The organism is Falsiroseomonas sp. HC035 (genome assembly GCF_050563525.1).
In the GTDB taxonomy this organism is placed as follows: domain Bacteria; phylum Pseudomonadota; class Alphaproteobacteria; order Acetobacterales; family Acetobacteraceae; genus Falsiroseomonas.
Window position 1 is genome coordinate 109,884 of record NZ_JBNXUN010000007.1, and the last position, 55,523, is coordinate 165,406.

General features: G+C 69.9%; 56 protein-coding genes (2 of these 56 cut by a window edge). 19 read left to right on the forward strand and 37 right to left on the reverse strand.

Annotation, left to right across the window (positions count from 1 at the left end; all coding sequences use genetic code 11):
• Positions 1–720, forward strand: the 3' end of a protein-coding gene (locus ACLF3G_RS16510; protein WP_430670492.1) for a hypothetical protein. 1,116 nt of this gene lie to the left of the window's left edge; the window shows 720 of its 1,836 coding nt (coding positions 1,117–1,836); the start codon falls outside the window, past its left edge; its stop codon occupies positions 718–720.
• 8 nt (positions 721–728) lie between these two features.
• Here ACLF3G_RS16510 and ACLF3G_RS16515 read toward each other — a convergent pair whose 3' ends face one another.
• A complete protein-coding gene (locus tag ACLF3G_RS16515) occupies positions 729–1,859 on the reverse strand; it encodes an ATP-grasp domain-containing protein (protein ID WP_430670493.1) in 1,131 nt (376 codons plus the stop codon).
• Between the two features lie 196 nt (positions 1,860–2,055).
• Positions 2,056–3,411, reverse strand: coding sequence for a cytochrome P450 (locus ACLF3G_RS16520; protein WP_430670494.1), 1,356 nt, complete (start codon positions 3,409–3,411; stop codon positions 2,056–2,058).
• Between the two features lie 130 nt (positions 3,412–3,541).
• Between ACLF3G_RS16520 and ACLF3G_RS16525 the strand changes: the two genes are divergently transcribed.
• Complete coding sequence (locus ACLF3G_RS16525; RefSeq protein ID WP_430670495.1) at positions 3,542–4,285, forward strand: hypothetical protein; 744 nt, start codon at positions 3,542–3,544, stop codon at positions 4,283–4,285.
• A 17-nt stretch (positions 4,286–4,302) separates the two neighbouring features.
• Positions 4,303–5,775, forward strand: coding sequence for a 1-hydroxycarotenoid 3,4-desaturase CrtD (gene crtD / locus ACLF3G_RS16530; RefSeq protein WP_430670496.1), 1,473 nt, complete (start codon positions 4,303–4,305; stop codon positions 5,773–5,775).
• Between the two features lie 18 nt (positions 5,776–5,793).
• Here the strand turns inward: crtD and ACLF3G_RS16535 are convergent, their stop codons facing one another.
• The 13 genes from ACLF3G_RS16535 to ACLF3G_RS16595 form a co-directional block, all read right to left on the reverse strand.
• Complete coding sequence (locus ACLF3G_RS16535) at positions 5,794–7,320, reverse strand: phytoene desaturase (RefSeq protein ID WP_430670497.1); 1,527 nt, start codon at positions 7,318–7,320, stop codon at positions 5,794–5,796.
• Positions 7,321–7,345: 25 nt separating this feature from the next.
• Positions 7,346–7,783, reverse strand: coding sequence for a YqaA family protein (locus ACLF3G_RS16540; protein WP_430670498.1), 438 nt, complete (start codon positions 7,781–7,783; stop codon positions 7,346–7,348).
• A gap of 90 nt (positions 7,784–7,873) precedes the next feature.
• Complete coding sequence (pufC, locus tag ACLF3G_RS16545; protein ID WP_430670499.1) at positions 7,874–8,947, reverse strand: photosynthetic reaction center cytochrome PufC; 1,074 nt, start codon at positions 8,945–8,947, stop codon at positions 7,874–7,876.
• Positions 8,944–9,972, reverse strand: coding sequence for a photosynthetic reaction center subunit M (gene pufM, locus ACLF3G_RS16550; RefSeq protein ID WP_430670500.1), 1,029 nt, complete (start codon positions 9,970–9,972; stop codon positions 8,944–8,946). Before pufM ends, pufC begins: the two co-directional genes overlap by 4 nt.
• A 21-nt stretch (positions 9,973–9,993) precedes the next feature.
• A complete protein-coding gene (gene pufL, locus ACLF3G_RS16555) occupies positions 9,994–10,818 on the reverse strand; it encodes a photosynthetic reaction center subunit L (RefSeq protein ID WP_430670501.1) in 825 nt (274 codons plus the stop codon).
• Positions 10,819–10,944: 126 nt separating this feature from the next.
• A complete protein-coding gene (gene pufA / locus ACLF3G_RS16560) occupies positions 10,945–11,130 on the reverse strand; it encodes a light-harvesting antenna LH1, alpha subunit (RefSeq protein WP_430670502.1) in 186 nt (61 codons plus the stop codon).
• Positions 11,131–11,212: 82 nt separating this feature from the next.
• The gene (locus ACLF3G_RS16565) at positions 11,213–11,392 is read right to left on the reverse strand and encodes a hypothetical protein (RefSeq protein ID WP_430670503.1); all 180 of its coding nucleotides are present in this window, start codon (positions 11,390–11,392) and stop codon (positions 11,213–11,215) included.
• A 160-nt stretch (positions 11,393–11,552) separates the two neighbouring features.
• Entirely contained in the window at positions 11,553–13,013 is a 1,461-nt protein-coding gene (gene bchZ / locus ACLF3G_RS16570) for a chlorophyllide a reductase subunit Z (protein ID WP_430670504.1), read from the reverse strand.
• A 1-nt stretch (position 13,014) separates the two neighbouring features.
• Entirely contained in the window at positions 13,015–14,505 is a 1,491-nt protein-coding gene (bchY, locus tag ACLF3G_RS16575) for a chlorophyllide a reductase subunit Y (RefSeq protein WP_430670505.1), read from the reverse strand.
• Positions 14,506–14,508: 3 nt separating this feature from the next.
• On the reverse strand, positions 14,509–15,528 hold the full coding sequence (locus tag ACLF3G_RS16580; RefSeq protein ID WP_430670506.1) for a chlorophyllide a reductase iron protein subunit X: 1,020 nt from the start codon (positions 15,526–15,528) through the stop codon (positions 14,509–14,511).
• Positions 15,525–16,481, reverse strand: coding sequence for a chlorophyll synthesis pathway protein BchC (bchC, locus tag ACLF3G_RS16585; RefSeq protein ID WP_430670507.1), 957 nt, complete (start codon positions 16,479–16,481; stop codon positions 15,525–15,527). Before bchC ends, ACLF3G_RS16580 begins: the two co-directional genes overlap by 4 nt.
• Before the next feature lie 60 nt (positions 16,482–16,541).
• Positions 16,542–17,690 carry a methyltransferase gene (locus ACLF3G_RS16590; RefSeq protein WP_430670508.1) on the reverse strand — a complete coding sequence of 383 codons (1,149 nt, stop codon included), beginning with the start codon at positions 17,688–17,690 and terminating at the stop codon, positions 16,542–16,544.
• Positions 17,687–18,559, reverse strand: coding sequence for a polyprenyl synthetase family protein (locus tag ACLF3G_RS16595; protein ID WP_430670509.1), 873 nt, complete (start codon positions 18,557–18,559; stop codon positions 17,687–17,689). The genes ACLF3G_RS16590 and ACLF3G_RS16595 overlap by 4 nt, the downstream gene beginning before the upstream one ends.
• 218 nt (positions 18,560–18,777) lie before the next feature.
• Between ACLF3G_RS16595 and ACLF3G_RS16600 the strand changes: the two genes are divergently transcribed.
• Positions 18,778–19,557: a DUF2189 domain-containing protein gene (locus ACLF3G_RS16600; RefSeq protein ID WP_430670510.1), complete on the forward strand. Its 780-nt coding sequence runs from the start codon at positions 18,778–18,780 to the stop codon at positions 19,555–19,557.
• Positions 19,558–19,560: 3 nt separating this feature from the next.
• On the opposite strand, the gene ACLF3G_RS16605 is transcribed toward ACLF3G_RS16600, so the two are convergent.
• Genes ACLF3G_RS16605 through bchF form a run of 18 tightly spaced genes read right to left on the reverse strand, consistent with a single transcriptional unit; the run spans position 19,561 to position 39,789 of the window.
• Complete coding sequence (locus tag ACLF3G_RS16605; protein ID WP_430670511.1) at positions 19,561–20,583, reverse strand: phytoene/squalene synthase family protein; 1,023 nt, start codon at positions 20,581–20,583, stop codon at positions 19,561–19,563.
• A gap of 16 nt (positions 20,584–20,599) precedes the next feature.
• Positions 20,600–21,481, reverse strand: coding sequence for an alpha/beta fold hydrolase BchO (bchO, locus tag ACLF3G_RS16610; protein WP_430670512.1), 882 nt, complete (start codon positions 21,479–21,481; stop codon positions 20,600–20,602).
• Positions 21,481–23,178: a magnesium chelatase subunit D gene (locus ACLF3G_RS16615; protein ID WP_430670513.1), complete on the reverse strand. Its 1,698-nt coding sequence runs from the start codon at positions 23,176–23,178 to the stop codon at positions 21,481–21,483. Before ACLF3G_RS16615 ends, bchO begins: the two co-directional genes overlap by 1 nt.
• A complete protein-coding gene (gene bchI / locus ACLF3G_RS16620) occupies positions 23,175–24,230 on the reverse strand; it encodes a magnesium chelatase ATPase subunit I (RefSeq protein ID WP_430670514.1) in 1,056 nt (351 codons plus the stop codon). Before bchI ends, ACLF3G_RS16615 begins: the two co-directional genes overlap by 4 nt.
• Positions 24,230–25,441, reverse strand: coding sequence for a 5-aminolevulinate synthase (hemA, locus tag ACLF3G_RS16625; RefSeq protein ID WP_430670515.1), 1,212 nt, complete (start codon positions 25,439–25,441; stop codon positions 24,230–24,232). Before hemA ends, bchI begins: the two co-directional genes overlap by 1 nt.
• A gap of 34 nt (positions 25,442–25,475) precedes the next feature.
• Positions 25,476–26,264 (reverse strand): putative photosynthetic complex assembly protein PuhE, encoded by a 789-nt coding sequence (gene puhE / locus ACLF3G_RS16630; protein WP_430670516.1) that lies wholly within the window; start codon positions 26,262–26,264, stop codon positions 25,476–25,478.
• A 4-nt stretch (positions 26,265–26,268) separates the two neighbouring features.
• Positions 26,269–27,405 carry a magnesium-protoporphyrin IX monomethyl ester (oxidative) cyclase gene (gene acsF / locus ACLF3G_RS16635; RefSeq protein ID WP_430670517.1) on the reverse strand — a complete coding sequence of 379 codons (1,137 nt, stop codon included), beginning with the start codon at positions 27,403–27,405 and terminating at the stop codon, positions 26,269–26,271.
• Positions 27,393–27,725, reverse strand: a complete 333-nt coding sequence (locus ACLF3G_RS16640; RefSeq protein WP_430670518.1) for a hypothetical protein — start codon at positions 27,723–27,725, stop codon at positions 27,393–27,395. Before ACLF3G_RS16640 ends, acsF begins: the two co-directional genes overlap by 13 nt.
• A gap of 5 nt (positions 27,726–27,730) precedes the next feature.
• On the reverse strand, positions 27,731–28,177 hold the full coding sequence (gene puhC / locus ACLF3G_RS16645; protein ID WP_430670519.1) for a photosynthetic complex assembly protein PuhC: 447 nt from the start codon (positions 28,175–28,177) through the stop codon (positions 27,731–27,733).
• A gap of 17 nt (positions 28,178–28,194) precedes the next feature.
• The gene (gene puhB / locus ACLF3G_RS16650; RefSeq protein ID WP_430670520.1) at positions 28,195–28,860 is read right to left on the reverse strand and encodes a photosynthetic complex putative assembly protein PuhB; all 666 of its coding nucleotides are present in this window, start codon (positions 28,858–28,860) and stop codon (positions 28,195–28,197) included.
• The gene (puhA, locus tag ACLF3G_RS16655; protein ID WP_430670521.1) at positions 28,857–29,606 is read right to left on the reverse strand and encodes a photosynthetic reaction center subunit H; all 750 of its coding nucleotides are present in this window, start codon (positions 29,604–29,606) and stop codon (positions 28,857–28,859) included. Before puhA ends, puhB begins: the two co-directional genes overlap by 4 nt.
• Positions 29,607–29,657: 51 nt before the next feature.
• Positions 29,658–31,091, reverse strand: a complete 1,434-nt coding sequence (locus ACLF3G_RS16660) for a PucC family protein (protein ID WP_430670522.1) — start codon at positions 31,089–31,091, stop codon at positions 29,658–29,660.
• Positions 31,088–31,789 carry a magnesium protoporphyrin IX methyltransferase gene (bchM, locus tag ACLF3G_RS16665; protein WP_430670523.1) on the reverse strand — a complete coding sequence of 234 codons (702 nt, stop codon included), beginning with the start codon at positions 31,787–31,789 and terminating at the stop codon, positions 31,088–31,090. Before bchM ends, ACLF3G_RS16660 begins: the two co-directional genes overlap by 4 nt.
• Complete coding sequence (gene bchL / locus ACLF3G_RS16670; RefSeq protein ID WP_430670524.1) at positions 31,789–32,691, reverse strand: ferredoxin:protochlorophyllide reductase (ATP-dependent) iron-sulfur ATP-binding protein; 903 nt, start codon at positions 32,689–32,691, stop codon at positions 31,789–31,791. The genes bchM and bchL overlap by 1 nt, the downstream gene beginning before the upstream one ends.
• Entirely contained in the window at positions 32,688–36,326 is a 3,639-nt protein-coding gene (locus ACLF3G_RS16675; RefSeq protein ID WP_430670525.1) for a magnesium chelatase subunit H, read from the reverse strand. Before ACLF3G_RS16675 ends, bchL begins: the two co-directional genes overlap by 4 nt.
• Positions 36,327–36,359: 33 nt before the next feature.
• Positions 36,360–37,946, reverse strand: a complete 1,587-nt coding sequence (gene bchB, locus ACLF3G_RS16680; RefSeq protein WP_430670526.1) for a ferredoxin:protochlorophyllide reductase (ATP-dependent) subunit B — start codon at positions 37,944–37,946, stop codon at positions 36,360–36,362.
• A 5-nt stretch (positions 37,947–37,951) separates the two neighbouring features.
• Positions 37,952–39,229 carry a ferredoxin:protochlorophyllide reductase (ATP-dependent) subunit N gene (locus ACLF3G_RS16685; RefSeq protein ID WP_430670527.1) on the reverse strand — a complete coding sequence of 426 codons (1,278 nt, stop codon included), beginning with the start codon at positions 39,227–39,229 and terminating at the stop codon, positions 37,952–37,954.
• The gene (bchF, locus tag ACLF3G_RS16690; RefSeq protein WP_430670528.1) at positions 39,226–39,789 is read right to left on the reverse strand and encodes a 2-vinyl bacteriochlorophyllide hydratase; all 564 of its coding nucleotides are present in this window, start codon (positions 39,787–39,789) and stop codon (positions 39,226–39,228) included. The genes ACLF3G_RS16685 and bchF overlap by 4 nt, the downstream gene beginning before the upstream one ends.
• A gap of 276 nt (positions 39,790–40,065) precedes the next feature.
• Here bchF and ACLF3G_RS16695 point away from each other — a divergent pair, with 276 nt between their 5' ends.
• From ACLF3G_RS16695 to ACLF3G_RS16765, 15 genes are all read left to right on the forward strand, one after another.
• Positions 40,066–41,025, forward strand: coding sequence for a cobalamin B12-binding domain-containing protein (locus ACLF3G_RS16695; protein ID WP_430670529.1), 960 nt, complete (start codon positions 40,066–40,068; stop codon positions 41,023–41,025).
• Between the two features lie 80 nt (positions 41,026–41,105).
• A complete protein-coding gene (gene ppsR / locus ACLF3G_RS16700; RefSeq protein ID WP_430670530.1) occupies positions 41,106–42,530 on the forward strand; it encodes a transcriptional regulator PpsR in 1,425 nt (474 codons plus the stop codon).
• Positions 42,530–43,429 (forward strand): chlorophyll synthase ChlG, encoded by a 900-nt coding sequence (gene chlG, locus ACLF3G_RS16705; protein ID WP_430670531.1) that lies wholly within the window; start codon positions 42,530–42,532, stop codon positions 43,427–43,429. The genes ppsR and chlG overlap by 1 nt, the downstream gene beginning before the upstream one ends.
• A complete protein-coding gene (locus ACLF3G_RS16710; RefSeq protein ID WP_430670532.1) occupies positions 43,426–44,757 on the forward strand; it encodes a BCD family MFS transporter in 1,332 nt (443 codons plus the stop codon). The genes chlG and ACLF3G_RS16710 overlap by 4 nt, the downstream gene beginning before the upstream one ends.
• Positions 44,754–45,980: a geranylgeranyl diphosphate reductase gene (locus tag ACLF3G_RS16715; RefSeq protein ID WP_430670533.1), complete on the forward strand. Its 1,227-nt coding sequence runs from the start codon at positions 44,754–44,756 to the stop codon at positions 45,978–45,980. Before ACLF3G_RS16710 ends, ACLF3G_RS16715 begins: the two co-directional genes overlap by 4 nt.
• A gap of 2 nt (positions 45,981–45,982) precedes the next feature.
• Positions 45,983–47,026 (forward strand): hydroxymethylbilane synthase, encoded by a 1,044-nt coding sequence (hemC, locus tag ACLF3G_RS16720; protein ID WP_430670534.1) that lies wholly within the window; start codon positions 45,983–45,985, stop codon positions 47,024–47,026.
• An 81-nt stretch (positions 47,027–47,107) separates the two neighbouring features.
• Positions 47,108–47,704, forward strand: a complete 597-nt coding sequence (locus ACLF3G_RS16725) for a nitroreductase family protein (protein WP_430670535.1) — start codon at positions 47,108–47,110, stop codon at positions 47,702–47,704.
• On the forward strand, positions 47,701–48,036 hold the full coding sequence (locus ACLF3G_RS16730) for a bleomycin resistance protein (RefSeq protein WP_430670536.1): 336 nt from the start codon (positions 47,701–47,703) through the stop codon (positions 48,034–48,036). The genes ACLF3G_RS16725 and ACLF3G_RS16730 overlap by 4 nt, the downstream gene beginning before the upstream one ends.
• 37 nt (positions 48,037–48,073) lie before the next feature.
• Positions 48,074–48,898 (forward strand): HesA/MoeB/ThiF family protein, encoded by an 825-nt coding sequence (locus ACLF3G_RS16735; RefSeq protein ID WP_430670537.1) that lies wholly within the window; start codon positions 48,074–48,076, stop codon positions 48,896–48,898.
• Positions 48,895–49,269 carry a DsrE family protein gene (locus ACLF3G_RS16740; protein ID WP_430670538.1) on the forward strand — a complete coding sequence of 125 codons (375 nt, stop codon included), beginning with the start codon at positions 48,895–48,897 and terminating at the stop codon, positions 49,267–49,269. Before ACLF3G_RS16735 ends, ACLF3G_RS16740 begins: the two co-directional genes overlap by 4 nt.
• A 41-nt stretch (positions 49,270–49,310) precedes the next feature.
• Positions 49,311–50,246, forward strand: coding sequence for an SH3 domain-containing protein (locus tag ACLF3G_RS16745; protein WP_430670539.1), 936 nt, complete (start codon positions 49,311–49,313; stop codon positions 50,244–50,246).
• A 9-nt stretch (positions 50,247–50,255) separates the two neighbouring features.
• Entirely contained in the window at positions 50,256–50,555 is a 300-nt protein-coding gene (locus tag ACLF3G_RS16750; protein WP_430670540.1) for a nitrile hydratase, read from the forward strand.
• The gene (locus ACLF3G_RS16755) at positions 50,552–50,836 is read left to right on the forward strand and encodes an SH3-like domain-containing protein (protein WP_430670541.1); all 285 of its coding nucleotides are present in this window, start codon (positions 50,552–50,554) and stop codon (positions 50,834–50,836) included. Before ACLF3G_RS16750 ends, ACLF3G_RS16755 begins: the two co-directional genes overlap by 4 nt.
• Positions 50,836–51,420, forward strand: coding sequence for a nitrile hydratase subunit alpha (locus ACLF3G_RS16760; protein WP_430670542.1), 585 nt, complete (start codon positions 50,836–50,838; stop codon positions 51,418–51,420). Before ACLF3G_RS16755 ends, ACLF3G_RS16760 begins: the two co-directional genes overlap by 1 nt.
• A 93-nt stretch (positions 51,421–51,513) precedes the next feature.
• Positions 51,514–51,930: a DoxX family protein gene (locus ACLF3G_RS16765; protein WP_430670543.1), complete on the forward strand. Its 417-nt coding sequence runs from the start codon at positions 51,514–51,516 to the stop codon at positions 51,928–51,930.
• Here the strand turns inward: ACLF3G_RS16765 and ACLF3G_RS16770 are convergent.
• The 4 genes in view from ACLF3G_RS16770 to ACLF3G_RS16785 are tightly spaced (at most 5 nt apart) and all read right to left on the reverse strand, a layout consistent with a single transcriptional unit that may run on beyond the window.
• Positions 51,927–53,327 (reverse strand): AMP-binding protein, encoded by a 1,401-nt coding sequence (locus ACLF3G_RS16770; protein WP_430670544.1) that lies wholly within the window; start codon positions 53,325–53,327, stop codon positions 51,927–51,929. The genes ACLF3G_RS16765 and ACLF3G_RS16770 overlap by 4 nt on opposite strands.
• On the reverse strand, positions 53,324–54,598 hold the full coding sequence (locus tag ACLF3G_RS16775) for an acyl-CoA dehydrogenase family protein (RefSeq protein ID WP_430670545.1): 1,275 nt from the start codon (positions 54,596–54,598) through the stop codon (positions 53,324–53,326). The genes ACLF3G_RS16770 and ACLF3G_RS16775 overlap by 4 nt, the downstream gene beginning before the upstream one ends.
• A 5-nt stretch (positions 54,599–54,603) precedes the next feature.
• On the reverse strand, positions 54,604–55,305 hold the full coding sequence (locus ACLF3G_RS16780) for an alpha/beta fold hydrolase (RefSeq protein ID WP_430670546.1): 702 nt from the start codon (positions 55,303–55,305) through the stop codon (positions 54,604–54,606).
• On the reverse strand, positions 55,302–55,523 hold the final stretch of the coding sequence (locus tag ACLF3G_RS16785; RefSeq protein WP_430670547.1) for a 2,5-dihydroxypyridine 5,6-dioxygenase. The gene runs 816 nt beyond the window's last position; 222 of the gene's 1,038 nt are visible here — the last part of the coding sequence; its start codon lies off the right edge, out of view; the stop codon is at positions 55,302–55,304. The genes ACLF3G_RS16780 and ACLF3G_RS16785 overlap by 4 nt, the downstream gene beginning before the upstream one ends.

A 55,523-nucleotide genomic window follows, 5' to 3' on the forward strand; every position in this document is an offset into this window, starting at 1 on the left:
ACGGCCTTCCAGTGGCGCTTCGAATCCAACACGGGCGACCGCTACCTCGGCTGGGTGATCGAAGATTTCGACAGCCTGACCGTAGGATCGATCCAGGCGACCGCGACCGGGCGCTACGTCATCGAGGCCGCCTTCGGATGGACCGGCAGCCTGCGGCACGGCACCGTCTTCACCAGCGCCTACTACGACGCCTCCGCCGAGACCTGGATGCCGACCTACACCTGGAGCGCCGCGGGCGGACAGCCGAGCGGGTCCGGCGGGCTGGGGTCGGAGCTGGATTATGCCTGGGATGGCGACCAGTGGCTGGATTTCGGCCAGGGCGGCGCCAACCTGGCCAGCGTCGACCGCAACAGCGTGTTCGGCTGGCAGTTCACGGCGAACAACGGCGACAGCTACCAGGGCTGGCTGATCGCCGGCGTCGACGGCTATGACGCGGGCGACGTGGTGGCCACCGCGCATGGCCGCTACACCATCTCCGAGGAACAGGCCTGGAGCGGCGCCCAGCCGGCGGGGACGATCTGGACCACCGCCTATTCCGACTCGGCGGCGGGCCGGACCATGCCAACCTATTTCTGGAGCGCGCAGGTGGGCGCGCCGAGCGGCACCAACGGCTTCGGCAGCGAATACGACTATGCCTGGAACGGCACGGCCTGGCTGGATTTCGGGCTCGGCGGGTCGAACCTGGCCCGCGCCGGGGCGGCCGGGGATCTGCTGGGCTGACCCGGGCTTCAGTCGTACCAGCCGACATCGAGCGTCGCGACTTCCCCGAAAGGCACCCGGCGCTGCGCCGCCATGCGGATGATGGGCCAGGTGGTCCAGGGCATCGCCAGCAGCGGCCAGGGGTCGCGCGCCTGCCAGCAGACGTCGCGCGTGGTCAGCAGGGTGCGGGCATTGGTCCGGAAGGCGCTGCGGTCGCGGAACAGCGAAAGCTGCGTTTCGGTCAGGCAGGACCAGAATTGCTGCAGCCTTGTCTCCGGCCGGTGCCGCGGCGGCGGGGCGCCCTCGGGGTCCAGGATGGCGCGGGCGAGGTCGGCGGCTTCGAAGAAATGCAGGCCGCTGGTGGTGCGCGGATTGCACTCCAGCCCCCAGGGGCGGCCCTCGGCATCAACGATGATGTCGAAGGCGAGGAAGCCGGACCAGTTCGCGGCCGCGGCGAAGCGCCGCACCCAATCCTCGATCGCGGCCTGCCCCACGCGTTCGAACGCCACGGCGACCGAGCCCGACATCAGCGTGCCGCGATAGACGGTGGTGGCAAGCACGCGGCCCCGATGCGCCAGGGTGCAGGTGCTGAACTCCCGGCCCTCGATGAAGCGCTGCACCAGCGCCGGCACGGCTGGATCGGCTTCGGGCAGCGGGTTACCGGCTCGAAGGCGCAGCACGCCGCGGCCCGAACAGCCATGCACGGGCTTGACCACGACGCGGCCACTGGCGGCCAGCGCCGCGGCGCGCGGGTCGCCGAGCGGGAAGCTCTCCGGCACGTCCAGGCCATGCGCGGCGGCGAATTCGCAGAAACCGCCCTTGTGGTGCAGCCGCAGCAGGATTCCGGGGGGCATGGTCAGCACGCGTACGCCGGGCGGCAGCAGCGGCGGCAGATGCGCCACATGCATCGTCTCCTCCGACACCGGCAGCACCAGTTCCACCTGTTCGCTGCGCACCACCTCCGCCAGCGCGTGCAGGTAGGCGGCCTTGCCCTCGGCGGGTGGCGGCACACGGATGGATTTCGCGACGCTGCGAGAGGATCCGCAGAGGTGGCGGACGAAGGGTTCCGCCACGACGACGCGCCAGCCGATGGCAGCGAAGCCACGCGCCAGGTCCAGCGCCTTCGGCAACCGCCCCAGCGTGAGCAGCACCGTCCGCATCAGCCGCCCGCCCCGAAAGCCCTCTCCCCCCAAGGGGAGGAGAGGGTTGGGTGAGGGGGGCCGTGCCGTCCTGGAAATTTCGAAGGACGCGCTTCGCGACGTGCCGGCAACACGCGGGTTGCCAGGAAACCCCCCTCACCCAAAGCCCCTCCCCCCGCGGAGGGGAGCGCGCGTCCGGTCAGTCGTCGGAAGATCCTCAGCACGACTGCACCGTGACGAAGACCTGCCGCGCCGGCCGCGTCGTCAGGCGTGCAGCCGGGCGTACCGTGTGCGGATCGCTGACGAAGAAATCGAAGCGGCGGAACAGGCGGGCGATCAGCAGGGTGGCCTCCACCGTGGCGAAGGCGGCGCCGGCGCAGATGCGCGGGCCGACGCCGAAGGGAATGTAGGCGCCTTGCGTCATCTCCGCCTCCCGCTCGAAGCGGTCCGGGTCGAAGCGGTTGGGGTGCTGCCAGTAGCGGCGGTGGCGGTGCAGCAGCCAGGGCGCCACCATCACCAGCGCGCCGCGCCTGATGCGGTAGTCGCCGAGCGCCGTCGCCTCGTTCGCCACCCGCGGCAGGAAGGTGATGGGCGGGTACAGGCGCAGCGTCTCGCGGAAGACGTTGCGGGTGAAGACAAGGCGTTTGGTGTGTTCGAAGGTGATGGGGCCGTCGCCGCAGACCGCCTGCACCTCGGCCCGCAGCCGGCGGACATGCTCGGGGCGGGAGGCGAGCAGGAAGAACACCCAGGTCAGCGCGCTGGCGCTGGTCTCATGCCCCGCGAGGAACAGCACGCCGAGCTGGTCGATCAGCTCCTCCCGCGTGAAGGCCTTTCCGTCCACATCCCGGGCGGCCACCACGGCGCTGGCGATGTCGTCGAAGGAGGCGCCCGCCTCCAGGTGACTGTCGAGCAACTCGCCCATGCTGCGGCGGATCAGCGCGCAACTGTCGAGCACGGCCCGGGTCTGCGGGATGCGGGTCCAGGCGCGGTCCATGATCAGGCGGCGGATCTCCACCTGGGCGACGCTGCGCTCGAAGAAGGTGAAGGCGTCGAACACCTCATGCGCCACGCGCGATTCGAGGCCGGTGGAGAACACGGACCGGCAGATGATGTCGGCCGTCAGATGGCTCATCGCCAAGTCCAGCGAGAAGGGCTGGCCGGTGGCGGCGGCTTCGTCCAGCGTTTCCTCCGCCGTCGCGATGCCGGCTTCCATGCTGGGGAAGGCGCGGTTGACGCGCATCAGGGTCAGCGCCGGGTCCATCATGCGGCGCTGCCGCGCCCAGGTGGCGCCCGAACTCACGAAGATGCTGTCGCCGATCAACGGCTCCAGCGCATTCACCATCAGGTCCGATTTCGGGAAGATGCCGTCGGCATCCACCAGCACCTGGCGGACCAGCCTGGGCTCGTTCACCACCACGATGGAGCGGCGGGAATAGCCCAGCGGGCCGATCGGCATGTGGTAGGCCTCGGCGGGCAGCAGGCCGAGCAGGTCACCCTCGCCCTGCAGGAGCGCGCGCAGCAGGGCCACCACCGGGGACCGGGGGTGCGGGTGCGGCGGCACGAATTCGCTCATCTCACCCAAGCCCGCGCCTTCCCGACCACGTCCATCGCCTTGCTCCACAGCGGCGCTTTACACCCGGAAGTGTCAAGTGCCATTGTCACTTTGCGTCAAGTCGCATGGACAGGAAAGGGAGGGAGGCAGGATGGAGTTGGTGGTGTTCCACGGCCTGATCGTCGCCCATATCCTGACCGGGACGACGGGCGCCATCGCCTTCTGGGTGCCGGTGATCGGCCGCAAGGGCGGCACCAACCACGCCCGCTGGGGCCGGATCTTCGCCTATGCCATGCTGGCGACCGGCAGCTTCGCCGTGGCGATGAGCCTGATGACCCTGGCCGACCCGATCGGCACGCATCCGCATCTGGAAGGGCAGTTCGACGCGGCTTTCCTGCGCGGCATGTTCGGCTGGATGATGCTGCACACCGGCATCCTGACCATCAACCTGGCCTGGTATGGCTGGCTCTGCATCACCAACAAGGGCCGGCACGCGGCGAACCGCACCTGGCTGAACCTCGGGCTGCAATACCTGGTCATGGTGGCGGCGCTGGCCTGCGCGGTGCAGGGCTGGCTGATCGGGCAGCCGCTGATGATCGGCATCGCCGTCGTCGGCATCGCCACCGGGCTGACCAATCTGTGGTTCCTGCACAAGCCACGCGTGGAACGGCAGGACTGGCTGAAGGAGCACATCAAGGCCTTGGTCGGCGCCGGAATTTCCGTCTACACCGCCTTCATGGCCTTCGGCTCCGTCCGCATCTTCCCCGAGATGGCGCTGCATCCGGGCATGTGGTCGATCCCGCTGATCGTCGGCCTTGCCATCATCATCTGGCACCGGCTGGCGGTGGAACGCCAGGCGCGGCACCGGCGGCAGCGGCTGGGGGCGGTCGCCTGAAACCGCTGCATGTCGTCGTGGTCGGCGCCGGGATGGGTGGGCTGGCCGCGGCGACGGACCTCGCCCGGCGCGGCGCCCGCGTCACCGTGCTGGAACGCGCCGCGACGCCGGGCGGCAAGATGCGGCATGTGCAGGCCGGCGGCGCCGCCATCGATGGCGGCCCCACCGTCTTCACCATGCGCTGGATCTTTGCCGGACTGTTCGAGGATGCGGGGCGACGGCTGGAGGATTTTCTCCAACTGCACCAGGCCGACATCCTGGCACGGCATGCCTGGCGTGCCGGCGGGCGGCTGGACCTGTTCGCGGATGTGGAACGCTCGGCGGACGCCATCGGTGATTTTGCGGGCGCCCGCGACGCGCAGGGCTATCGCGACTTCACCGCCCGCAGCGCCGACATCTTCCGCACATTGGAGAAGAACTTCATCGCGGCGCAGCGTCCCTCCCCGCTCGACCTGGTGCGCCGTGTCGGGCGACTGGATGCACTGTGGCGGACCATGCCCTGGGCGACGATGTGGCAGGCTCTCGGCGGGCATTTCACCGACCCCAGGCTGCGCCAGTTGTTCGGGCGCTACGCCACCTATTGCGGCTGTTCGCCGTTCCTGGCGCCGGCCACGCTGATGCTGGTGGCGCATGTCGAACAGGACGGCGTCTGGCTGGTGCAGGGCGGCATGCGCCGGGTGGCGGAGGCGATCCGCAACCTCGCCGAAAGCCAGGGCGCGACCTTCCGCTTCGGCGCCGATGTGCTGGACATCGTGGTGGAGCGCGGCCGCGCCGCCGGCGTGCGGCTGGCGGATGGGGAGGTGATCGCCGCCGATGCGGTGGTGTTCAACGGCGACGTGGCGGCGCTGGGCCAGGGGCTGCTCGGCGGCGCCGCGCGACGTGCGGCGCGGGACACGCCGCGCGCTGTACGGTCGCTGTCCGCCGTCACCTGGTGCGTCAACGCGCCAACGCGCGGCTTTCCGCTGACCCACCACAACGTCTTCTTCGCCGAGGACTACGCCGAGGAATTCGCCGCCATCTTCCGCCGCCGCGGCATCACCGCGGCCCCAACTGTCTACATCTGCGCCCAGGATCGCGGCCATGGGGCGGTGGCGGAGGGGGCGCCGGAACGCCTGCTGCTGCTGGTCAACGCGCCGGCCGATGGCGACCTGGGCGAGATGCCGGAGGCCGCGCTGCACGACCTGCAAACCCGCAGCCTGGCCCTGCTGCGCGCCTGTGGGCTGGAGGTGGCGGCGGATGCGTCCAACACCACCACGACCACGCCCGCCGGCTTCCACGCGCTGTTCCCGGGCAGCGGCGGCGCGCTGTACGGCCGCGCCAGCCACGGCGCCACCGGCACCTTCGCACGGCCCGGCGCCGCGTCCCGCCTGCCCGGCCTTTATTTGGCTGGTGGCTCCGTCCATCCCGGCCCCGGCATCCCGATGGCGGCGATGTCCGGGCGGCTGGCGGCGGCGCGGCTGCTGGAGGATACGGCCTCGCGCCTCGGCTGACGCGCCGGCGCTACCGGTTCAGCGGGAACGCGCCGCGGCCATGGTGCTGCCATGCGGCACCACCTGATCCAGGATCTTGGCCGAGGACACCACGCCCGGCACGCCGGCGCCCGGATGCGTGCCGGCGCCGACCATGAACAGGCCCGGCAGATCCTCACTGACATTGTGCGGGCGGAACCAGGCGGACTGGAACAACTGCGGCTCCAGCGAGAACGCGGCGCCCTGCACCGACAGCAGGCGGTCGCGGAAATCCAGTGGCGTCAGGATGCGGGAGGTGACCAGGCTGGCGCCGAGCCCCGGCAGCACCGTGTCCTCCAACCGTTGTTGAATGGCGGCGCGATAGGGTTCCGCCTGCACCGCCCAATCCGTGCCGCTGCCGAGGTGCGGCACCGGCGACAGCACGTAGAAACTGTCGCAGCCCGGCGGCGCCAGCGACGGATCAGTGGCGGTGGGCCGGTGCAGGTACAGCGAGAAATCCTTGGACAGGATCTTTCGCTTGAAGATGTCGGTCAACAATTCGTTGTAGCGCGGGCCGAGCACCATCGTGTGGTGGTAGACATCCTCGAAGCGCCGGTTCGTGCCGAAATACCAGACGAAGAGGCTCATCGAGTAGTTCGCCCGCGCGACCTTCGCATCGGTCCAGCGGCGGCGCTTGTGCTCCGACAGCAGCTTCGTATAGGTCCATCCAACATCGGCGTTGGAGACCACGATATCGGCCTCCAGCGTCTCGCCGCCGCTGAGGCGGACGCCGGATGCGCGCCCGTCCCGCACCGTTATCTGCTCGACCTCCGTGTCCAGCCGCAGCGTGCCGCCGAACTGCCGGATCAGCCCGACCAGGCCGTCCACCACGGCGCCCATGCCGCCCATCGCATAGTGCACGCCGTGGATGCGTTCCAGATGCGCGATCAGGCAGTAATAGGCCGTGGTGTTCAGCGGATTGCCGCCGATCAGCAGCGGGTGGAAGCTGAAGGCGATGCGCAGCTTCTCGTTGGTGAAATAGTCGCCGACCTTGCCGAACACGGTCCGGTAGCCCTGCAGGCGCAGCATGTCCGGCACGGCGCGCAGCAGGGTCGACAGCTTGTGGAAAGGCTGGTCGGCCAGCTTGGCGAAGGCGACTTCGAAGATCTTCTCGCTGTCACCGATGAAGCGCTCGAAGCCCGCCAGATCCTCCGGCGCGATGCGGGCAATCTCGGCCCGGGTGGCGTCGAGGTCGGCGCTGCAGTTCATCACCGTGCCGTCGTCGAAGCGGATCCGGTAGAACGGGTTCATGCTGCGCAGGTCGATGTCGTCCGCCATGCGGCGCCCGGCGAGCGTCCACAGTTCCTCGAGCAGGTAGGGCGCGGTGATGATGGTGGGGCCGGCATCGAAGGTGAAGCCATCCTGCCGGTAGACGTAGGCGCGGCCGCCCGGCGCATCCAGCTTCTCCACGATCGTCACGCGCCAGCCGCGTGCGCCGAGCCGGATGGCGGCGGCAAGGCCGCCAAAGCCGGCGCCGATCACCACCGCATGCGGGCGCGTGTCCTGGTGCAGGTCGATGCCATCCATCACGGGGCGTCCTTCTTGGCGTTGATCACGTGAGGCCGCGTGTCGCGAGTGCAAGGACGACGTAGCGGCCCGTCTTGGCGATCGCGACCAGCAGCAGGAAGCGGCCGAACGGCTCGCGCATCACGCCCGCCGCCAGGGTCAGCGGGTCGCCGATGACAGGCGCCCAGGACAGCAGCAGCGACCAATGGCCCCAGCGCCGGTACCAGCCCGTGGCACGGTCCAGCGCCGCGGGCTTCACCGGGAACCAGCGCCGGTCGCGCCAGCGCACCACCTGCCGGCCAAGCCACCAGTTGATGACGGAGCCCAGCGTATTGCCGAGGCTGGCCACCGCCACCAGCAGCCAGGCCGGTTGTTCGCCGAGCAGCAGCAGGCCCACCAGCACGGGCTCCGACTGCATGGGCAGCAGGCTGGCCGCGCCGAGCGCCACCAGGAACAGGCCGCCAAGTTCCGCAAGCGCCGACACGCAAACTCCCCATGCAGCCGGACGGCCGGTCCTGCGCGAAGGCAGGGCCGGCCGTCCGGGTCTCGTTGCGCGGGCAGCGGCCCGCGAGGTTCATCGCGGTGCGGCGGAGGCCGCGCGCAGCGCCTCCTGCGATACCGTGTTCAGCTCCGGGTAATCCTGCAGCATCGGCGCACCGTAGAAGGGCCGGTTGGCACCCTGGTGGCAGGTGGCGCAGTTGATCTTCAGCGCATCGCCCGCCGGACCCAGGCGCGGCATGTGCGGACCCTCGGCCGGTCCACGCGGATTGGCGACCCAGAGCGGCGTCAGCGGCACCACGTAGTCGTTGTTCAGCTCCCGCACCATGCGGATGCCGTGCCAGGCGGTGAGGCGCGCCGGTGGGCTCTGCGACCAGTTCGCGAAGGACCGGCTGTTGTGGCAGTAGGTGCAGTTCACGCCGAGTCCCTGGCTCATATGGATCATCAGCGCGTAGGTCCACTCCGTCTGCATCGTGTCCGCGGGATTGGTGCCCGGGCGGGTCGCGGTGCTGATGACGCGGATCTCGTTGTCCTCCAGCAGGTAGGGCGTGAAGGGGTTGCCGGGCAGCGAGCTGAGGTTGGACACCGGGGAGGCGATGTTCTGGCCACGTGGTTCCTGCAGCCCGTTCTGCGGCAGCACCGAGGTCGACCACACCGCCGCCGGGACCGGCCGGCCACGGTGGCAGGTGTAGCAGGTGACGCCGGCGTTGCCGACATGCGGCGTCCAGTCGGCGTTGATGCGCGCCGTCATCTGCAGCATCCGCCGCGTGACGACCTTCGTGTAGACTTCGTCGGAGGCCATGTTCTCGACGTTGTGGCAGTAGGCGCAGCCCTGCTCCGGCGCGATCCATTCGGTCATCGCCTGCATGATGCGGCCGAACTGCGCGATGCTGAGCTCGCCCAGCACCTGCACGTTCTCGTAGATTTCCCGCGCCCGTTCGCCTTCGTTGTCGGCGGCTTCCGGGGCCTCGGGGATCTGGTTGGCGGCCAGCCGCACGCGCTGGGCGCGGGGGTTGACCACCTGTTCCATGGCGGTGCCGCGGAAGCCCACCTGCGTGGTGGCGACCGGTGGGCGTTCGAAGGTCATCAGCACGATCACGACGCAGAGGGCTGCGGCGAAGACCAGGCCAACGCGTGCCGTGAGGCTCATCGCGGTGCTCCCTGCGTGGTGCCGGGCGTCGCGGCCGGCGTGGCGGCAAGGGCGGGGTCGAGGACGACCGGCTCCCACACCTGCGGATAGGGCGGCGCGAAGTGGCGGTCGACGGCCCAGAGGTACCAGTTGTCCACCACCGTGCCGGTCAGCAGGATGCCGATGCCACCGGTGATCGGGGTGAGGACGGCGAACCACCAGGCCCAGCGATGGATGCTCTCGAAGCTGGCGTTGAAGCCCATGCACCAGCGCCAGAACAGCGCACCACGCTCGGCCGCCGTGCCACGGTCCAGCACCAGTTCGATCTCACGCTCACCGCCGTAGCGGCCCAGCGCCAGGATGGTCGCGCCGTGCATGGCGAACAGCAGCGTGGAGCCATAAAGGAACACGATCGAAAGCGCGTGGAACGGGTTGTAGAACAGGTTGCCGTAGCGGATGGAAAACGCCGCGGTCCAGTCCAGGTGCGGGAAGATGCCGAAGGGCACGGCTTCCGCCCAGCTGCCCATCAGTACCGGGCGGAAGAAGCCCAGCACCAGGTACAGCCAGATGGCAGCGGCGAAGGCCCAGGCCACATGTGTGCCCATGCCGAGCGCCCTGGCGCGGCGATAGGTGCGCGCCCACCACAGCAGGATGGAGACCGTGAGGCAGAAGCCGGCGACGATCCACCAGCCACCTTCCCGCAGCGGTGGGATGCGCAGGCCGTATTCCGCGGGCGGCGGCTCCAGCGCCAGCCAGAACAACTGGCGGACGAATTGAACCGGGTCCCAGTTCACCGAGGCCAGCATGTTCAGGCCGATGATCTCGAAGGCGATGAAGCCGAAGACGATCGACAGGATGCCGAGCGAGCCGAGATAGATCGGGCCAACCTGCGCATCACCGATCATCCCGAACAGCGTGACGAAGCGGGACGTGCCTTCGCGCGGCGTATGGCCGCTGAGTTGCCCCCTGCTGCCCATCGGCACGCCCGGGTAGGGCACGGGCCCCCGGACCTGCACGCGGGTGAAGAGGTTCTGGTATTCGGGCATGTGCGTTTTCCCCCTTCGCCTTCAGCGCCAGATCGGCAGGTTGAGCCACCAGCCCCACCAGGCCGGCCAGCCTTGCGTCCAGAACGGCCCGCTGATGACGATGCAGACCGCGCTCCAGAACCCCGCCGACAGGGCCAGGAACAGGCCGAGGCGGTGGATGCCGAGCGTGCCGATCGAGTAGCCGATCAGGTCGCGGAAATAGGTGTTCTCGTGCTCCGCGGTCTTCACCACCTCGCCGGGTGCGGGGTTCAGCGCGGACAGCACGAGGCCGCCATGCATCGACAGCGCGAGTGTGGTGGTGAAGAAGAAGGTCACCGCCAGCATGTGCGCCGGGTTGTAGTGGAAGTGCAGGTGCTGGTAGCCGACGTTCGACACCCAATCGAGGTGGCTGAAGATGCCGTAGGGAAAGCCATGCCCCCAGGCGCCCATCAGCACGGGCCGGATGACGACCAACGTGATGTAGGCGAACACCGCGACGCCGTAGGCAACGGGGATGTGGTATCCCATGCCCAGCTTGCGGGAGATTTCCACCTGTCGCAGCGCCCAGGACACGAAGGCGCCGATGGCGCAGATCGTGATGGCCTGCCACAGGCCGCCCTGTCCCATCGGTGCGAGCCGGAGACCGTAGCTGAGGTCCGGCGGCGCGATGTTGATGAGCCAAGGGTTGAAGGTTCCGCCCATGGCGGCACCCATCAGGATCAGGCCGACACCGATGAAGGTGAAGAAGGCCGTGGTGACCCCGAAGAAGCCGATCCAGAACGGGCCTATCCAGAAGTCGAACAGGTCGCCGCCCACCAGGGTGCCCCCGCGGACGCGATATTTCCGCTCGAAACTTAGTATCGCCATCGCATGACGCTCCCAATTGGGCGGGGCAACCGCCCGCCTGCCCGTGTCGTCGTCCTCGACAGCGGGCGAGGCCCGCTGTGCTTGCCTCGCCCGCTGCCGCGGAGCGACACCGGCGCCTTCGCCCTGCTAGCGCATGGCTCCGACCGGCTGCCCCGGGGTGAAGGTCGCGGGCGTCGCGCACCAGCCCCAATGGTCGCAGTAGCGCGGCGATGCGAGCACGACGACGTGCAGCAGCCCCGACACGGCGATCACGCCGACCATCGCCAGGAACAGCGATCGCCGCGGGTCAACAACCATCCAAATCTTATGCATGATCTTCTTCTCCTAGCTGAACTCGGGCCCGTTTAAACTCAGGCCCGGACCGGCGGCACGATTGCCGCTGGTCCGGCATCACTCAGAAGAAGCGCCAATCCGGCGGGACCACGGAATTCCCGTAGACCAGCGGCCGCCACAGCCACACCAGGATATGTGCGCCCATCGATGCGAAGACGGAGAAGGCCCAACCCTGGATCAGCAGGGAATGAATCTCGCGCGCCTCGCCTTCGGTCAGGCCAGTCTTTGAACCTTCGGCCATGATCATGACCTCCAACTTGCCTTTCGGCCGCCACCGCGCTGATCCCGCGCGGCTGGGATGGAACCGGCGGGAAACCGCCGAGGCCGACCCGTTGCCCGAGACGCTGTGCCGGTGATGGCACCAGAGGCTCGGGCGGCGGGATCGGGGTGATGCAGGCGCGTCATGCGACGCCTTCCGCAACCTGGTGCGCGACGACGTCGCCCAGCGTGTGCCGGACGCGGTCGCGGGTGATGCGCGGCTCGCCGGCCGCGCGCGCAGACCGTTCGACGGCCTCACGCAGGCGCTTGGCGGCGGAGATGCGCAGCAGGAAAGGCTCCGACTCGACATGCGCGTCGAGCAGGGCGACGGCATCGTCGTCCCAAGGCTCCGCGGCGCGTGCCGGGGTGGCCTCGACACGGTCGAGGTCGGTGCCGAGCGGCAGGATGTGGAACAGCGCATCGAACAGCGCGTTGCAGTATTCCTGCACGATGTAGGTGGCACCGGCGTAGCCCATGAAGGGCGTGCCGGTGGCACGGCGGATGATGGCGCCGGGGAAGCTGGCCGGGATGTACATCGCCCGCGACTTCAGCTCCGCCGCGTACATGCGTTCGTTGTAGCTGCCAAACAGCACCAGCGGCGGCGTCTTCTTCATGGCCTCGCGGATCGCCGCGTTGTCGGTCTTCTCGCCGGCCAGGCGGCTGACGGCGAAGGCGCAGGGCACGCCCATCTCCTCGCCGAGGAAGCGTTGCAGGCCACGCGCGTAGGTATCCGTCGCGACCACCGCGAAGCTGGCACTCGCGAAGAAATCCTGCGTGACGCTGCGCCACAGGTCCCAGATCGGCTTGATGGTGGTATGCTTCTCCCGCTCGATGAACGGCTCGGGGTCGAGACCGGTCAACTCGCCGAGCTTGCGAAGGAAGTTGGTGGTGGCGAACAGGCCCATCGGCGCGCGCAGCCAGGGGCGTTCCAGCTCCTCGCACAGCTTGCGGCCGAATTCGCGGTACATGCAGATGTTGACGTCGGCGTCAGGCAGCTTCGCGATGTCTTCCACATGGCTGCCAAGCGGGAAGACCAGGTTGACCTCGCAGCCAATGCCCTCGACCAGCCGGCGGATCTCGGCCAGGTCGGACGGCATGTTGAAGGTGCCGTAGATCGGGCCGACGATGTTGACGCGCGGCTTCTCGCCGAGCTTCGGGTTGCGCGCGCGCACCTTCTTGCCGCGGGCGCCGAATTCGGTCCACAGCCACATGATGGCGCGGTCGGCGGCCTGCCACTGGTCTTCGTCGATGGTGCGGCAGATGAAGCGTTGCAGGTTGCTGCCTTGCGGGGTCACGCCGCCGCCGATCATCTCCGCGATCGATCCCGTGACCACCACCGCGGGTAAGTCCGGGTCCTGCGTCGAGGCGGCACGGCGCATCGAATCCTCGGTGCCGTTCTTCGACAGCGAATCCTCGTCAAGTCCCGTGACGCAGACCGGCAGTTCATGCGGCGGCAGCGCATCGGTGTAGTGCAGCACGGCGGTGACGGGCAGGTTCTCGCAGCCCACCGGGCCGTCAATCACCACGCGCAGCCCGCGGATCGCGGAGAAGGCGTAGATGGCGCCCCAGTAGCCGCCGGCGCGGTCGTGATCGAGGACGAGCATCTCAGCTGCCCACCGCTTCTTCGGATTTAGCCTTGGCCGCGCGCAGCTTGCGCTGGCGGTCGCGGAAGCCGGGCGGGTCGGTGGGCTTCTGGGTAAAGCCGTAGCCGGCGCCGTCCGGCGTGCCGACACCTTCGAAGAAGCTGACCATGCGGGAGAACCGTTCCCGCCCCTTGGTCTGCGCCGCGACGATCCCTGCCATGGACCCGGCGCCGGCCGCGCCGAACAGCGGGCGGGCGGAGACCATGTTGGTGAAGTACAGCGCGGGGATGCCGAGTTCCTTGGCCTTCTGGACCAGCGGCGTGGTGCCCAGCGCCAGGTCCGGCTTCACCTCCCGCATCGCCGCCATGTCCTGTTCCAGGCTGGCGCGGTACTGCACATGCGTGCCACGCGCTTCGAGCCATTCGCGGTCGGCATCCGACCATTCGGTGCGCGGGCAGGCGGTGCCGACATAGGGCACCTCCGCGCCGGCTTCCGACAGCAGTCGCGCGACCAGAAGTTCCGAGCCTTCGTAGCCGGACACCGTGATGCGCGCGTTGATCGGCGCCGCGGCCAGCGCGGCCTTGATGGCCGGCAGGGCACGCGCCTTGGCCGCATCCACCTGGCTGTCGGCGATGCCGGCCGCACGGCCGATAGCCTCAAGCCAGGCCGCCGTGCCGTCATGGCCCACGGGGCCGGAGCCGACCACGGGCCGCCCTGCGGCGCGGAACTCGCGGATGCTGGCGGTGTAGAAGGGATGCACGGCGGCGGCGACTTCGCAGTCCAGCGCCGCATACAGGTCGCGCCATTCGCGCGCCGGCGTCTGCGGTGCGACGGTCAGGCCCATCGGCTGCAACATCGCGCCGACGCCCATCGGGTCGGCGGGGAACAACTCGCCGATCAACGCGACCGTGCGTTCGCCGTCCACCATCTGGCGTGGCCGCGCCACGGGGCCGGCCTCGGCCTCGCCGCGGGCGTAACGCAGCATGGCGCCGGCCAGCACATCCTTGGCCTCGGCATGGGTCGGCACACCGAAGCCCGGCACGTCGATGCCGATGATGCGCACGCCGTCGATCTGCTTCGGCAGCAAATCCAGCGGCACGCCGGACGCGGTGGGGACGCAGAGGTTGATGATGACGACGGCGTCGTAATCCTCCGGCTTCGCGGTGGCGTGCACCGCGTCGCGGATGTCCTCGAACAGCTTGCCGGTGACCAGCGTTTCGGAATTGAACGGCACATAGCCCACGGTGCGCCGGGCGCCGTAGAAATGGCTGGTGAAGGTCAGGCCATAGACGCAGCAGGCGCTGCCCGAGAGGATCGTCGCCGTGCGCCGCATCCGCAGGCCGACGCGCAGCGATCCGAAGGCCGGGCACATGGATTGCGGCTGGTCGTGCGGCCCGCGCGGGTAGTTCTTCGCGAGCTCATCCATCACCAGCGACTTGCCGGCGGCTCGCGCGGCATTCTCGAACGTCTCGCGGCCTCCGTGGCAGGCGCCGGCGGTGGGGAGTTCGGTCATCGCTCAGGCGCCCTCATAAACCACTTCGAGGGTGGGCTTGTTGATCACCTCGGCGCCGCACATGTCCTCCATCGTCGCGGGATCAAGCACCACGCCGCGCCCGACCGCATCGCCCTTGAACAGGTTCAGCAGGTTCTCGTGCGTCAGTGGATAGGGCCGCACCGGCGGCGCTCCCGCGACCTGCAGGGCGAGTTCCTCGAAGACGCTGGCCCACGGGCCACCGGGGATGCCGACGATCTCGTAATTGGCGGATTTGCGGCGGATGTCGTCATCGGCCGGAATCGCCGCGAGCACCGGAATGCCCACTTCCTTGGCGAAGGCCTGCGCCTCCCCGGTCCCGTCATCCTTGTTGATGACCATGCCGGCGACGCCGACATTGCCGCCGAGCTTCTTGAAGTACTCGACCGCGGAGCAGACGTTGTTGGCGACATACAGCGATTGCAGGTCGTTGGAGCCGACCACGATCACCTTCTGGCACATGTCGCGCGCGATCGGCAGCCCGAAGCCGCCGCAGACCACGTCGCCCAGGAAGTCGAGCAGCACGTAGTCGAAATCCCACTGGTGGAAGCCGAGCTTCTCCAGCAGTTCGAAGCCGTGGATGATGCCGCGCCCGCCGCAGCCGCGGCCGACTTCCGGGCCCCCGAGCTCCATGGCGAAGACGCCGTCGCGCTTGAAGCAGACATCACCGATCTTCACCGCCTCGCCGGCCGCCTTCTTCTTCGAAGACGTCTCGATGATCGTCGGCACCGACCGGCCGCCGAACAGCAGCGACGTGGTGTCGGATTTCGGGTCGCAGCCGATCAGCAGCACGCGCTTGCCCTGCTGCGCCATCATGTAGGACAGGTTCGCCAGGGTGAAGGACTTGCCGATACCGCCCTTGCCGTAGATGGCGATGATCTGCGTTTCCTTCTTCACAGGCTCCGTGCTGATCGCATCCGGCTCCTGCGCCGCTTCCGCCCGCAGCGCATCCGCCATGCTCTGCTGTGCAGAAGGAGTAGCCGGGGCGCCGGTCTGTGCGTTCATGAGCATGCTCTCCAATCGAGGATCATCTTGAGGCACGCGGGATCGTTGAAGGCCGTGCGGTAGGCGTCCGGTGCCGCGGCCGCATCGCTGCGGTGCGTGATCAGGCCTTCGAAGGACAGCCGCCCTGCGTCGAGCAGGTCGCGCACGGCCAGCAGATCCGGCTGCCGCCATTCTGCGGCGACGCGGAAGCGCGCCTCCCGCATGAAGGCGGGCGGGAACGCAAAGCTGAGCGGCGCACTGTAGAAGCCGGCCAGCACCACCTCGCCCCCCGGCGCCAGGCGCTGCACCAGGCTGTCGAGCAGCGCGCTGTCGCCGCTGACGTCGCAGATGCAGCGGTAGTCGCGCCGCGCATCATCCTCCGGTGCCATTACCTGGTAGCCGATGGCGCCCTCGGCACGGGCGGGATTGGTCTCCCACACCATCGGTGCGCCACCGCTGGCGACGACGATGCGCGCGACGAGGCGGCCGAGCACGCCGTGGCCAATGACGAGGTCCGGCAGGTCGGCATGTGGTGCTGCGATCGCGTGGCGTGCCGTCGCGGCCAGCGCCATCAGCACGCCTTCCTCGCCGAGCGACTCATCGATCTGCACGGCGCGCGCATCCGGTACGACAAGCCGTGAGGCGGCGCCGCCGAACAGGCCGCGCACCGGGCCGAAGCACTTGGCGCCCGGCACGAAGACACGCTCGCCAACCCGGCGCCGGGCCAATGGACCGGCAGAGACGACGCGGCCGACGGATTCGTAGCCGGGAACCAGCGGATAGCCCATGCCGGGAAAGGGCGGCATGCGGCCGGACCACAGCAGGCGTTCGGTGCCGGTGCTGATACCGCTCCACTCGACATCGACGACCAGATCCCCTTCCCCGGGAGGGGAGAGTTCCAATCGGCTCAGAACGAGACGTTCCGGCGCTTCCAGCAAGACTGCCACGGTGTCCACCTGGACGGCCGCTCCCATCGATTGAGTGTAAGCCTAGACTGACAGTGGACCATGTCAAGCTAAACTGACATTGAAACGTCAGGTCGCGCTGACATCTGCGACTAAGACCCGCGTCAGCAGCGGCGTCGGGGTCGGCAGGGCACGGCTGCTGGCGAAACCGGCCTCGGCCAGCATGGCGCGCAGTTCCTCCGGCCGGCGCGGTCGGCCGCGACCCATGGCGAGAAGGTAGAAGCCGAAGTAGGCCTCCCCCATCGGCTCAGCGCCGCTGGTGCCGGCCATCGGCTCCGCGATCAGCAGGCGGCCTTGTGGCGGCAGGGCGGCGCGGGCGGCGCGCAGCAGCGCCATCACCACCGCATCGTCATGGTCGTGCAGCACGCGGACGAAGCTGATGAGGTCGGCGCCCCTGGGCAGCGGGTCGGTCGAGAAATCGCCACCGAAGACCTGCGCGCGGTCCGCCAGGCCCTGCGCCGCGAAGCGGGCGGTGGCGCGGGCGGCGACCTGGGGCAGGTCGAACAGCATCAGGCGCAGCTTCGGCGCGGCCTGGGCCACGGCGGACAGGAAGGCACCCTCCCCGCCGCCGACATCCATCAGGGTGCCGTGCCGGGTGAAGTCGTAGGTCGCCAGCACCTCCGCCGCCACCATGGGCTGGGAGGCCGCCATAAGCGCGGAGTAATCCGCCACGCGCTCCGCCCCCAGCGCATCGGGGGCCGCGGCGCCGCTGTAGGCCCAGTAGGCGGACAGGGCATTGCCGCCCCGTTCGCGCCGCAGCAGGGCGACGGGGTCGGCCAGGTCGGCGTAGAGCAGTGCGTGGTGTTCCACCATGGCGGCGATGCCGGGATTGCCGATCATCGCCGCGCCGAGCGGGCCGAGCGTCCAGAACCCATCGGCGCGGCGCCGGGTCAGGTCCAGCGCCGCGGCGGCGGCCAGCAGGCGGCCCATCGCCTCCGGCGGCACCGCCAGGCGATGCGCCAGCGCGGCCTCCGTGGCGGGCGCTTCGTGCAGGATGTCGAACAGCTTCAGGCGCACGCAGGCGGCCAGCACCTGGGAGTAGACGAAGCCGGCGCACAGGTCGAACAACTGCCGCGCCCGGCGGCGCGCCATCGGCCGCGTCAGCGGGAAACGCGCCGCCCATTCGCGGAAGGCGGGGCGGGCGGTGACAGCCTCCCGCCACGCCCGCAACCGGTCCAGCAGGCCGGGCGGCATGGCGGCCTGGGAAACCGGGGTCACGCGGCCTGCGCGGCCAGTTTCTGCGGCAGCAGGCGCTTGGCCTCGGCCAGGATCAGGCCGTGCAGCATGGCGCGGCCGGCGCAATCCGGAATGGCGGCGACGGCCTGTTCGGACAGCGCCCGCAACCGCGCCACGGCGCCCAGCAGGCCGAACTCGGCCACCGCGCTTGGCCGGCCCAGCGCCTTGTCCACGCCCACTGGCTTGCCCAGCGTCGCCTCATCCTCCACCGCGTCGCGCAGGTCGTCGGCCACCTGGTAGGCCTCGCCCAGCCGGTCGCCGAGCAGGCGCCAGGCCTCGGGTTCGGCGTGACCGGCGGCGGCGGCGCCGGCCATTGTGGCGGCGGCGAACAGGCTGCCGGTCTTCTGCCGCTGGTATTCGGAAAGGTCCGCCCGCGGCTCGCATTCCCAGGCCTGGCCCGCGACGATGCCGAAAGGCACGCCGACGCCATCGCCCACCAGCAGCAGCAACGGGCCGAGCCGCGCCGGGGCGCAGGGGGCGGCGCGCGCCAGGGTCTGGAAGGCCAGGACGATCAGCGCATCGCCGGCCAGCACCGCCAGCGGTTCGCCATAGGCGCGGTGCACGCTGGGCTTGCCACGGCGGGTGGCGGCATCGTCGAAGCAGGGCAGGTCGTCATGCACCAGGCTGGCGCAATGCAGCAGCTCGATCGCCGCGCCGGCCGCCGAGGACAGCGCCGGGCTGTCATCGCCGCAGGACGCCGCGACCGCCAGGGTCAGCCGCGGCCGGATGCGCCCGCCCTTGGGGAACACCGCATGCCGCATCGCCGCGGCCAGCCGCGGCGGCGCGCCGGCGGCCTCGGCATAGAGCACGGCATCCGCCAGGCTGGATTCGATGCGCGACACGGCATCCATGCGAAACCTCCCACCGGCACGGGACTGTAAGCCCGGCTTGTCAGTCGGAAGTGTCAGTCTTTCTTGACAACCAAGTCAACCGGCTTTTCAGGCTCACGCGGGCTTGAGGCGGTTTTTGCCACGGCTCACCCAAGTGCAAGAGGCGGAGTCCAGCCGGCACCGCCGGTCCCGGCCGTCCGCGAAACCCTATCGGGGGGAGGCGTACAATGGCTGAGGCTATGACGACGACCCGACACCTGGATACCTCGCGCCCGGAGCTGCGCCGGATCGGCACGGCCGAACTCGCCACCGCACTGCGCCGGGGCTGGGCGGACTTCCTGGCGACGCCGACGCAGTTGATGTTCCTCTGCGTGCTGTATCCCGTCATCGGCCTGGTCGCCGCGACGCTGGCGGCGGGCGGCGAGGTGATGCACCTGTTCTACCCGATGGCGGCCGGCTTCGCGCTGGTCGGCCCGATCGCGGCGCTGGGCCTGTACGAGATCAGCCGCCGGCGCGAGGCCGGTTTGCCGGCGAGCTGGATCAATGTCTTCGATGTGCTGAAATCGCCGGCACTACCCGGAATCGTGGCACTCGCCCTGCTGCTCGTCGTGCTGTTCCTCGGCTGGTTGCTGGCCGCGGATGCCATCTACGCCGCGACCCTCGGCACACTGCCGGCGCAGCCGGGTCAGGACATGACCACGCTGCTGTTCAGCACCCCGGAGGGCCGCCGGATGATCCTGCTCGGCAACGGCGTGGGCTTCCTGTTCGCCGTCGTCGTGCTGGTACTGACCGTGGTGTCGTTCCCCATGCTGCTGGACCGCGATGGCGGCGTGGCGCAGGCGGTCGGCACCTCCCTGCGCGCGGTCGCGCTGAACCCGGTGCCGATGGCGCTGTGGGGGTTGATCGTGGCGGTGCTGCTGCTGCTGGGATCGCTGCCGCTGTTCATCGGACTGGCCGTGGTGCTGCCGGTGCTGGGGCACGCGACCTGGCACCTGTATCGGCTGGTGGTGGTGCGCTGAGGCTCAGCGCGCGACGGAGCCGAGATCGGCATCGTCGCGCATGCGGTCGAACAGTTGCACCGCCCAGGCGATGCGCTCCGGCAGGCGCTGCGGGCCCGTGGCTGGATGCGCCTGAACCGCTTCCACCAGGAAGCGCGTCGCCGGCAGCGGCGGTGCCACATGCCGTGCGGCGCGCGCGGTGAGCGCCGACAGGCTGCGCGCCATCAGCACCGCCTTGCGCGTGGCACCGACATGCGCGCGGCGGCCGACCGAGTCGCCGCCCTGTCGTTCGACCTCGCGCCCGATCTCGGCATAGACATGCCGCGCCGCCGCGATGCCGGCGCGGCAATCCCGTGGCAGCAGCGCGAAGCCGGCCTCGGAGCGGGCGTAATGCGCGTCCGCCACATCCAGCAGGCGCTGCACGACACGGCCCAGCGCCGGGCTGAAGCGCGGCGCGGCGAGGAACGCCGCCGGGTCCAGGCCCTCCGCCCGCATCCAGTCCAGTGGCAGGTACAGCCGGCCGTTGCGCGCATCCTCGCCGACGTCGCGCGCGATGTTCGTCAATTGCATCGCGACGCCAAGGTCGCAGGCGCGGGCCAGTGCGGCCGAGTCGCGCACGCCCATCAGCAGGGTCATCATCGCGCCGACGGTGGCGGCGACGCGCGCGGCATAGGCCTCAAGCGCGGCGAGGTCGGCATAGCGCCGTCCCTCCGCATCCCAGGCGAACCCTTCCAGCAGGGCCGCCGGCAGCGCGCGCGGAATTGCGTAGTCCCGCACCACCACGGCGAAGGCGCGATCCGCGGCATGCGCCTGCGGGCGCCCGGCATGGATGGCGTCCAGCCGCCGTTGCAGCGCCGGCAGCGCGGCGGCGGCATCCGGCGCCTCGTCGATCGCGTCGTCGGCGACGCGGCAGAAGGCATACAGCGCGGTCGCCGGCTCCGCGATGCGCGACGGCAGCAGCATCGCGGCGGCGCGGAAGGATTTCGACCCGCCAGCCAGCATCGCGCGGCAGGCGGCGCGATCGGCGTCCGAGGTACTGCTCAGCATCGGGCGTCCCGCCTTGTCATGCCGCCATCTCCCCGGACATTTCGGATTTGATCAAGGCGGCAGCCTGCTCCGGCCGCTCCTCATGCGCCAGATGCCCGAGGCCCGGCCACGCAACGATTTCCGCCGAGGGCAGGCGCCGCCGCACCGCCTCCGCCTGCGCCGGCGGCACCGCGCGATCCAGCGCACCCGTCACCAGCACCAGCCGCGGCTTCAGCTTCGGCAGGTCGCGCAGCAGCGGCACCAGGTCCCAGTTCGCCATCATGCCCAAGGCCGCGGCCAGGTGGCCCGAATGCCGGAACAGCCGCGCGTAGAGATCCACGCCGCGCGGTTCGATGCGGCTGCCGGTGTCGCGCAGCAGGCGTTCCGCCACGGCACGATCGGCGGCGCGCCATGCGAACAGGCTTGGCACGAAGGGCAGCCCGACCAGCATCCGCGCAGCGCGGGTGAAGAAGGCGGCGTGACGATCGCCGAGTGGCTGCAGCGCGCCATTCAGGCTGACGATGGCCGAAGGCGCGATGCGACCATCGAGTGCCATGCGCAGCAGGATCGCGGCGCCGGCGGAATGTCCCGCCGCAAGCACTGGCCGCACCCGCATGGCGGCCAGCAGCGCCGCGACGGAAGCCGCCATGCCGGGCAGCGAAAGTCGTGTGCTGGCAACCGGATCCGAGAATCCATGGCCGGGCAGGTCCGGCGCCACCACGGTGAAGTCACGCGCCAGCAGCGGCATCAGGTCGCGCCAGGAATGCGTCGCCGCCGCCGTGCCGTGCAACAGCAGGATCGCAGGCCCCTGCCCCATCACCTGCACATGCCAGCGTAGTCCGGCGGCAGTGATGAAGCGACTCGCCTCCCGGTTCGGCCAGTCCCGGCCCTCTACGTTCCAGTTGGGACGCTCCGCCATCAGGCTGCATCCCGCGTGGTGGCGACGGCGTCGGAAAGCCGTTGCGAATCGACAGAAGGCAGCGCGAGGTAGCGCGCCCCCATGGCCTCCGCGAGTTGCCGTGCGAAGGGCTGCGGCCGTGGCGCCGTATCCACCAGCAGCACCGCGAGGCGCGCCGCGCGTACCGGTGCGGCGGCGGCCAGCGCATCGGCCTCGGCGCGCGGGCGCCCGGCCGTCCCATCCCGCGCGATGTTGGCACGGCCATCGGTCAGCAGCACCAGCAAGGGCGTGCGGCCACGGCGCTGCGCTTCCTCGGCGAGTGCCATGGCGGCGTCGATGCCGGCCGCCAGCGGCGTGGCACCACCGCCCGGCAACCCGGCCAGGCTGCGCTTGGCACGCACCAGCGAATTTGTGGGCGGCAACAGTGTTTCCGCCGCGCGGCCGCGGAAGGCCACCACGGCGACGCGGTCGCGCCGCACGTAGCAATCCGCCAGCAGCATCTCCACCGCGCCCTTGGCCTCCGCCAGCCGTGCCAGAGCGGCGGAGCCGGAGGCGTCGACGGCGAAGATGGCGGTGGTCTCGGTGTTCTGGCGGAAGCGCAGGATGCGGATATCCTCTGCCCGCACGCGAATCAGCGGCCCGGCCGATTCACGCCGGCGCAGCGCCTGCCAGGGGGCGGCCGCGCGCAGCGTCTCGACCAGGGACAGCCGGGCGCCGCCGCGCAGCGCGCCGGACCGCGTGCCGATCGGACGGCCGCGTTGTGCCGAAAGCCGCAACTGGCCGGCGCGGCCCTGTACGCCACCGGCCTTCCGTGCCGCCTCCCGCGCCCCAGCGCCGAGCGCCGCGAGCAGGCCGGCGGGCAGCGCGGCACGTGTCGCCTCCAGCAGCATCTCCTGCATCGCCTGCGCGTCGGGCTGCTGCTGCGGCTGGTCCTCGGCTGGCGTCTCCGGCTCCGGTGCCGGCTCCGATTCGGGCTGCTGCTCCGCGGGCGTTTGCGTGGCGCGGTGGCCATAGACCAGGCGCACGGCGAGCGTCGCGTCTTCCTCCGTCACCGTATCATGTCCGGCCAGCGCCGCCGCCGCGCGCGCCGCACGCAGCGCCATCAGCGGCGCGCGGAGGGAGCCGATGCCGAAGGCCAGCGCGGCGCCGCACAGCGCGGGCAGCAGCGCATCCGGCACCGTGACGTCCGGCAGGCGGGCGCGCGCCACGCTGCAATCGGTTGCAGGATCAAGTGGGGCCTCATCCAGTTCCAGCCGGAAGGCGAGGCGTTCCGCAAGCGCCGCCGGCAACGCTTCCTCCGCGATGCCCTCGTCCAGCGCGACCACCGCAAAGCGCGCCGGCAGGCTGAGCGACAGCCCATCGCGCTGCACCGCCACGGTCCCGGAATCCAGCACGGCGCACAGCTTGGCAGCGGTGCCGGTCTCCAGCCGCTCCGCCATCGCCGCGACCACGATGCCGCCATCGGCGCCCGCCAGCACGCCGCGTTCCGCGACCGGCCGCCCGGCCGCCAGCGTCGCCGCCAGATCAAGCCCACCGAGCAGCCGGCTGTCCGGGATACCCAGCGGCAGGCGCCGCCACGGCGCGTCCTGGGGCAGCGCCGCGCGCAGCAGCGCCAGCCAGCGGTCACGCGCCGGACCCGGCGCCGCGCGCAGCACCGCGCCTCCCAGCCCCGCCGGATCGACCGCCAGCAGCAGGGCCGCCAGCGCCGCGTCGGTCACGGCCCGAACACTTCAACCACCGCGCGCTCGACCCGCGTGGTGGCCACCGCCTCGTCCAGCGGGTTGCGGCGCAGGCGGTGACGGAGCGCGGGGGCGGCGATTCGGCGCAGATGCGCCACGCCCACCACCTCGTCGCCCTCCAGCGCCGCCAGGGCGCGGGCCGCGCGGATCAGCGTCAGCTCGCCGCGCAGTCCGTCCGTGCCGAGCGCCATGCAGAGCCGCGCCGCATTCTCGAGCGTCACATCCGGGACCGCGACCATCGGCAGCAGCGCGCGCGCGGCGAGGATCTTCTCGCGCGTCGCCTCCGCCTCCGCTTCCCAAGCCGCCAGGAAGGCCTCGGTGTTGCGCTCGAAGGCGTCGCGGCGCTTCACCACCTCGATGCGGTTGGCGAGGTCTGTCGGCGTACGGACTTCCACGGAAAGCCCGAAGCGGTCCAGCAGCTGCGGGCGCAGTTCACCTTCCTCCGGATTGCCGCTGCCGATCAGCACGAAGCGCGCCGGGTGACGGATACTGATGCCCTCGCGCTCCACCACATTCTCGCCGGAGGCCGCGACATCCAGCAGCAAATCCACCAGATGGTCCTCCAGCAGGTTTACCTCGTCGATGTACAGGAACCCGCGATGCGCGCGGGCCAGCAGCCCCGGCTCGAACGCCTTCTCGCCATTCGCCAGCGCACGCTCGATGTCCAACGCGCCAGCGACGCGGTCCTCCGTCGCACCCAGCGGCAGGTCGACGACCGGCACCGGCACCGTCGCCACCACAAGCTCGTCCGAGTTACGGCAGGCCTCGCACAGGTCGGCGGCCCGCGCCGGATCGCAGCCGAAGCGGCATCCCGCCACCGCCTGCATCGGCGGCAGCAGCGCGGCCAGCGCACGCACGGCGGTGGACTTCCCCGTGCCGCGATCGCCGAACACCAGCACACCACCGACGGAGGGATCCACGGCCGCGATCAGCAGCGCCAGCTTCATCTCGTCCTGGCCGACGATGGCCGCGAAGGGAAATACCGCGCGCACCGTCACGGGCTTGCGCAGGATCGGCGGCCCCAGATCCATCAGGCGGCCCTTTGCAGGCTGAACTGCGACCACACGGCGGACAGCGCGTTCACCAACTGGTCCATGTCCGCGTCGCTGTGCACGGGGCTCGGCGTGATGCGCAGGCGCTCCGTCCCACGCGGCACGGTCGGGTAGTTGATCGGCTGCACGTAGACACCGTGCTCGTCCAGCAGGATGTCGCTGATGGTCTTGCAGACGATGGGATCGCCGACCATCACCGGCACGATATGGCTGGGATTGTCGAGGTGCGGCACGCCGATCGCATCCAGGCGCTTGCGCAGCGTCGCGGCGCGTTCATGCAGCCGCTCGCGCTCCGCGCTGCTTTCCATCAGATGCTCGATGCTGGCGCGTGCGCCGGCGGCGATGGCTGGCGGCAGGGCAGTGGAGAAGATGAAACCGGAGGCATAGCTGCGCACGAAGTCGCACATGGCGGCGGAGCCGGCGATGTAGCCGCCGATCACGCCGAAGGCCTTGGCCAACGTGCCTTCGATGACCGTCAGGCGGTGCGAGACGCCGTCGCGGTCCGTGATGCCGCCGCCATTCGGGCCGTACAGGCCGACGCCGTGAACCTCGTCGCAATAGGTCATCGCGCCATACTTGTCGGCGATGTCGCAGATGGCGGCGATGGGGGCGATGTCGCCATCCATGGAATAGACGCTCTCGAACGCCACCAGCTTCGGCGCGGCGGGGTCGATCTCGGACAGCACGCGCTCCAGGTCCACCAGGTCGTTGTGGCGAAACATGCGGCGCTCGGCGCGGCTGTGGCGCATGCCCTCGATCATCGAGGCATGGTTCATCTCATCCGACACGATGACGCAACCCGGCATCCGGCCCGCCAGGGTGGACAGGGACGCCCAGTTGGACATGTAGCCCGAATTGAACAGCAGCGCGTCTTCCGTGCCGTGCAGCTTAGCCAATGCGCGTTCCAGCAGGACGTGCTCGTGGTTGGTGCCGGAGATGTTGCGCGTGCCGCCCGCCCCGGCGCCGTGGCTGTCCAGCGCCTGGTGCATCGCCGCCAGCACCTTCGGATGCTGGCCCATGCCGAGATAGTCGTTGGAGCACCAAACCGTCACTTCCGACGTCTTGCCGTTGCGATGGCGCGTCGCCTTCGGAAACTGGCCCGCGTGACGCTCGATGTCGGCGAAGACGCGATAGCGGCCCTCACGGCGGAGGCTGTCGAGCTGGGTGCGGAAGAAGGATTCGTAGTTCATCTCGGACCCCCTGTGGCCGGTCTTTTTCGTTCAGTCACGTGACGGCTGCCGGCGCCGGACGATCCTTGCGCGAGGCGAGGCCCCAGCGCCAGAGAGCATCCGCCGGGACCGGCATGACCATGAAGACGTGTTCCAGCAGCCCCAGCGCAACCAGGCTGGCGAGCAGCGTGAACCCCGCCACCTCATGCGGCGTGGCATCCGCAGCGATGGCAGACTGCATCAGCAGCACGCAGGCCACGCCGCCGAGCAGCAGCGAGACCGGCAGCAGCGCATTCATCCGCCGGCGCCGGAAGAAGCTCTCGAGGTAGCGCAGATGTTCGGGCAGGAACGCCTCTGCCAGGTTGCGTACGCCGAGATAGACGTTGAGCTTCGCGCTCTGCCGCATCGCCCAGAAGGCCAGGAAGGTCCACAGCCCGATGCGGTTCGGCGCGCCCCAGGTGGCGACGGCGATGGCGGCTGCGGCGACCATGATGGCGATCTCGTGCCACAACACCGCACCCAGCGCCGCGCGCAGCCGTGGCCAGCCTTTGGCGCCCGGCGGGCAGGCGCTGCGGTTGGGCCCGGTGACGAGGCCGGTCAGGAAGGCCGTTTCGATCCAGGCCCAGACCAACAGCCCGCAGATGAAGCCGAGATAGGCACCGCGCGTCGTCGTGTCCCAGGCCGAGGCATGCAGCCCCGCCAGCGCCGCCAGCAACAGCGTGGTGGCGCCGAGCATGGTCCAGCGGAAGGTCTCCCGCCGCAGCCCGTCCAGGTACAGGATGACGCCCGTGCTGAACCACCAGATGAACAGGGTGAACAGCGCGGGCAGCCCATGATCGGCCATGATTCTACCAGGCCGGCTGCAGGCGCGGATCGGCCGGCAGGTCGTGCCGCCGCGGCCGCAGGAAGTACAGCCGCGCGAAGTTCGCGCCGGCTGCCGCCATCAGCCCGTAGCGCTTGAGGGTGCCGACGACGCCGCCCTGCGCCCGCGCCGCGGCCATTGCCTCGTTGACCTTCCGCAACCGCTCCAGCCCGCGCAGGAAGCTCGGGTTGTCGACATCCAGCGTGGCGGGGAAGACCTGACGGCAAATCTCCTCCGTGATGCGGAACACCTGCATGTCGTAGTCGGTCGGGGTCATGCCAAGCGCCTTGTGGAATTCCGGCCGCGCATGGTCGCGCACATACATCGTGGCGAAGACCGCGAGCTGGAAGAACCGCACCCAGTAGACGTTGCCGCCCGACAGCAGATGCGGGTTGGCGCGCATCAGCAGCGCGAAGGCCTCGCCGTGGCGGAACTCGTCATTGCACCAGTTGTGGAACCACTTGAAGATCGGGTGGAACCGCAGCTCCGGATGCCGCTCGAACTGCCGGAAGATGGTGATGTAGCGGGCGTAGCCGATCTTCTCGGACAGGTAGGTCGCGTAGAAGATGAACTTCGGCTGGAAATAGTGGTACTTCTTCGCCTTCGTCAGGAAGCCGAGATCGACGCCGACGCCGACATCCTTCAGCGCATCGTTGATGAAGCCGGCATGCCGGCTTTCATCCCGCGCCATGACGCCGAAGATGTCCTTCATGTCGGGGTTGGTGACGCGCTTCTTGATTTCGGCGTACAGCACGCAGCCGGAGAATTCGGCGGTGACGGAGCTGATCAGGAACTCCAGCAGCTCCTTCTGCAACGGCTCCGGCAGCGCCTTGATGTCGAACTCGTCGAATTCGGCGGTGCGGGTGAAGTGGCCCTTGTTCGGATCGGCGTGGAACTCCGCCATCATCGCATCCCATTGCCGGCGCACGGGCTCAATGTCGATCTTGTCCATCGCTGCGAAATCGGTCGTGTAGAAGCGCGGCGACAGCGCGGTCTCGGTCAACGCCATCTTCGTCGCGATGCCATCCGCATCGGGGCGCCCGCCCGGTGTCATGCCGGGGGCGGTGATGTTGGCCAGGACCGGGTCGGCGACCGCAGGACCATCCAGGATCAGGCGTTCCATGCGGCGGCCTCCTTCGGCTCGAAACCGCAGTGATACAGCTCCGTCAATTCAAAAATCGCGACCCACTGCGTCCACCAGCGGGTCAGCGGCCCGGCGCGCATCACCGTCGCGCGGGTCTGGAACGAGGTGCGTTCCCCGAAGGCGACATGGTCCGGCATGTTGTGCACCAGCACCTTGTCGCCTGGCCGCAGGAACACGTCCTCCGGCACCGCATAGACATGAAAGCTGTCCGCGGTTCTCTCGATATCCACCGTGCAGGGCACTTCGAAGGTCCTGGTCCCACCGAAGAGTGCCCGGCCCGCTCCCCAGCGGCCGTTCATCCTGGTTACTCCCTGTTGGTCAGAAGCCGGGCGAAGGCCGCAGAATTGGTCTGGCCAAAGCCCGTCAGATCCAGCCGGCGACCGGTTGCCTGGTCCTCCAGCGTCAGTTGCCCAGTCTGCCACGCCGTGAGCCGGAACGGTATGGCAGAACCAATATCTTCGCGCCGTCTTTCGCGCACCAGGCCGCGGACGGTACCGCGCACGAAGCCCCCTTCGCCCGGCTCCAGCGTCGCGACCGGGCGACCGGACGGCGCCTCCGTGATGGAGACGCCGCCATCGGCACGATCTGTGAAATGCAGGTCTCGCTGCGCCACGGCAACGGGCACCTGGCCGTCGCGCGCATTCGGCAGGAAGGGGCTGGCCAGGACCAGCGCCAGCATGCCCGCCACCATCGCGCCGCAGACCAGCGCCGGGCGGCGAAGGATCGGGTGGACCTCGATGGCTTCCGGCATGGTCTCCTCCCCCCCCTTCAGGCCATCGCTTCGGCACGGCCGGCATTGCGCTTGTCCTGCGCCGCGGCGAGCGCCGGCACCGGCAGGGAAGCCGCCGCCGCCAGCGCGCGCGACAGCACCTGCGCCGCCACATCCGCATCCTTCAATGCGCGCAACATGGGTTCGGGCCGCGCAACGCGGAAGGGGCGGATATGCGGCCAAAGCGCGATCCAGGAGACGCGATGCGGCGCCACCAGCTTCACCACCAGGTCCCCGGTGCCGTCGGCATGATGCGCCACCGACGCCTGGTCGATCAGCACGAAGGGAATGTTCACCGTCATCGGCAGAGCAACGCCCACCCGCATGACGATGCGGCGGCTTGTGATGGTGTACAGGCTGGTGCGCGCCGACAGCGCCGCGAACAGCAGCAGCAGCGCCACCGGCACCACGCCGATCACGACCAGCAGGCTGGCTCCTGCCACCATGTCCATCACCCCGGCGCCCTGTGTCGCCAGGTTGCCGGCCTGCAGCGCCGCGAGCAGCACGAAATAGATTGCGATGCCGCGCACGAACAGGCCGCGCCGCGCGATTCCGCGCCATTCCGGCGCGCCCTGCCACAGGATGCTCTCACCCGCCGGCAGTGGGCCAGGCAGGCCGGGGATGGCTTCCCCGTCATGCTCGGCGATTCCGTTGTACTTGTTCATACCAGCGCCTCGCTGCGCTCGGGGGTTGCGTAGAAGTGGCCGCCGCCAAAATACGCCGCCACCTTGTCTTCCTCGAGCAGCGTGATCTGCTCCGGCATCGCGATGGCCGGTGCGGCGGCGAGTTGTGCGGCCGTGACGGAGATGACGCGGACCGTGCCGGCCGAGTTGATGGTGGCCAGGAACATCGGCACCAGCACGCGGCGCGCGCTGCCGGCCACCTCGACCTCGATGTAGCGCAGGATCAGCTCCGACTTGTCGACCCAGAGGTCCACGGCCACACCGGCGATGCGGCCATCCAGCGTGATCACCGGCTTGCCGCGTGGGTCCGGATCGGTCTCGCCGATCGTGTAGCCCGGGGCGGCGCGCAGCGGCACGATCTTGGGCGATTCGTCGTCGAAGGTCAGGTCGGGCACATCGGCCCGCTCGGCATAGGCGGCCGGGCCGATGCCGTCGCGCATCGCATCGCCCGTCGGCACCCACGGGGAGCCGCCGAAGCGGTCCGCGGATTCCACCAATCCGGTCAGATCACGCTCCTGCCGCGTCAGCAGGTGCGGATCGACATGCTTCAGCTTGAACACCTTCAGCGGCGGCACGCCGGGAAAGCCTTCGATCGGCACGCGCAGCGGGTGGCTTGGGCGATCCGAGATCAGGGGATAGCCCTCGCGCTTGCCTTCGCGATGCAGCCACAGCACCAGGATAAAAAAGAAGGCGAAGAAGGCGTAGAGCAGCCCTGCCGCCAGATCCATTTGAACGAATTGATGTGCGCCGGGCATGTGGGCCTCCACTTCTTTGGATGGTCAGACGTGTGCCGGACCGGCGAGGCCGGCGGCTTGTTGTGGACGTGACGCACCGCGATTACGGACCAGGGGCCCGACCACGGCGAGGGTGACGAACAACAGGGCGATCTCGATCAGGTAGATGCTGACATAGCCAGTGGCCGCGAGGGCCAGCCCCTCCCCCAGCGCGCCCGATGTCGCGAGAGAGGACATCACGTCCCGCAGCACGCCGCCCAGCGCGATCGCACAGCCCGCGGCCGTCGCCTGCACCGCGCCCCAGACGCCGAGCGCAAGGCCCACCTGGTCCGCGGGCGCCGCGCGCATGCAAGCGGTCAGCGTCGCGTGACCGAACAGTCCGGCCCCGAAGCCAATCAGCGCCACGCCGCCGCCGAACACCGCGCCACTGCCGAAGGCGCCCGAGAAGATGATGACGGTGAAGCCGGCGATGCCGACCAGCGCGCCATGGCCCGCGACCTGATGCGAATCGGCACCCTGGCCGAGCCGCTGCGCCGCGCGCAGGAAGCCGATGACCGCGCCGCCCGCCAGCAGCGCCGAAAGCGCCGTGGTGGCACCGACCGAGAGCCCCAAGATCTGCCCGCCATAGGGCTCCAGCAGCACGTCCTGCATGGTGAAGCCCGCGGTGCCAATGCCGGCGCCGAGCAGCCGACGGTTCCACGGGCCGGATTTGCGCAGCGCGCGGAAGGCCTCGAGGAATGTCGGCTCCGGCTCGCCAGTGCGAGCGGTGCGGGAGGGATCGCGCACTTCCTGCTGCCAGGCCGCGACCAGGTTCAGCACCAGCGTCAGCGCGGCGGCACCCTGCACCACCTGGATCAGCCGCAGCTGCGAGAAATCCGCCAGCAGCGCGCCGAACACCAGCGCCGACAGCACCATACCGACAAGCTGCATCGCCGACAGCATAGCGACGACGTTTGGCTGCTGGTCGCGCGGCGTAAGGTCCGTCGCCAGCGCCAGGCCCACGGTCTGCACCATGTGCATGCCGAAGCCGGTCATCAGGAAGGCGATGGCCGCGGCCAACTGCCCGGCCCAGGGCTCCGCCCAGGTATCGCCGGACAACACGAGCAGCGCGAAGGGCATCATCGCCAGGCCGCCGAACTGGATGATGGTGCCGAGCCACAGATAGGGCACGCGCTTCCAGCCGAGAACTGATTTGTAGGTATCCGACTTGAAGCCGATCAGCGCCCGCGCCGGCGCGAAGACCAGCGGCAGCGCGACCATGGAAGCAACCAGCCAGGCCGGCACATGAAGTTCCACGATCATCACGCGGTTCAGCGTTCCGACCAGCAGCACCGCCGCCATGCCGCATGAAATCTGGAACAACGACAGCCGCAGCAGCCGCGACATCGGCAGGCGATCCGAAGTGGCGTTGGCAAAGGGCAGCAGATGCGGCCCCACGCCCTGCCACAGTCGGATGATCCGGCCGGGTCGCTTCGTCATCGCCGCACCAGTTCCAGCGCCTGGGAGGTATAGAAGCCGCTGGCCACGCGATGCGTGCGCACCGGATGCCAGCCGGCCATTGTCGGATGGCCAGACACCAGCCGACGCAGCGTCGCCTCCGCCACCGGCACGATCGCCGGGGAGCGATCGCCGCGCGGCACCAGGCGACCGACCGTCAGGAACGCCATCAGGAAGGCGCTGCGCGGCGCGAAGGTGAACAGGATGCTCTTCTCCGTCCGCCCGGCCAGCCCATCCAGCGCGCGCAGCACGTCGGCCGGCTTGTAGTGGATCAGGCAATCCATCCCGACCACATGATCGAAGCGGCCAAAGGCAGGGTCCAGCATGTCGCCGACATGGAAGCTGACATGGCCGGCACCGTGCTGGCCCGCGGCGCGTTCCTGCCCCAGCGCGACCAGGGTCGGCGAGATATCGACAGCCACCACCTCCGCCCCACGGCGCGCCGCTTCAACGGCCAGCGCGCCGGTGCCGCAGCCGGCATCCAGCACGCGCTTGCCGCGCAGGTCCGGCGGCAGCCAGGACAGCAACTGCCTGCGCATCGCATCGCGCCCGGCGCGGACGGTGGCGCGGATGCCGCTGACTGGCGCATCGGAGGTCAGGCGTTCCCAGGCCTTGACGGCAGTGCGGTCGAAATAGGTTTCCAGCTCGCCGCGGCGGGCCTGGTAGCTGGCGCTGGTCATCAATCGTACCCCAGCAGGTCGAAGATCTCACGGTCCTTCAGCGGCGTCGCTTCCAGTGGCGTGACGCCGGCGAGCAGGCCTGCCGCGAGGCGCAGGTAATCGTTGCAGACGCCCTCGACCTCCGGTGACTGCTCCATGTCGAACAACGTCGCCTTCTTCAGACGCGACCGGCGGATGACATCGAGGTCCGGCAGGTGCGCCAGCATCTTCATGCCGGTCGCATCGTTGTACTTCTGGATCTGGTCGGTGTCCTTGGAGCGGTTGACGATCACGCCGCCCAGCCGCACGCCGTAGTTCTGCGACTTCGCCTTGATGGCGGCGACGATCCGGTTCATCGCGAAGATGCTGTCGAAGTCATTTGCCGCGACGATCACGCCACGATCCGCATGCAGTAGCGGCGCCGCGAAACCGCCGCAGACCACGTCGCCGAGCACGTCGAAGATCACAATGTCCGTGTCCTCCAGCAGGTGATGCTCCTTCAGCAGCTTCACCGTCTGGCCCACCACGTAGCCACCGCAGCCGGTGCCGGCCGGCGGGCCACCGGCTTCGACGCACATCACCCCGTGGCGACCCTCGACCACGAAATCCTCGGCGCGCAGCTCCTCGGAATGGAAGCCGACGCCGTCGAGCACGTCGATCACTGTCGGGATCATCCGGCCGGTCAGCGTGAAGGTGCTGTCGTGCTTCGGGTCGCAGCCAATCTGCAGCACGCGCTTGCCCAGCTTGGCGAAGGCGACAGACAGGTTGGAGGATGTGGTGCTCTTGCCGATGCCGCCCTTGCCATACACCGCGAAGACCTTGGCGCCGTCGATCTTCAGCGGGTCCGGCATATGCACCTGCACGCTGCCATCTCCATCGCCGATGAGACGTTCGTCGGGGCGCGGTCGCACGATCACGGTCATGCCGCCATCTCCTCGGTGATGCCTTCGAGCCGGTCCTCGAGCTCCTCGCCCGCGCGTCGTAGCGCGGCCAGGGTCTCGGCATCCGGCTGCCAGTATTGCCGCTCCTGCGCCTCGATCAGCCGGTTGGCGATCTTCGCGGAAGCGGTGGGGTTCAAGGCCGCGAGGCGCGCGCGCATCGCGGGGTCGAGCATGTAGGTCTCAGCCAGGTTCTGGTAGATCCACGGTGCCACTTGGCCGGTTGTCGCCGACCAGCCCATGGTGTTGGTGACCTGCGCCTCGATCTGCCGCACACCCTCGTAGCCATGCGCCAGCAGCGGTTCGAACCATTTGGGGTTCAGTGCCCGCGTCCGGGTCTCCAACGCCACTTGTTCGGCGACGCTACGGATGGTGCCTTCACCACGGGTCTGGTCGCCGACATAGACACTGGCTTCCTGGCCACCCCGCGCACGCCGCACTGCGCGGCTCATGCCGCCGAGCGTGTCGAAGTACTGGTCGATCGTCGTCAGCCCGACCTCGACGCTGTCGACGTTCTGGTAGGTGACGTCGACGCTGCCGAGCAGCTGCGTCAGCACCTGGTCCTGCCGCGCCGCCTTGCCGTCCACGCCGTAGGCAAAGCCCTTACGCTTGACATAGGCGTCGGCGAGTTCGTCCTCATCCGTCCACAGCCCTGCGTCGAGGATCTGGTTGACATTGGTGCCATAGGCGCCGTCCGCATTGCCGAACACCCGCAGCGCGGCCTGCGCCATCTCGCCGCCATGCTGTGCCAGGTGGGCCAGCGCGTGCTTGCGGATGTAGTTCTGCTCGATCGGCTCCTCGGCACTTGCCGCCAGCAGGGCGGCCTCCGCCAACAGCTTTGTCTGCAAGGGAAGCAGATCGCGAAAGATGCCGGACAACGTCACCATGACGTCGACGCGCGGCCGGCCCAGCACGTCCAGCGGCACCAGCTTCGCGCCGGTCAGGCGGCCGTAGCTGTCGTGGCGCGGCTCGGCGCCCATCAGCCACAGCGCCTGGGCGATCGGGCCGCCCTCCGTCTTCAGGTTGTCGGTGCCCCACAGCACGATCGCCACTGTCTCCGGCAGCCCCTTGCCGTCCGCCGCGTGGCGCGCCAGCAGCCGGTCCGCCTGCCGGGCGCCGTCCTTGACGGCGAAGGCGGAGGGGATCTTGAAGGGGTCGAAGCCGTGCAGGTTACGGCCGGTCGGCAGCACATCCGTGGTGCGCAGCAGGTCGCCACCAGGCGCTGGGCGCGTGTAGCCGCCATCGAGCGCGTGCAGGATGGCCGGTAGCTCGTGCTCGGTCGCCAGAAGCTCGTCGAGCCGTGCGAACTCCGCGGCGTCGGCCACGCCGGCGGCCTCCAGCATGTCGCGGCGCTGCGCCGCATCCGGCACCTCGCCCACCACATGCAGGCCGTGCGGAATCAACGTGTATTCCAACTCAAGCAGCTCGTTGCCAAGCTTCTGGATGACGGCAGGCGCCTCGGCTTCGGTCCAGGCCGGCTCGGCCGGCGTCAGGTCGACCGCGGCGGCCTGCGCCTGCACCAGTTCGGCCAGGGAGGCGCGTACCGTCGCGTCGCACTCCGGCTCCAGCGCGCGCCAGCGATCCAGCGTCGCCTTCAGGTCCAGCAGGCCGCGGTACAGCCCGGCGCTGGTCACCGGCGGCGTCAGGTAGCTGATGAGGGAGGCGCCGGCGCGCCGCTTCGCCAGCATGCCCTCGGACGGATTGTTCGAGGCGTACAGGTACAGGTTTGGCAGGTCGCCGATCAGCCGGTCCGGCCAGCACTCGGCGGAAAGCCCGGCCTGCTTGCCCGGCATGAACTCCAGTGCGCCGTGGGTGCCGAAATGCAGCACGGCGTGGGCGCCGAAATCTTCCCGGATCCAGCGGTAGAAGGCGCTGAATGCGTGCGTTGGCGCGAAGCCGCGCTCGAACAGCAGGCGCATCGGGTCGCCCTCGTAGCCAAAGCCGGGCTGCACCCCGATGAAGACATTTCCGAATTGCGCGCCCAGTACGAAGATGCTGGCGCCATCGGACTGCGCGCGGCCGGGCGCCGGGCCCCAGGTGCGCTCGATTTCGGACAGGTGCACTTCGCGCCGCACATGGTCGTCGGCCGGGATGCGCGCCGCGACGTTGGCAATGGCGCCGAAGGTCTGGGCGTTGCCCTCCGTGATCGCACGTCGCAGCGTCTCCACGTCGGTGGGGACCTCCACCGTGTAGCCAGCATCGCGCATCGCCCGCAGCGTGTTGAACAGCGACTGGAACACGGACAGGTACGCGGCGGTCCCGGTGTTGCCGGCATTCGGCGGGAAGTTGAAGACCACGGCCGCCACCTTGCGTTCCGCTCGCGTCGCACGCCGCAGCGCAACCAGCTTGGCGACCCGCGCGGCCAGCGTCGTAGCGCGTTCGGTGTAGGACACCATGTCGCGGCCGCAGGTGACGCCATCGCAGCCGGGGCAGCGCACGCCAGTGGAGGAAGCGCCACAGCGGCCGCCGAAGGTCATCGGCAGAATGCCGCCATCGAGCTCCGGGATCGCCACCATCATCGTGGCTTCCACGGGCAGCAGGCCGCGCGGGTCTGCCTGCCACTGCCGCATGGTCTGGAATTCCAGCGGGTGCGCGGAGATGTAGGGCACGTCGAGCGTGGCCAGCGTTTGTTCCGCCGCGCGCGCATCGTTGTAGGCCGGGCCACCGACCAGGGAGAAGCCGGTCAGGGACACGACGGCGTCCACGGTGGTGATGCCCTCGCGCCGGAAATAGGCGTCGATGGCGGGGCGATTGTCGAGGCCGCTGGCGAAGGCCGGCACCACGTTCAGGCCGCGCGCCTCGAGCGCGTTGATGACGCCGTCATAATGCGCCGCGTTGCCGGCCAGCACGTAGGACCGCATGATCAGCAGTCCCACCGTGCCGCTGCGCCCACGGCCCGGCAGATTGGCGACGCGATCCGTCACCTGGCCCGGAATGCGCGGATGATACAGCCCGACCTCGGGGTATTCGATGGGCGGCGCCACCTTCAGCGTGCCGACCAACGCGCGGCGCGGCCCGGCCGCGTAGCGGTTCACGAGCAGGCGCACCAGATTGGCCAGGTTCGCCTGGCTGCCGGCGAGCCAGTATTGCAGCGCCAGGAAATACACGCGCACATCCTGCGCGGTGCCGGGGATGAAGCGCAGCAGCTTCGGCAGCTCCCGCAGCATCTTCATCTGGCCCTTGCCGGAAGATGCTGCGCCGGACTTCTTCGAGCCACGCAGGCGCTTCAGCAGGCCCATGACGCCGCGGGCCTCGGCGCCCATGTCGAAACGGCCGATGCGGGTCAGCTTCATGACCTCGCCGGCGGACATGCAGCACACCATCGCATCGCAGGCATCGCGCCGCGCCCGCAGCGCCGGCAGCACCAGGTTGATGTGGTCTTCCAGGAACAGCATGGTCGCGATGACGATGTCGCCTCGGGCGATGTCGGTGTTGCAGGCCTTCAGGGCCTCCGCATCCGTGCCCCATTCGTCGGCGGCGTGGATCGCCAGTTCCAGCCCGGGGATATCCTGCCGCAGCGCATCCCGCGCCTGCATCATGGCGCCGGCCAGGTGGCTGTCCATCGTCACCACGACGATACGGATCGTGGTCGCGGAAACCCAGTTCATACCCTCAGGCATGCGGCCCTCCGGTCCTGCGGCGAGAGGAATGCCTCACCGCGAGAAATGCGCCTTCGCGTCGTACAAGGTCTCGACCGTGATGGTGCCGATCCCCCGTTCCTGCGCGAAGCGTTCCGTGTTGCGCCGGGCCTTGCCGCGGACGAAGAAGGGAATTTTCTTCAGCTCCTTCTCGGCATCCAGGCCCCACGTCGAAATGAGGGCGCCCGCGGCGGAGTGGGGAGTCTCCGCCGCGGGCACGGGCATGGGCTGCGCGGCGGGCGCTGCCTCTCTGCCCGACTGTGACGGCGCGGCGTGTCCCAGGTGGGACGCCTGCGCGCCGTCGTGAAACTCGAAATCCTCGCGGAACATCCCAAGCAGATGTTCCTCCAGGCCCATCATCAGCGGATGGACCCAGGTGTCGAAGATCACGTTGGCGCCTTCGAGCCCCATCTGCGGGGAGAAGCGCGCCGGAAAATCCTGCACATGCACAGGCGCCGAGATCACCGCGCAGGGCACGCCAAGCCGCTTCGCCACATGGCGTTCCATCTGCGTGCCAAGCACGAGTTCCGGCTGCAAAGCCGCGATCTGCGCCTCGACCTCCAGGTAGTCGTCGGTGATCAGCGGCTCCACGCCATACAGCGCCGCGGCGGCCCGCACCTCGCGGCCGAATTCCCGCGAATAGCTGCCGAGGCCGACGACGGTGAAGCCGAGCTCCTGGTGCGCCACGCGCGCCGCGGCGATGGCGTGGGTCGCATCGCCGAAGATGAAGACACGCTTGCCGGTGAGGTAGGTGCTGTCGACGGAGCGCGAGTACCACGGCAGGCGCAGCGCGCCTTCCGAAGTCGTCGCCGGCACACCGGCGAGTTGCGCCACTTCGCGGACGAAATCCCGCGTCGCGCCGACGCCGATCGGCACCACGGTGGTGCTCGGCTGCCCGAAGCTGCGCTTCAGCCAGGCGGCGGCGAGGCCGGCGGTCTCGGGATACAGCACCACGTTGAAATCGGCGTCGCCCAGCGTCGCGAGATCCGCCGGCGTCGCGCCCATCGGCGCGATGACGTTGACCTCGATGCCGAGCGCGGACAGCAGCCGCTCCACCTCCGGCACGTCGTCGCGATGGCGGAAGCCGAGCGCGGTCGGGCCGAGGATGTTGCAGCGCGGCACCGCGCCCTTGGCGCGCACCGTGCCGGGCTTCGGCACATGCGGCCCGGCGCAGGCCCTGACGAGCTGGTAGAAGGTTTCCGCCGCGCCCCAGTTTTCCTTGCGCTGATAGGCCGGCAGTTCCAGCGGCACGACCGGGATCGGCAGGCCGAGGGTCTTGGCGAGCCCGCCCGGATCATCCTGGATCAGCTCCGCCGTGCAGCTCGCGCCGACAAGCATCGCCTGCGGCCGAAAACGCTCATAGGCATCGAGCACCGATTCGCGGAACAGGTTGGCGGTGTCGCCGCCCAGGTCGCGGGCCTGGAAGGTGGTGTAGGTGACGGGCGGGCGCTTGCTGCGGCGCTCGATCATGGTGAACAGCAGGTCGGCGTAGGTATCGCCCTGCGGCGCGTGCAGCACGTAGTGCACACCATCCATCGCGGTGGCGACGCGCATGGCGCCGATATGGGGGGGGCCTTCATAGGTCCAGAGCGCGAGCTGCATGGCGGCTACACCGTCAGCTTCGCGTGGCGCAGCAGCGGGCGCGCGAACAGCTCGGCGAGATCCGCCGCCTGGTCGTAGCCCTGGATCGGCGTGAAGACGAGTTCGATCGCCCACTTCGTCGTCAGCCCCTCCGCCTCCAGCGGGTTGGCAAGGCCAAGGCCGCAGACCGTCAGGTCCGGCCGCAGCGCGCGGCAGCGATCGAGCTGCCGGTCCACATGCTGGCCCTCGGACAGCATCGTGCCGGCCGGCAGAAGCGCCAGTTCCTCCGCCAGGTGTTGGCGGTGCAGGTAGGGCGTGCCGACCTCGGTCAACTCCATGCCGAGTTCGCGCGACAGGAAGCGCGCCAGCGGAATTTCGAGCTGGCTGTCCGGGAAGAAGAAGATGCGCTTGCCGGCCAGCCTTTCGCGGATGCGCGACAGCGCCGCGGTGGCGCGGCTGGCGGCGCTGGCAGTGGCCTCCGCGATGCGCGCCGGCGGCGTGCCCCAGACCTCGGCGGCGGCGGTCAGCCAGGCCGTGGTGCCCTCCACGCCCAGCGGGAAGGGGGCGGCGATGCGGGTGGCGCCACGGGCTTCCAGCGCGCGGGCGGTGTCGCCCAGGAAGGGCTGCGCCAGCAGGAAGCGCGTGCCGGGGCCGACCGCCGGCAATTCGGAGGCACGACGAGACGGCAGGAAGCGCACCGGCCCAACGCCGAGGGCGGCGAAGATGCGAAGAAACTGGTCCTCCACCACCTCGGCCAGCGCGCCGACCACCAGCAGGGACCGGGCAGTGCCCGCCTCCGCCGGCATTTCCGGCACCAGGGAGGCGAGGCAGGCGTCCTCGCCCTGGGTGAAGGTCGTCTCGATGCCGCTGCCGCTGTAGTTCAGCACGCGGACCTGCGGCATGAAGCGGCCGGACAGGCGCTGCGCGGCGCGGGACAGGTCCAGCTTGATGACCTCGGACGGGCAGGAGCCCACCAGGAACAGCAGCTTGATGTCCGGGCGCCGTTCCAGCAGCCGCGTCACCACGCGGTCGAGTTCGGCATTGCAGTCAGCGAGGCCCGCCAGGTCGCGTTCATCGATGATGGCGGTGGCGAAGCGCGGCTCGGCGAAGATCATCACGCCGGCCGCGGATTGCAGCAGGTGGGCGCAGGTGCGGCTGCCGACGACCAGGAAGAAGGCGTCCTGGATCTTGCGGTGCAGCCAGACGATTCCGGTCAGGCCGCAGAACACCTCGCGCTGGCCGCGCTCCCGCAGCACGGGCGCGTCGCCGCAGCCGGTCACGGGAAGGGCGGCCGCGGCGCTCATGCCGCCAGCCCAGTGTGGCTGCGCGCTTCGTCGATCCGAGCGGCGCGCAGCTTGAGCAGGAACTGCGCGGCGTTGACGACGTAGGCGGCATAGGCGGCGAGCGCCAGCAGCATCTGTCCCTGGCCGTCGCCGAAGCCGGTCAGCACGGCGGCGAGGTAGGCGGTGTGCAGCGCCAGCACCAGCATGCTGAACACGTCTTCCCAGAAGAAGGCGGGGGCGAAGAGGTAGCGCCCGAACACCACCTTTTCCCAGACGCAGCCGGTAACCATGATCGTGTAGAGCAGGCCCGTCTTCACCACGACGGAGGCGGTGGCCACCGCGAGCCCCTGCCCGGTCATCAGGAAGTTCAGCACCAGGCCCAGGCTCACCAGGAAGACGGCGAACTGGATCGGCGCCAGCACGCCCTGCACCAGCGTCCAGGGCGTCGTATCCCGGCGGAGGCGCTCCTCGGGGGTATACAGAGGCCGCCGGCTGGCGGCCGCCTCGCGCCTGGCACGGCCGGTTGTGGCACCCCAAGGGGAGGCATCCAGGGCGTCAAGCAACCCGGACAGACCGTTCATTGTCAGCATGGCTTGACAATCCTCCTGCAAAGGCTGTCCGCTGCCCGATCAAGGCTGCCGTGGCACCTGGCCGACAGCCTGCGATGGGGGATACCGGGGAGAAAACCGCGCTCGATGGCCGATTTGGCCGCGTCCCTGCGCATCACTTTCTCTCCCCACACCGTGCTTGTCAGGGAGGCTAGAGGCCGGAGCTTCGCAGTGTCAAGCGCGATTGACGTAAATCACGATTGACAGCCCGGGGCGTCAGGCATCAAGTAGAAGAACCGGAGAGGGGCGATGTCCGCGAAGCCAATGATGGCACTCAACCAGATGTCCGAGACGGGCCGTACGCCGGAGGCGGGTTCCTCCCCGCATGCCGGGCTGGGGCTCGACCAGGCAGCTGGCCTCGAACGGGCCGTGTCGCGCGGGCCGCACGGAATCGCTCCAGGCAGGCCGCGCCCTGCCAGTGCGGAACGGCGCCGCGTGGCGCTGCTGGCCCGCACGCTGGAGACGGAGGTCATTCCCCGCCTCATCCTGTCGCGGCGCGAGGCGAATGCGCCGGCCTATATCGACAGCCCCGGCGGCAACCTGCCGCAGCCGGAGGATGTCTCCGTGGTCTCGGGCCTCGCCATGCAGGGCGACCTGGCCGGGGCGCTCGCCTATGTCGGCGGGCTGACGGCGCGCGGCATGCCGCTCGACTGCATCTACCTGCATCTCCTGGCGCCGGTGGCGCGGCATCTCGGCGACCTGTGGGAACAGGATCGCTGCGATTTCACCGCGGTGACCATCGGCCTGTGCTGCCTGCAGCAGGTGGTGCTGGAGAACAGCCCCTCCTTCCGCCCGCGACTCGGCCGCGCCGATGTGGACCGCCGCGTGCTGCTGGCCCCGGTGCCGGGCGAACAGCACAGCTTCGGCCTGCTGATGGTGGGCGAATTCTTCCGCCGCCAGGGCTGGGAGGTTTCCAGCGGCTCCGGGACGACGGTGAAGGAACTTGCGGCCGTGGTGCGGCGGCAGTGGTTCGCCGCGGTCGGCTTCTCGCTGGCCTGCGAGGATCGGCTGGAGGTTCTGGCGGGCGCCATCCGGGAAATTCGGCGGGCGTCGCGCAATCCGCAGATCGGGGTGCTCGTCGGCGGACGGGTGTTCAACGAGCGGCCGGAGCTGGCGGCTCTGGTCGGTGCGGATGCGACGGCGGCAGATGGTCAACAGGCGGCGCTGAAGGCGGAAACGCTGCTGGCCCTGCTGATGCGAGAGGCCTGAGGTCGTTCGAATGGCTACGACGTGACGTGCAGGAGGACAGGCTGGGGAGGGGACCCTTGGGATGAAGGACGCAATGCTTCGTGAAACCGTTCGCCACTCCCAGGACGTCGCTCGGCCCGCTCGATGCGGATGCCATGGCAGGCCTGCTCGCCGCCGCAGCGGATATCGCGCTCGTGCTTGACGAGGCCGGCATCATCCGCGACCTGGCCTTCAGCAACGAGGAGCTGTTCCGCGAATTCGACGGCCAGGACAGTTGGCTCGGCCGGGCCTGGAGCGATACGGTAGCGAAGGACAGCCGCCCGAAGGTCGAGGCGATGCTGGCCACGCGGCCGGCCCCCGATTCGGTGCGCTGGCGCCATGTGAACCAGCTTTCGGCGCGCGGCGCCTCCATCCCCCTGCTGTGCTCGGTGGCCCCGGTGGGGGATGCCGGCCGGCACGTGGTGTTCGGGCGCGACCTGCGGCCGCTGTCGCAATTGCAGCAGCGCATGGTCGAGGTGCAGCAATCGATGGAGCGGGACTACTCCCGCCTGCGCCAGGCGGAGACGCGCTATCGCCTGCTGTTCCAGATGTCGATGGACCCGGTGCTGATCCTGGAGGCGGAACAGCAGCGCGTGGTCGAGGCCAATCCCGCCGCGCAGCGCCTGTTCGGCCGCAACGCGAAGCGCATGCCCGGCCGCAGCCTGAACGAGGTGTTCGAGCCGGAGGACCGCGCCGCGGTACAGGCGCTGCTGGCCAATGTCCGTAGCGCCGGGCGCGCGGATGATGTCTCCGCGCGGCTGGCCGATGGCGGCGAGACCGTCGTCGTCTCCGCCTCCACCTTCCGGCAGGAAGGCGGGCTGCTGTTCCTGGTGCGCCTGACCGTGCCGAATCAGGGTGGCGACGCGATCCTGCTGCCGGAGGCGCAGACCAAGCTGCTGAAGGTGGTGGAGGCGGCGCCGGATGGCTTCGTGGTCACCGATGCCACCGCCCATGTGCTGACGGCCAACGCAGCGTTCCTCGACATGGCGCAGCTCAGCTCCGAACAGCAGGCGCGCGGCGAATCGCTGGACCGCTGGATCGGGCGGCAGGGTGTCGAACTCGACGTGCTGATGTCCAACCTGCGGACGCGCGGCGCAGTCCGGCTGTACACCACCGTGCTGCGGGGCGAGCTGGGCGCGCAGGCGGAGGTCGAAATCTCCGCGGTGTCGGTGATGAATGGCGGCGCCTCCTGCTTCGGCTTCCAGATCCGCGACATCGGCCCACGCACCCGCCCGCCCACCCGGGCCGTGGAAGGTGCGACGCGCAGCGTGGAGCAGTTGACGGAACTGATTGGCCGCGTGCCGCTGAAGGACCTCGTGCGCGAGGCGACGGATGCGATCGAGCGCCTGTGCATCGAGGCGGCGCTGGAACTCACCGGCGACAACCGCGCCTCGGCGGCGGAAATGCTCGGGCTGTCGCGGCAGAGCCTTTATGTGAAGCTGCGGCGCTACGGCCTTGGCGACCTCGACGAACAGCAGGCGCCGTGATGGACGGTCCCGCCATCTTCACCGTCCGAGCCGCGCCGCGCCTGCAACCGGCGGCGGTGCTGGAGTTGCTGAAGCCGGTCACCTGGTTCCCGCCGATGTGGGCCTTCGCCTGTGGCGTCGCGGCTTCCGGCGTCAATGTGCTGGACAATGCGCCGCTGATCGCGCTCGGCATCCTGCTGACCGGGCCGATGGTCTGCGGCATGAGCCAGGCAGTGAACGACTGGTACGACCGGCATGTGGATGCGATCAACGAGCCGAACCGGCCGATCCCGTCGGGCCGCATCCCCGGGCGCTGGGGTTTGTACGTTGCCATCGCCTGGACGCTGGTCTCGCTGGCGATCGGCGCCGGGCTGGGTGCCTGGGGCTTCGCCGCGACGGTGTTGGCGGTGGTGATGGCCTGGATCTACTCCGCGCCGCCGCTGCGACTGAAGCAGAATGGCTGGTGGGGCAACCTGGCCTGCGGCCTGTCCTACGAGACGCTGCCCTGGATCACTGCGGTCGCGGTGCTGTCCGCCGGCGCGCCGGATGGGCGCGTGGTGCTGGTGGCCGTGCTGTACGGGCTCGGCGCGCATGGCATCATGACGCTGAACGACTTCAAGTCGATCGAGGGTGATACGCGTTTCGGGCTGCGGTCCCTGCCCGTCATCCTAGGTGCGCCGCGTGCCGCGCGCGTCGCCTGCGTGTTCATGGCGGTGCCGCAGGCGGTGGTGGTGGCGTTGCTGGCGGCCTGGGGCGCGCCGGTGGCGGCGCTGTTGGTGGCGGCGGTGCTGCTGGCGCAACTGGCCCTGATGCGGAAACTACTGCGGGATCCACGCGGCTTGGCGCCCTGGTACAACGGCACCGGAATCACGCTGTATGTCGCCGGCATGATGGCATCCGCCGTGGCGCTGGCACCATGAACACGTCGCTTCCCCCCTTGGGCTGGCTTGGCATCGTCCGGCTTGGGCTGGTGCAGACCGCGCTCGGCGCGGTGGTGGTGCTGACCACGGCGGCGCTGAACCGGGTGATGGTGGTGGAACACGCGCTGCCAGCGACCCTTCCGGGCGTGCTGGTGGCCCTGCATTATGCGGTGCAGATGCTGCGGCCGCGGCTCGGCCATGGGTCGGACCAGGGCGGGCGGCGCACGCCCTGGATCATCGGCGGCATGGCGGTGCTTGGCCTGGGTGGCGTGCTGGCGGCGGTGGCGACGGCCTGGATGGCGTCCTCGCTGGCCGCCGGAATTGCGCTCGCGGTCGTGGCCTTCCTGCTGGTCGGCATCGGCGTCGGCGCGGCGGGCACGTCCCTGCTGGTTCTGCTGGCGGCGCGGGTCGCGCCGGCACGGCGGCCGGCGGCGGCTTCGCTGGTCTGGATCATGATGATCGCCGGCTTCGTGCTGACCACGGCGATCTCTGGGCGACTGCTGGACCCCTATTCCGGACCGCGGCTGGTCGCGGTGTCTGCCGGCGTATCCGTGCTGGCCTTCCTGCTGGCGCTGGTCGCGGTGGTGGGGATCGAGGGTGCGCCGCAAAGGGCCGCACCGGCCGAGCGGACGCCTTTCCTGCCGGCGCTGCGCGAAGTGTGGGCGGAACCCGTCGCGCGGCACTTCACGATCTTCGTCTTCGTCTCGATGCTGGCCTACAGCGCACAGGACCTGATCCTGGAGCCCTTCGCCGGCACCGTCTTCGGCATGACGCTGGGCGAGACCACCCGACTGTCCTCCGTGCAGCATGGCGGCGTGCTGGCGGGCATGATCCTGATTGCCATCGTCGGCACGCTGACCGGCGGCCGCGTCGCGGTGCTGCGCGGCTGGATCATCGGTGGCTGCCTGTCGGCGGCGGCGCTGCTCGCGGCGCTGGCCGGGGCCAGCATCGCCGGCACCGGCTTTCCGCTGGCTGAAAGCTTCTTCGTGCTGGGCCTCGCCAACGGCGCCTTCGCCGCGGCGGCCATCGCCTCGATGATGCAGTTGGTCAGCCAGGGGCGCGAGGGCCGGCAGGGCGTGCGGATGGGAATGTTCGGCGCGGCGCAGGCGATTGCCTTCGGCGCGGGTGGATTGGCCGGCACGGTGGTGCTGGATCTCGGGCGGCTGCTCAGCGGCAGCGCCCAGGGTGGCTATGTCACGGTATTTCTGGCCGATGCGGGGTTGTTCCTCGCCGCGGCGGTGCTGGCGCTGCGCATCGGGCGCGCACCGGCGGATGAACGACGCGGCACCGGTAACGTCCGGCTGCTGATGGGGAGGCAGGAAGCATGAGCTTCGACGAATTCGACGTCGTGGTGGTGGGCGGCGGTCCGGCCGGCGCCACCGCGGCGCACGACCTGGCGCGGCAGGGCCGCAGCGTGATGCTTCTGGACAAGGCCGGGCGCATCAAGCCCTGCGGCGGCGCCATCCCGCCCCGCCTGATCCGCGACTTCGACATCCCGAACCACATGATCGTGGCGCGCGTCAACGCGGCACGGATGATCGCGCCCTCCGACGCCGAGGTCGATATGCCGATCGATGGCGGCTATGTCGGCATGGTCGACCGCGACGGCTTCGACGAATTCCTGCGGGTTCGCGCCGCGACGGCTGGTGCCGAGCGCCGGATCGGCAGTTTCGAGCGGATCGAGCATGACGCGGATGGCGTTGCCGTGGTTGCCTACACGCCGAAGGGCGCCACGGAGGAAATCCGGGTGCGCGCCCGCTGCATCATCGGCGCCGACGGCGCACGCAGCCAAGTGGCCAAACAGTCCGTGAAAGGCGCGGACAAGATCCCCTGCGTCTTCGCCTACCACGAGATCGTCGAGGCGCCGACGACGGAAGCTCCGAACTACGATGCCACACGCTGCGACGTGTTCTACCAGGGCAAGCTCTCGCCGGATTTCTATGCGTGGATCTTCCCGCATGGCGACAAGGTCTCCATCGGCACCGGCTCGGCCCATAAGGGCTTCTCGCTGCGGGGCTCCGTCAGTGAATTGCGCGCCAGCACCGGCCTCGACAAGGTCAGGACGATCCGCCGCGAAGGCGCGCCGATCCCGTTGAAGCCGCTGAAGCGCTGGGACAATGGCCGTGACGTGGTGCTGGCCGGCGATGCCGCCGGCGTGGTCGCGCCGTCGTCCGGCGAGGGCATCTACTACGCCATGCTGTGCGGCCGCCTCGCCGCCGATGCCGCCGCCGAGTTCTGCGCGACGGGTCGCGCCAGCGCGCTGGCCACCGCCCGCAAGCGCTTCATGAAGGCGCATGGCCGCGTCTTCCTGATCCTCGGAATCATGCAGTATTTCTGGTACTCCTCCGACAAGCGCCGCGAGAAGTTCGTCGCGATCTGCCGGGACAAGGACGTGCAGCGCCTGACCTGGGAGGCGTACATGAACAAGGAACTCGTGAAGCGCGACCCGATGGCGCACGTGAAGATATTCTTCAAGGATCTCGCGCATCTTGTCGGCCTCGCCGGCCCGCGCGTGGCCCCTGCTTCCTCGACCTCGCGTGGAGACGCCTGAGCATGTTGCTGTCGAACCAGGACTCCACCGCGGCCGAGGCGATGCGCCAGCGCGGTGCCATCCATGGCCATTCCCCACAACACCGCCAATCCACCCGCGCCCTGCCGCTGAAGGTCGGCACGCGCGGGTCGCCGCTGGCGCTGTGGCAGACGCGGCACTTCCTCGAGCTTATCACCCGCGTCTGCCCGTTGTTGCGGCAGGTGAAGGCCTTCGAGGAATGCGTCATCGCCACCTCGGGCGACAAGATCCAGGACAAGCGCCTGGCCGACATCGGCGGCAAGGGGCTGTTCGCGAAGGAGATCCATGAGGCGCTGCTGGATGGCCGCGTGGATTTCGCCGTGCACAGCATGAAGGACCTGGAGACCGAGCTGCCGCCCGGCATCGTGCTGGCCTGCGCCCTGAAGCGGGAGGACAGCCGGGACGCCATCGTACTCGGCCCGACCTGCGAGGGCGCCGTCTCGGAAGACCCCTATGCCTGCCTGCCGAAGGGTGCCCTGGTCGGTACCGCCTCCATCCGCCGGCAGAGCCAGTTGCTGCATGCGCGGCCGGACCTGCAGGTGGAGATCATCCGCGGCAACGTGCAGATGCGCCTCGCCAAGGTGCGCGCCTCCGGCGGCCCGGAAGCCTCGCTGCTCGCCATCGCCGGGCTGCGGCGGATGGAGATGGCGCATGAGGCCGCGGTGGTGATCGACCCGGAGGTCATGGTGCCGGCCGCCTGCCAGGGCATCGTCGGCGTCACCGTGCGCGCGGACGACCACGAGCTGCGCGAACTTCTTTCCGCCATTGAGGATCGCGACGCCGCCTGCGTCAGCGCCGCCGAACGCGCCCTGCTGGGTTCACTGGATGGCTCCTGCCGCACGCCGATCGGCGGGCATGCGCAGTTCCTGGCGGATGGCTCGCTGCAACTGACGGGCCTGGTGGCCCGTGCCGATGGGTCGTTCCTGCTGAAGCGCAAGCTTTGGGGCTCGCGGGCCGATGCGGCGGCGATGGGCCGCGAATTGGGCGACAGCCTGCGCAAGGACAGCCCGGCCGACATCTTCGGCTGAATCGGGTGGGCGGGGGCCGAGCGCTCCCGCCGCCCGGCTCGTCGCCCTTGCGCTTGCGAATGATTCGCATATTTACAACCCATGCCTGAAGCCCCCCTCCCGCTGGCCCCCGCGCTCACCACCCTGCTCGGCCGCGCCTCCGTCCCGCCACGCCTTCTGCACGCGCCAGGGCCTGGCCCGCAGGCGTTGTCGCTTGCCGTCGCGGCGGCGCTGCGGGCGCCGGACCATGGCGGGCTGAAGCCCTGGCGCTTCGTCTGCATCGAGGGGGAGGCCCGCGCGCGCCTCGGCGAACTGCTGGCCGAACGCCTGCTGGCGCGGGCGCCGGAGACGCCGGAGGCGCGGCTGGACCTCGAACGCACAAAGCCCCTGCGCGCGCCCCTGCTGGTCGCCGCCGGCGCGGCGCTGCGGCATGACCATCCCAAGATCCCTGCCTGGGAACAGGAAGCCACCGCCGCCGCCGGGATCATGAACTTTCTCAACGCCCTGGATGCGCAGGGCTTTGGCGGTTGCTGGCTGTCCTCCGCGGCGCTGCGGGATCCGATGGTGAAGCAGGCGCTGGGCTTCGCGCCCGATGATGCGTTGCTTGGCTGGATCTATGTCGGCACGCCCAATGCCGACCGCCCGCGCCCGACCCGCCCCTCACCCGACGCCTACTTCCGTCACTGGTCGCCGGCGTGACCGTCGCCATCCCCATCCTCGCCTCGCTCGACCTGCGGGAGACGGAGGCCTTCTATGGCGGTCTGGGCTTCGCCGGCCGGCTCTACGGCGACTACGCGGTGCTGCGGCGGGATGCGATGGAGCTGCATTTCTGGCTGGCCACGGACCGCATCCACCCCGAGCACACCGCCTGCTACATCCGCGGCCCAGCCGTCCCCGCGCTGCATGCGGAGTTCACCGCGAAAGGCATCCCCGGCCTGTCGCCCTTCAAGGATAAACCCTGGGGCCTGCGCGAATTCCACCTGATCGACCCGCACGGCAACCTGCTGCGCTTCGGCTGCGAGCCTGGGTAGCTTGCAGGCGCACCGGTGGCGCGCCCATATCGCCACCATGGACCTGGACTTCACCGAAGCGGAACTCCGCCGCTACTCCCGCCACATCCTGCTGGAGGAGGTGGGCGCCATCGGGCAGGCGAAGCTGCGCGCCGCCCGGGTGCTGCTGGTAGGCGCCGGCGGATTGGGCTCGCCGCTGGCGCTGTATTTGGCGGCGGCCGGGGTGGGCACGCTTGGCATCATTGATGACGACCGGCTGGAGTTGTCCAACCTGCAACGCCAGGTCGCCCACGTCACCGCCCGCATCGGCCGCAACAAGGCGGACAGCGCCGCCGAGACCATCGCCGCGCTGAACCCGGACACGCGGGTGGAAATCCATGCCCGTCGCCTGGACGCCGGATGGGCCTGGGACAACATCGGAAAGTACGACCTGGTCTGCGACGGCACGGACAACTTCGCCACGCGCTTCCTGCTCGGCGATGCCTGCCACCTGCTCGGCCGGCCGCTGGTCTCCGCCGCGGTGCTGCGCTTCGAGGGCCAGCTTTCGGTGTTCCGCAGCCATGACGGCGCCCACTTCCCCTGCCACCGCTGCCTGCACCCGGAACCACCGCCGGAGGGGCTGGTGCCCACCTGTTCGGAAGCCGGCGTGCTCGGCGCCGTCACCGGCGTCATGGGCACCTTGCAGGCGACGGAGGCGCTGAAGCTGATCCTCGGAATCGGGCAGGGCCTCGCCGGGCGCCTGCTGCTGTGGGATGCGCTGGACATGCGGTTCCGCACAGTGACCCTGAAGCGCGACCCGGCCTGCCGCCTGTGTGGCCCGGAGGCCGATATCCACGACCTGTCCGCCCACGCGGCCCCGGCCGCGCCGGCCTGCGCGGTGTGAGCGCGCCGCTCGGCATCCTGCTGCTGTCGGGTGAGCACGACCGCGCGCATTACGCGTTGGTTCTGGCCACCGGCGCCGCCGCCATCGGGCGCGATGTCGTGGTCTTCGCCAGCAATGCCGGCTGCCGGCTGTTCCTCGCCGATCCGCCCCTGCTGTCCGATGGGCGGGAGGCGCTGCTGGCCGCGCGCGGCGTCGCCACGCTGGCCACCCTGCTGGACGCCGCGGCCGAGCTCGGCATCCGCCGCATCGCCTGCGAGGCTGGTCTGCGCGCCGAGGGCATCGAGCCCCCGTCGCTGGCGGCGGGCGTCGAGGTGGCCGGAATCGTGACTTTCCTGGCCGCGGTGGGCGAGGGCCAGATCGCGACGCTATAGCGCGCTTGACCCGACACGGGTGGATGGGGGAGGGATCGGGTATGTCGCTCGCCCGTCCCGCCCCGCTTGCCCTGATTCTGCTCGCCCTGGGTGCCGGAGAGGCACGCCCGCAATCCAGCCTGGCGCCGACGCCCGGCAGCTTGCCGCCGCCACGGGCCGCCGCGCCCGCACCGCCGGCTCCGGCTCCCGGCGGCCCACGCCTGGTCCCGGCGGAACAGCCGCGCAACCTGGCCGCGCCGCCGCCCCGGCCCGCGCAGCAACCCCAGCAGGGCCCGGAGCAACCGTTCCGGGCGCCGCAGGTGCAGGCCCCTGCCCGCCCGACGGCCACCCCGGCGCGACCTCCCACCACCCCGGCACGGCCCCGCGCCACCCCGCCCACCGTCGGCGGCACCACGCCGCCCGCCAATCGCCGGCCAGCCGCGGCCGCCGCCGCCGCCGCCACCGGCGCCGCCGCCGCGGCTGCTGCGGCCGCCGCAACCGCGGCCACTCGCCCGTCCGCGCCCGCCCTGCCGGCGACGCCCGCCGCGCCCACCATCGGCCCGGCCACCGGCCTGCCGCTGCCGCGCTTCGCGGCCTTGCGCTCGGACGAGGTGAACATGCGGGTCGGCCCCTCCACCAGCTACCCGATCGAATGGACCTTCCAGCGCCGCGACCTGCCGGTGCAGATCGTCGGCGAGTTCCAACTCTGGCGCCGCATCCGCGATGCCGATGGGGCGGAGGGCTGGGTGCATTCCTCGACGCTGGCCGGCCGTCGCACCGTGCTGGTCCGCCCCCCATCCGCCACCCCGGAAGCGACGTTGCGCCGACGGGCGGAGGATGGCGCCGCCGCCGTCGCCCGCATCCGCCCCGGCGTCATCGCCCGCATCCGCGAATGCGAGGCCGACGCCCCCTGGTGCGAGGTGCAGGTTTCCGGCCATCGTGGCTATCTGCGCCGCGCCGAGATCTGGGGCGTGGGCGCCACCGAGGAAATCAAATAGGCTTCCGCCATGCCCGACGAAGCACCCGCACCCGCGACTCACGATATCGGCGGCGCCCCGCGCTTCCGCTGCACGCCGGTGGACCCGGATGACGAGGCGCCGCCGGATGCCTTCGGCAAGCGCGTCGACGCACTGCGCCAGTTGCTCGCCCAGCGCGGCCTGATGTCGGTGGATGAACTGCGGCGGGGGATCGAAGCACTGCCGGAGACCGAGTACCACGCCCTCGGCTACTACGAACGCTGGCTGCGCTCCATCTCCGGCCTGATGGCGGAGAAAGGCGTGGTGACACCGGAGGATCTGCGTCCATGACCGCCTTCGCCCCGGGCACGCCGATCCGCGTGAAGGCGGATTTCCCCGAGCTCCGCGGCCCCTGCCACATCCGCACGCCGCACTACCTGCGTGGGCGGGAAGGCGTGGTGGAAAAGCCGCTCGGCGCCTACCGCAACCCGGAGGATCTGGCCTTCGCCCGGCCGGCCGCGAGCATCCCGCTGTACCATGTGCGCTTCGACCAGCCGGCGCTGTGGAATGAGGGCGAGGCCGGCGACACCGTGCTGGTGGAGTTGTACGAACACTGGCTGGAGCCCGTGTGATGGCGCACGCCCCCTCCGCCGACAGCATCGCGCTGCTGGAGCGTTTCACCGCCGCGCTCGCTGCGAAAGGCATCGTCTCCGAGGCCGAGATCGCCGCCCAGATCGAGCGCACGGACCGTGCCGACCCGCGCATCGGCGCCGGCATGGTGGCCCGCGCCTGGACCGACCCGGACTACCGCGCCCTGCTGCTGCGCGATGGCGCCCAGGCCGCCGAGGCGATGGGTGCTTCCATGGCCGGCGCGCCGCCGCTCGGCGTGCTGGAGGACCGGGAGGGGCTGCACCACCTGGTCGTCTGCACCCTGTGTTCCTGCTACCCGCGCGCCGTGCTCGGCTACCCGCCGCACTGGTACAAATCCGCCGCCTACCGCGCGCGCGCCATCCGCGACCCGCGCGGCGTGCTGGCGGAATGGGGCACCGCCCTGCCGGAGGGGACGGAGGTTCGGGTGGTGGACAGCACCGCGGACTACCGCTGGATGGTGCTGCCGACCCGGCCCGCCGGCACCGAGGGCTGGGACGCGGAACGCCTCGCCGCGCTGGTGTCGCGGGACGTGCTGGTCGGCACCAAACTTCCCATTGCTGGATAGTTCACGGCTCCGCGACCCCACGTTGCCGTGAGGTCACCGCCTGCGTTGCAGGCCCAGATCACGGGCATTCCGCTCGTGTCAGGGATTTTGCGCATGGCGATCGACGTGACCACGACCTCCCCCCTCGCCGCCACCTGGGCGCCGCGCCTGCTGTCCGTCCTGCGGATCGTGGCGGCGCTGATCTTCATGGCCCATGGCACCCAGAAGCTGCTCGGCTTCCCGGTGGCGGAGGGCGGCGGCGGGCCGGAAGCCTTCACGCTGAGCTGGTTCGCCGGAGTGATCGAGCTGGTGACCGGCTTCCTGATGCTGATCGGCCTGTTCACCCGCCCGGCCGCCTTCCTGGCTTCCGGCACCATGGCCTTCGCCTACTGGATCGCCCATGCGCCGCGCGATGTCTTCCCGGTGCTGAACGGCGGCGACGCGGCGATCCTGTACTGCTTCGTCTTCCTGTACCTGGCCGCCGCCGGCCCCGGCCCGTGGAGTGTCGACGCCACACGGCGCGCGGCTTAGCCAATCATCTCCCGCAGCCGCGCCACCTCCACCTTGCCGAGCGCCGTGCGCGGCAGGGCCGGCAGTGTCACCACGGCGCGGGGGATCTTGAAGCGGGCGATCTGGCCCTCGAAATGCGCCAGCACCAAGCCCGCGTCGAAGCCGGGGCCGGGCACCACCACGGCCACCGGCACTTCCCCCCAGCGCGGATCGGGGCGGCCGATGACGGCGCCTTCCGCCACGCCGGGAGCGGTCCGCAGCAGGCGTTCGACCTCGGCCGGATAGATGTTCTCGCCGCCCGAGATGATCACGTGCTTCAGGCGATCCGTGAACCACCAACGACCCTTCGGGTCGATGCGGCCGACATCGCCGGTGGCGAACCAGCCCTCCGCATCCAGGGCCGGCAGATCGGGCCAATAGGTGCGTAGCGTGGCCGGGCCGCGCACCAGGATCTCGCCTTCCGTGCCGCCTCCGGCGATGCGCGCCTCCGCATGCCGCGCCGGGCGACCGAGCGAACCGGGCGCGGCCCAGGCCTCCGCGCGGTCCTGGATGATGGCGATGGGGCAGGTCTCGGTCGCGCCATAGACCTGCTGCACGGGAATGCCGCGCGCATGAAACGCCTCGATCAGCGGGATGGGCACGTCGGAGGAGCCGGCGCCGATGGCGCGCAGGCTGGACAGGTCGGCGCCCGCCCAGCGCGGATGCGCCACCAGCGCCTGCATCACGGCCGGCACCAGCAGGGTCAGGGTCGGGCGGTCGCGGGCGACGCTGTCGAAGAAGGCGTCCGGATCAAAGCGCGGGTGCAGGATGATCTCGGCGCCGGCCTGTAAGGCGGGCGTGGTCTGGATGTTCAGGCCGCCGACATGGAACAGCGGCAGCACCGTCAGCACGCGATCCTCCGGCGTGATGGCGAAGGCGTGGCGCGCGTTCAGGGCGTTGGCGTGCACCGCCGCCTGGTCCAGCACCGCGCCCTTCGGACGGCCGGTGGTGCCGCTGGTATAGACCAGCAGGATCGGGGGCTCGTCGCCCCCTGTATCGGGCGGTGCTGCGTCATCATGCAGCGCCGTCGCATCCAGTGCCCCGGGTTCCACCGCGCGTGCGGCGGCAAGCATGTCCGGCGTCGCCAACAGCAGCCTTATGCCCGCATCGTCCCGGATGAACCGCAATTCGGGTGCGGCGAGGCGCCAGTTCAGCGGCACCTGCATCGCACCGAGCCGCGCGCAGGCGAACAGCAGCGCGATCTGCGCCGGGTGGTTCTGGCCGAGAAAGCCGATGCGGTCCCCCGCCCGCACGCCGCGCGCCCACAACGCCGCCGCCATCGCCCGCACCCGCGCATCGAGCGCGCCGTAGGTGATCGCATCGCTCTCGAAACGCAGCGCGACGCTCGCCGGCGGATGCGCGGACAGCCAGTGCTTCACGGCGCCTCGTCCGTCTCGCCCTTCTCATACAGCGCATCGCGCCCGATTCGGTCGATGCAGAGCTCCGCCGTCCAGGGCAGCATCAATGATCCGCAGCGGCTATCTCGAAAAATGCGTTCCAGCGGAAGCGATTTCAGCATCGCCTGGCCGCCGCAAGTGCGGATGGCGAGGCTCGCGATGGCCTGGGCGTTCTCCATCACCGTGTGCTGCGCGGCCAGCGCGCGCAGCATCTGCTCCTTGCTCGGATCGGGACCGGCCTCGGTGATGGCCTGGAACCACAGCGCCTTGGTCTGCTCCAGCATCACGCGCATCTGCGCCACCGCGATCTGCTTCGTTGGATACATGCGCCGTTTCACCGGCGGCGTGCCCGGCTGCTCGCCGCGCAGGTAGCGGATGCAGAAATCATAGGCCGCCTGTGCGAGGCCCATATAGGTCGGCGACAGCGTCAGGAACATGTGCGGCCAGCGCATCGCCGCCTGGAAGTACAGGCCCGGCGGCATCAGCGCCGCATCTTCCGGCACGAAGACATCCTGGAAGATCAGCGTGCGGGAGACGGTGCCGCGCATGCCGAGCGGGTCCCACTCCCCGGTCACGGAGACGCCCGGCGCCATCGCCGGAACACCGAGATACAGCGTGTTCCTGCGGGACGCCTTCTCGCCCTCGCGCATCTCCGTGCAGAGGATGCCATAGGTGTCGGCATGGCCGGCGAGACTCGCGAAGATCTTCTTGCCGTTCACGAGGAAGCCGCCCTCGACACGCCGCGCGGTGGTGCCGAAGGCCGCCGCACCCGCCGCAGCCGCGCCGCCTTCCGAGAAGGGCTGCGAGAAGATCTTTCCGTGCTGCAGAATCGTATCGTAGTGCAGCCGGCGTCGCCGCCGATGTTCCGCACGTTCGGAAACATCCATCTCAAGGTCTTCCGTCAGCGCGCCGGTCCACAGCGTGCTGCACACATGCATGTTCCAGGTCAGCGCTGTGGCACCGCAGTAGCGGCCGAGTTCGGCGGCCGTCAGGCAGTACGCACGAAAACCCGCACCGAGCCCGCCTTCCTCCGCCGGAATGCAGATGCCGAGCAGGCCCTCCGCGTGCATGTCGCGATAGTTGTCGACGGGAAACGCCGCCTCCCGATCCCACCGCGCCGCGCGCGGCGCCAGCACCCGCGCGCCAAAGCTCCGCGCCTTCGCGGTCAACTCGGCCTCGAAGGGCGTCAGCCGAAATGCCTTCGCGTCGAAGATCGGTGCGTCGGCGGCGAGGGTCGGAGGCAGCGCGTCCATAACCGTCACTCCGCGAGGAAAGGCAGCAGCGCGGCGCGAAACGCGTCCGGGGCTTCCAGGTGGATCAGGTGGCCGGCGCCTGGGATCACCACGATCCGTGCACCCGGGATCGTCTCCGCCATGCGCTGCATCGTCTTCAGCGGCGCCGCCTGGTCGCGCTCGCCGGCGATCAGCAGCGTCGGCACGGCGATGCGGGCCTGGTCGGCGCGGCGGTCGAAGGTGGTCAGGCAGCGCAACGTGTCGCGATACACCTCCGCCGGAATTGCACGCATCGCGTCCAGCGCGCGCGGCCTCGCATCCGGCGGTGCGTCCACGGGCAGCATGCCGTCCAGCAAATCAGGTGCGGCCTGATCCATGCTGCGCCCCTCCAGCGGGCCGAGCCGCGCCGTCAGGAACTGTTCGGCGAAGGACGGATCGCGCCCGCCGAAGGCCGGCGTCGTGCCGTACAGCACCAGCCGCGCCACGCGGTCCGGGAAGCGCGCCACGAATTCCTGCGCCAGCATGCCGCCCATCGAATGGCCGACCAGCGTAGCCTGTTCGATGCCTTGCGCATCCAGCTCCGCCAGCAGCGCCTCCGCCAATGCGGGAAACGTCATCTGCGGCAGTGGCGCTGTCCCGGAAAAACCCGGCATCGGCCAGTCCAGCGCCCCTGGCACCATGTCGCCCCAGGATGGTCCGCCGATGCCGTGCAACAGGACAACGCTCATGCAACCAGCCTCCCCTCGATGACCACGGGTACGTCGTCCAGCGTGATGGTGCAGCCGAAGACGGGCAGGTCGAAATGCCCCTCCGTGAAGCGCCCGGCGAATTCATTGGCGCCGGTCGAGAACAGGAAGTTCCCCGCCGCCGCGCGCAGTTCCGTGCCGTTCAGGTCGCGGCGGTCGTGAAACAGCAGCGCCTCCCGCCGCGCCCGCTCATTCATCCC

Bases quoted from the DNA above. Each gene is read 5' to 3' on its own strand.
- ACLF3G_RS16765 (WP_430670543.1), top strand. From the start codon at position 51,514: ATGGCGATCGACGTGACCACGACCTCCCCCCTCGCCGCCACCTGGGCG.
- ACLF3G_RS16520 (WP_430670494.1), bottom strand. From the start codon at position 3,411: ATGAGCGAATTCGTGCCGCCGCACCCGCACCCCCGGTCCCCGGTGGTG.
- ACLF3G_RS16745 (WP_430670539.1), top strand. From the start codon at position 49,311: ATGTCGCTCGCCCGTCCCGCCCCGCTTGCCCTGATTCTGCTCGCCCTG.
- ACLF3G_RS16735 (WP_430670537.1), top strand. From the start codon at position 48,074: ATGGACCTGGACTTCACCGAAGCGGAACTCCGCCGCTACTCCCGCCAC.
- pufA (WP_430670502.1), bottom strand. From the start codon at position 11,130: ATGCATAAGATTTGGATGGTTGTTGACCCGCGGCGATCGCTGTTCCTG.
- bchC (WP_430670507.1), bottom strand. From the start codon at position 16,481: ATGGGAGCGGCCGTCCAGGTGGACACCGTGGCAGTCTTGCTGGAAGCG.
- bchF (WP_430670528.1), bottom strand. From the start codon at position 39,789: ATGAACGGTCTGTCCGGGTTGCTTGACGCCCTGGATGCCTCCCCTTGG.
- bchB (WP_430670526.1), bottom strand. From the start codon at position 37,946: ATGCAGCTCGCGCTCTGGACCTATGAAGGCCCCCCCCATATCGGCGCC.
- ACLF3G_RS16685 (WP_430670527.1), bottom strand. From the start codon at position 39,229: ATGAGCGCCGCGGCCGCCCTTCCCGTGACCGGCTGCGGCGACGCGCCC.
- ACLF3G_RS16750 (WP_430670540.1), top strand. From the start codon at position 50,256: ATGCCCGACGAAGCACCCGCACCCGCGACTCACGATATCGGCGGCGCC.
- ACLF3G_RS16595 (WP_430670509.1), bottom strand. From the start codon at position 18,559: ATGGATGCCGTGTCGCGCATCGAATCCAGCCTGGCGGATGCCGTGCTC.
- puhC (WP_430670519.1), bottom strand. From the start codon at position 28,177: ATGCCGGAAGCCATCGAGGTCCACCCGATCCTTCGCCGCCCGGCGCTG.
- ACLF3G_RS16565 (WP_430670503.1), bottom strand. From the start codon at position 11,392: ATGGCCGAAGGTTCAAAGACTGGCCTGACCGAAGGCGAGGCGCGCGAG.
- chlG (WP_430670531.1), top strand. From the start codon at position 42,530: ATGGACGGTCCCGCCATCTTCACCGTCCGAGCCGCGCCGCGCCTGCAA.
- ACLF3G_RS16605 (WP_430670511.1), bottom strand. From the start codon at position 20,583: ATGCTGAGCAGTACCTCGGACGCCGATCGCGCCGCCTGCCGCGCGATG.
- bchY (WP_430670505.1), bottom strand. From the start codon at position 14,505: ATGACCGAACTCCCCACCGCCGGCGCCTGCCACGGAGGCCGCGAGACG.
- bchI (WP_430670514.1), bottom strand. From the start codon at position 24,230: ATGGATCTGGGGCCGCCGATCCTGCGCAAGCCCGTGACGGTGCGCGCG.
- ACLF3G_RS16525 (WP_430670495.1), top strand. From the start codon at position 3,542: ATGGAGTTGGTGGTGTTCCACGGCCTGATCGTCGCCCATATCCTGACC.
- puhA (WP_430670521.1), bottom strand. From the start codon at position 29,606: ATGGATCTGGCGGCAGGGCTGCTCTACGCCTTCTTCGCCTTCTTTTTT.
- ACLF3G_RS16580 (WP_430670506.1), bottom strand. From the start codon at position 15,528: ATGAACGCACAGACCGGCGCCCCGGCTACTCCTTCTGCACAGCAGAGC.
- bchO (WP_430670512.1), bottom strand. From the start codon at position 21,481: ATGGCGGAGCGTCCCAACTGGAACGTAGAGGGCCGGGACTGGCCGAAC.
- bchM (WP_430670523.1), bottom strand. From the start codon at position 31,789: ATGACCAGCGCCAGCTACCAGGCCCGCCGCGGCGAGCTGGAAACCTAT.
- ACLF3G_RS16535 (WP_430670497.1), bottom strand. From the start codon at position 7,320: ATGGATGGCATCGACCTGCACCAGGACACGCGCCCGCATGCGGTGGTG.
- ACLF3G_RS16775 (WP_430670545.1), bottom strand. From the start codon at position 54,598: ATGGACGCGCTGCCTCCGACCCTCGCCGCCGACGCACCGATCTTCGAC.
- ACLF3G_RS16515 (WP_430670493.1), bottom strand. From the start codon at position 1,859: ATGCGGACGGTGCTGCTCACGCTGGGGCGGTTGCCGAAGGCGCTGGAC.
- ACLF3G_RS16725 (WP_430670535.1), top strand. From the start codon at position 47,108: ATGCCTGAAGCCCCCCTCCCGCTGGCCCCCGCGCTCACCACCCTGCTC.
- pufC (WP_430670499.1), bottom strand. From the start codon at position 8,947: ATGAGCCTCACGGCACGCGTTGGCCTGGTCTTCGCCGCAGCCCTCTGC.
- pufM (WP_430670500.1), bottom strand. From the start codon at position 9,972: ATGCCCGAATACCAGAACCTCTTCACCCGCGTGCAGGTCCGGGGGCCC.
- puhB (WP_430670520.1), bottom strand. From the start codon at position 28,860: ATGAACAAGTACAACGGAATCGCCGAGCATGACGGGGAAGCCATCCCC.
- ACLF3G_RS16600 (WP_430670510.1), top strand. From the start codon at position 18,778: ATGACGACGACCCGACACCTGGATACCTCGCGCCCGGAGCTGCGCCGG.
- ACLF3G_RS16675 (WP_430670525.1), bottom strand. From the start codon at position 36,326: ATGCCTGAGGGTATGAACTGGGTTTCCGCGACCACGATCCGTATCGTC.
- puhE (WP_430670516.1), bottom strand. From the start codon at position 26,264: ATGGCCGATCATGGGCTGCCCGCGCTGTTCACCCTGTTCATCTGGTGG.
- hemC (WP_430670534.1), top strand. From the start codon at position 45,983: ATGTTGCTGTCGAACCAGGACTCCACCGCGGCCGAGGCGATGCGCCAG.
- ACLF3G_RS16710 (WP_430670532.1), top strand. From the start codon at position 43,426: ATGAACACGTCGCTTCCCCCCTTGGGCTGGCTTGGCATCGTCCGGCTT.
- ACLF3G_RS16660 (WP_430670522.1), bottom strand. From the start codon at position 31,091: ATGACGAAGCGACCCGGCCGGATCATCCGACTGTGGCAGGGCGTGGGG.
- bchL (WP_430670524.1), bottom strand. From the start codon at position 32,691: ATGACCGTGATCGTGCGACCGCGCCCCGACGAACGTCTCATCGGCGAT.
- ACLF3G_RS16760 (WP_430670542.1), top strand. From the start codon at position 50,836: ATGGCGCACGCCCCCTCCGCCGACAGCATCGCGCTGCTGGAGCGTTTC.
- ACLF3G_RS16715 (WP_430670533.1), top strand. From the start codon at position 44,754: ATGAGCTTCGACGAATTCGACGTCGTGGTGGTGGGCGGCGGTCCGGCC.
- acsF (WP_430670517.1), bottom strand. From the start codon at position 27,405: ATGGAACGCCTGATCCTGGATGGTCCTGCGGTCGCCGACCCGGTCCTG.
- pufL (WP_430670501.1), bottom strand. From the start codon at position 10,818: ATGGCGATACTAAGTTTCGAGCGGAAATATCGCGTCCGCGGGGGCACC.
- ACLF3G_RS16640 (WP_430670518.1), bottom strand. From the start codon at position 27,725: ATGAACGGCCGCTGGGGAGCGGGCCGGGCACTCTTCGGTGGGACCAGG.
- ACLF3G_RS16755 (WP_430670541.1), top strand. From the start codon at position 50,552: ATGACCGCCTTCGCCCCGGGCACGCCGATCCGCGTGAAGGCGGATTTC.
- ACLF3G_RS16695 (WP_430670529.1), top strand. From the start codon at position 40,066: ATGTCCGCGAAGCCAATGATGGCACTCAACCAGATGTCCGAGACGGGC.
- bchZ (WP_430670504.1), bottom strand. From the start codon at position 13,013: ATGCTCGTCCTCGATCACGACCGCGCCGGCGGCTACTGGGGCGCCATC.
- ACLF3G_RS16780 (WP_430670546.1), bottom strand. From the start codon at position 55,305: ATGAGCGTTGTCCTGTTGCACGGCATCGGCGGACCATCCTGGGGCGAC.
- hemA (WP_430670515.1), bottom strand. From the start codon at position 25,441: ATGAACTACGAATCCTTCTTCCGCACCCAGCTCGACAGCCTCCGCCGT.